We start from the raw sequence: 57,671 nt of genomic DNA on the forward strand, positions 1-57,671 counted from the left end.
ATCCCTGAGCTGAACGTGTATCAATGCGGTACTTACCAAATGCACTCTCTGGAAGAAGCGCAGGAGATCGCGCGTCACATCATCGAGCGTGATGTTCGCGTGAACAGCAACGACGAGCTGGCCCTGCCGAAAGAAAAACTGCAGGAACTGCACATCTAGTCATGTGCCTGTGGATGCCCGGTGGCGCTTCGCTTACCGGGCCTACAATTGGCCGGTGCCTCCTTTGACCACAACGTCAACCTTCTCCTTTACCCATCGCCCCCTCGTTCCGTTTGCCCATGATTATGCTCATGGCGACAGCGAGCCGTGGCACCAGCACGACTGCGCCCAACTGCTGCACAGTCTGAGCGGGGTGGTACGGGTGGATACCGCCTCCGGTTGTTGGGTGGTCCCTCCGGGCCGGGGCGTCTGGCTTCCGGCAGGCACCCGGCACGCGCTTCGTATTACCGGCAACGTAGCGGCTCGCACGCTGTTCATCGATCCGCTGGCGCGCGCCGATCTCCCCGCGACCTGTCAGATCGTGCAGATCTCCCCGTTGTTACGCGAGCTGATCCTTGCCAGCTTTGCGCTTCCTGAATCCTACTCACCCGGTAGCCGTGAAGAACGGGTGTATGAACTGATCCTGGATGAAATCCGCATTATGCCGGTACTGCCATTTCACCTGCCGGAGCCGGAAAGTGAGTCGCTACAAAGGCTCTGCCAACAGATCCGTCAGTCGCCAGGCGAAAGCTGGAGCGGCAAGCTGGCAGCCAGCCAGACCAGCATGAGTGAGCGCACTCTTAACCGTCATTTTCAGCAGCAGACGGGCTTGAGCTACGGTGAATGGGTAAGAAGGGCACGCCTGATGGAAGCGTTATTGCGGCTGGCGCAGGGCCAGCCGGTGTTACGCGTGGCGCTGGATTTAGGCTACGGCAGCCACAGCGCCTTTACAGCGATGTTTCGCCGGGTGATGGGCATCTCTCCCAGTGATTACTTCAAAGATTGACCGACGGCGTTAAACAATGCCTGAATAGACGCGCGTGCCACGTCGCTGTCGATACCCACGCCCCAGCGGCTGCTGCCATCCTGGAACAGGCAGCGAATATAGGCCACTGAGCGGCTGTCGCTGCGTTCCCCCAGCGTATGCTCATGATAATCTTTGATCATAAACGGCATATTTATCCAGCGACTCAGACCGTTAGCAGCGGCGGACAACAGACCATTACCCTGTCCCTCAAGCTGGCGAGTTCCCCCTTGCGCAGCAACGTTTGCCGTCAGGCGTAACTGGCCGTCCTGCTGGCTGTCGCTGCGGTACGATTGCAATGCAAACTGCGGTGTTGCGATCAGCCCGTAGCGGCTGCGGAACAGCTGCCAGAGCGCGTTCTGCGTCATCTCTTTTCCGTGACGGTCTGTTTCCTGTTGTACGTGCAGGCTAAAGTCCTGCTGCAGGGCGCGGGGTAATTTCAGACCATGATTCTGTTCGATGAGCCAGGCGCTGCCGCTTTTTCCTGACTGGCTGTTAACGCGGATCACCGCTTCGTAGGAACAGCCGATATCCTGCGGGTCGACGGGAAGATACGGCATCTCCCAGCGTTCGCCGGGTTTACGGGCATCAAAGCCTTTTTTGATCGCATCCTGGTGCGAGCCGGAGAAAGCGGTGTAGGCCAGCCGCCCGGCCCACGGATGTCGTGGATGTACCGGCAGCTGATTGCAGGTTTCCACCACGTCGACCACGTGGTTCATATCGCTGAAGTTCAGGTTCGGGCGAATTCCCTGACTGTAGAGATTCATCGCCAGGGTCACCAGACAGACGTTGCCCGTGCGCTCGCCGTTGCCAAACAGACAGCCCTCAACGCGGTCTGCGCCCGCCATCACGGCCAGCTCTGCGCTGGCGACGCCGGTCCCGCGATCGTTATGCGGATGCACGCTGATGCAGACATCGCTGCGGCGGCTGAAATGACGACAGAAATACTCAATCTGATCGGCATAGACGTTCGGCGTGCTTACTTCGACGGTGGCCGGTAAGTTAATAATCATCGGACGCGCATCGCACGGCTGCCAGATTTCTGCCACCGCTTCGCAAATCTCCAGTGCAAACTCCGGCTCGGTAAAGCAGAAGGTTTCCGGGGAGTATTCGTATTGCCAGCGGGTGTCGGGATTCTCTTCGCACAGCTGGCGAATAAGCCGCGTGGAGCGAGTCGCCAGCTCGACAATTTGCGCTTTCTCCATGCCGAACACCAGACGGCGAAACAGCGGGGCGGTCGCGTTATACAGGTGAACCGTGGCCTGTTTCGCGCCGCGCAGGGACTCAAAGGTACGGCGAATTAAATCATCTCTTGCCTGGGTTAACACCTGAATGGTGACGTCATGCGGGATGCGATTCTCTTCAATCAACTGTCGGACAAAGTTGAAATCCGTTTGGGAGGCGGAGGGGAAAGCAACCTCAATCTCTTTAAACCCGCAGTCCAGCAGCAGCTCCCAGAACTGCAGCTTGCGCGTGCTGTCCATCGGTTCAGCAAGCGCCTGGTTGCCATCGCGTAAATCGGTCGAGAGCCAGCGCGGTGCATGGGTGATACGTTGTTCCGGCCAGCGACGGTCGGGCAGGGAAATGACGGGATAAGGTTGGTATTTGTCGGCGGGTGTGTTCAGCATGATGCGCTCCTGTTGTCTTTTCACTATCGTGAATCGATTTCAGGCGCGCTGCTTTATCGGAACTGACAATCGTTGTCGCGTTCTGGACAAGGGTGGCGATTGTTGCCCGGTGGCGGCTACGCCTTACCGGGCCTACGGATGTGCCGGTTATCGTAGGCCGGGTAAGGCGTAGCCGCCACCCGACAACCCTTGCACAGGGCTAGTGCGCGCCACCGCCGCCGCTACCGGCACCAAACGGCGGTTTAGCAAACCACACCAGCCCCAGCAGAACGAGGAAGATCCCCGCCGAGACCCAGAAAATCTCGTTTGCCGAGATAATCAGCCCCTGGTTAGTGATCTGCTGGGCAATCCAGCCGGATGCCTGCTGCTCTGTCATCCCCATCCCCTGCAGCTGGTTATACATCTGCTGAGCATTCGGGTTAAACGGGTTCACCGATTCGGTCAACTGGGCGTGGTGCATCGATTCACGATTAGTCCACAGGGTGGTGGTGATCGACGTCCCGATGGAGCCCGCCAGCGTTCGGGTGAAGTTCGACAGGCTCGATGCCGCCGCCATTCGCTCAGGTGGTAAGCCGGAAAGCGTGATGGTCGTCAGTGGCATAAAGAAACACGCTACCGCAAAGCCCTGAATAAACTGCGGCCACGCGGAGGCACCAAAGTCCATCCCCGGCTCGAACGTATACGCACGCCAGTAGAAGCACACCGCATACATAATGAAGCTGAATGTCACCAGGCGGCGCATGTCGAGCTTATGGGCGAACCGGCCGATAATCGGTGACAGCAGGACCGGAATTAACCCCACAGGCGCAGACGCCAGCCCCGCCCAGGTCGCGGTATAACCGTACACCTCCTGCAGTAACTGCGGCAGCAGAACGATTGCGCCGAAGTAGAGCATGTAGGCGAGGCTAATACACAGACAGCCTATCGTGAAGTTTCGCGATTTAAACAGCGAGAGATCGACTATCGGGTTATCGTCGGTCAGCTCCCAGACAATCAGGAAGCTAAGCGACACCACCGCGACAATTGTCAGGATGATAATCTCCCGCGAATTGAACCAGTCCAGCTCTTTACCCTGGTCGAGCATGACCTGCAGGCTACCGATGCCGATAACCAGCAGCGCCAGCCCCACGGCGTCAATTCGCCGCTGTTCCGTCCGGGTTTCCCTGCCGCGCAGTGACTGCAGCGTCATCATGACCACGATGGCACCAATCGGGACGTTGATAAAGAAGATCCAGCCCCAATGATAGTTGTCGCTGATATAGCCGCCTAAGATAGGCCCGCAAATCGGCGCGACAATCACGGTCATTGACCACAGCGCCAGCGCGATGGAGCGTTTGGCAGGCGGGTAGTTGTTCAGCAGCAAACTCTGCGACAGCGGAATCAACGGCCCGGCGACAATCCCCTGAATGACGCGGAAGAAAATCAGCATCGTCAGGCTGGTGGACATGCCGCACGCCCAGGAGGCGAGAACAAAGGCTATCGTTGACCACAGGAACAGCTTCACCTCACCGACGCGTTTCGCCAGCCAGCCGGTGATCGGAATGGAGATGGCGTTCGCCACCCCGAACGAGGTAATGACCCAGGTCCCCTGGCTTAATGATGAGCCAAGGTTCCCGGCGATCGTGGGGATCGCCACGTTTGCGATGGTGGAGTCCAGCACCTGCATGAATGTCGCCAGCGACAGCGCAATGGTCATAATGACCAGTTGCGCGCCTTCCAGCGGTTTTTGCGGCTTTTGCTGTTGCATAACGCTCACCTTCGGATTAACCGGCGTTTGCCTTCACGATGTCATCGATCAGCTTATTGACCGGATCGAGGCTAATTTCACGGGCGTTACTTTCATAAGCCGGGCTGCTGCGAACCTGGCTTGCCAGGATTTGGCCATCGCGGTTGGCGGTATCGACCGTCACCAGCGTAGAGAGGCCAATACGCAGCGGATGGTCCGCCAGCTGTTTTGCATCCAGCTCGATACGCACAGGCAGACGCTGAACCACTTTGATCCAGTTACCGGTGGCGTTTTGCGCAGGTAACAGGGAGAAGGCGCTGCCGGTCCCCATATCCAGGCCAACCACTTTACCGGTGTACTTCACGTCATCACCGTAGATGTCGCTGATGACCGTCGCGGTCTGGCCGATACGCATATGGGCAAGCTGCGTCTCTTTGAAGTTCGCATCTACCCACAGATTGTCCGCCGGAACCACCGCCATCAGCGGCGTGGTTGGGCTAATCTGCGCGCCTGGCTGCACGGAGCGGCGAGAGACGTAACCGGTCATCGGGCTGACGATTTTGGTACGTTGCAGGGCAAGCCATGCGTTGCGTACTTCGGTCGCCGCCTGTTTCACGGCTGGCTGGTTTTCCAGGCTGGTGTCCAGCACCATCGCCTGGTTAGCGTTGTACTGTTGAATCGCCACGTCAAGCTGTGCTTGCGCGCTGGCAACGGCATCGCGGGCGTGCTGCAACTCTTCACGGCCAATCAGGTTGGCGGTGCCGAGCGGCACACGACGATTGAGGTCGCTCTGCGCCTGCGCCAGTGCCGTTTTCTGCACGTCGATGCTGGCCTGAAGCTGTTTGCTGTTGATCATCAACTGGCGGGTCTGACGGACGCTGGACGCCAGTTCAGTCTGCGCTTTTTCAAACGCCTGCTGAGCATCGGTCGGATCGAGCGTGACCAGCACATCCCCTTTTTGCACAAAGTCGGTATTGTCAGCCCAGACTTTCGTCACGCTGCCCGACACCTGCGCCATAATTTGTACCTGGTTCCCTGCCACGTATGCATCGTCTGTCTCTTCAGCGTGACGCAATACCAAAAACCAATAGATCCCATATGCCACGGCAATAATAATAAAGAGCAAGGTCAGCAGAAGAAGGGCGCTCTTACGTTTGCCTTTCTTGTTGACCGGTTGCTGCGGGGTTGTGTTCTCCGCATTTGCGCTCATTGTTGTTCTCCACGATCTTCTTATTTTTCACATCGGCTGGGCCGACCTGTTGTCAGAAAGGCCAGCAGTGTGACGTGCTGGCCTGTCAGTTTTCTTATAAATCTGGATGGTTGAGCGTGTCGTCGCTTAGCGCAGCGCCTCAAGAATAGCGCCATCTTCATCCATCTGATCCAGACGGGTGAGCAGCTTGCGAGTGATGTGCTCAAGCTGGTCGCGCTCGGCGGTGCTGAGGGCAGACCACAGTTTGTGCAGGCAGTTGTGCTGCGGTGGCAGCACTTCGCGCAGGAATTCGTGACCTTTGTCGGTCAGTTGCAGATGCAGGCAACGGCGATCGTTGTCGCTTTCACGGCGCTCGATCCAGCCGCGTTTTTCCAGCTCATCAGCGATACGGGTGGCATTAGTACGGGATGAACCCAGTGCGCAGCTCAGCTCAGACGGCTGAATACTGTGGTTTTCCTGAGACTCCAGCGTAATCAACGCCATAAACAACGTCTCGTTAATCCCTTGAGCTTTCAGCATTTTATTACGGTTATCCAGCAGTTTCCCCTGCATGTGCATGCACAGGCGGGTCAGCAGGATCTCCTGGTACGGGAAGTCCTCATGACGACTGGCGCGGAATTTAAGCATTTGTTCAATGGGCGTAAACGAACTATCCATTTGGGTATAACCTCATTAATTACAGCCGATATAGTAACGATAGTGACAAATAATGTAAATGAATTATTTGTGCGGTTATATCCGCCAAATAAATGTCACGATCATAAAGCGCCGGGTAAGTCCGTGACCCGGTAGGCACAAAAAAGATGGGTGTGGCACCCTGGGGGAGAGGCAGTGGGGACGGGGGGTCTGAACTATTCATGCCGGTTGTTAATATGTCACCCACATTAAAATTTCTGGGATAAATGATTATGTTTACATTAACAGAGTGCAGGGCCCCTTTACACCCTCAGAGGCCCAAAGCAATGTAAAACTTAATGAATCGCCTCCTGGCGATGGTAACCGCGCCACCAGACCAGCAGATTCAGCGCCGCTACAATGGCCCCGATTGTACAAACACCTGTCCAGCCTGCATGTTGCCATGCCGAGGCTGAAATTAACGAGCCAGCGGCACCGCCGATAAAATAGCTGGTCATGTATCCGGCAGTAAGGCGGTTTCGTGCCTCCGGCTTCACGCGGTAAATCACGGTCTGGTTGGTGATATGCACACCCTGAACGGTGAGATCGAGCACCAGAATACCGACGATCAGCGCGAGTACGGAGATGTGTCCGTACCAGATCGCCGCCCAGGAGAGCAGCAGTAAAATCAGCCCGGCGGTCGTGGTCATATGCGATTTCCCTTTATCCGCCAGGCCGCCCGCCGGACGTGCGCCCAGCGCACCCGCGGCACCAGCCAGACCAAACAGGCCAATCACCCCTTCGGAATAGTTAAACGGTGGCGCGGCAAGGAGAAACGCCATTGACGTCCATAAAATACTGAAGTTAGCAAAGGTAAAACAGCCGAGCAGCGCGCGGGTACGCAGCAGTTTATCCTGCGTGAACAGGCTGAAAACCGAGGCGAGAAGCTGCGGATAATTCAGGTGGTTCTCCTGCTTCACTTTTGGCAGCCCGCGCCACAGCGCCAGTGCCATCACGACCATCAGCACGCTCGCCACCCAGTAAACGGTACGCCAGCCGCCGAGGCTTGCCAGCAGTCCGGCGACGGTACGCGCCAGCAAAATCCCCAGCAGCAGGCCGCTCATAATGGTGCCCACCACCTTGCCACGCTTTTCCGGCGAGGCGAGCGTGGCGGCAAGCGGCACCAGAATTTGTGCGACGACGGAGAACAGCCCCGTCAGCGCGGTGCCGATAATCATCATCGTTAACGACTGGCTGCTGGCGGTGATGAGCATCCCGCCTGCGGCCAGTAAGGTCATGAAGACAATCAGCATCCGCCGTTCAAACATATCGCCCAGTGGCACCAGAAACAGTAGCCCGGCGGCATAACCGAGCTGTGCGGCGGTAACAATAAAGCCTGCTGAACTGGCGGAGAGGTTGAATGCGCGGGCGATGGTATCAAGCAGAGGTTGCGCGTAATAGTTACTGGCGACGGCCAGACCCGTTGCCACGGACATTAAAAGGATAAGTGCCGGGCTAAGCCCGTGAGTTGTTTTTGTCATCAGGTTCAGGGATCGTGAGTTAAGTGATAATTTTTCCGGAAACCATAATAACGAATGATTGTGAATGTTGGGGGATTGTTACGTGATGGATTGTGCGGTTAAGCCCCTCACCCCGGCCCTCTCCCCAAAGGGGAGAGGGTGGATAAAGTCCCCTCTCCCCTTTGGGGAGAGGGCCGGGGTGAGGGGTTGTGTTTTTACTTCTGCGCCGCAAGCGCCTCTTTCACCCAGCCATCGAACTGCTGCTGGTGAGCTTTGATCCAGCCATCAACATGGCCTTTGATATCCGCTTCAGACGATTTGCCCGCATGCATCATGGCGTTCTGGGCGTTGATGTCCGCCAGCGGCAGTTTCATTACCGAGAACAGCTTCGCCGCTGCCGGGTTTTTCTCTGCCCAGGCTTTATTCGCCACGATGTGCATGGTATTCACCGGGAAACCATAGTTCATGCCGTTCGGCAGTTTGGTGTCGATATCTTTCTGCTCGCCCGGCAGGGAGGAGAACGGCACCTGCAGCCACACCACATCTTTGCCCGGCTTCAGCACGTCGCTCACCCAGTACGGGGTCCAGGTGTAATAGATCACCGGCTTGCCTTCTTTGAAGCGGGCAATGGTGTCGGCCATCATCGCCGAGTAGTTGCCGTGGCTGACGTCTACGGTTTTCGCCAGGTCAAAGGCTTTGTTCTGGTGGTTAATCACCGCCTCGCAGCCCCAGCCCGGCGAGCAGCCCATCATGTCAGCTTTGCCGTCGCCGTTGGTGTCGAACAGTTTGGCGATCTTCGGATCTTTCAACTGCTCAATATTGGTGATGTGGTACTGGTCGGCGGTTTTTTTGTCGATCAGGTAACCCTGCGCCGCACCGGTCACGAAGGTGCCTTCGCGATAGAATTTCTTGTCACCCCCGGCGGCGGTATACATATCGTCGTGCAGCGGCTGCCAGTTGACGGCGGTAAAGGTGGCATCACCGGAGGCAATCGAGGTGTAGCCCACGTTGTAATCCACTTCGCTTGGCGTGTTAACGGTATAGCCCAGTTTCTCCAGCGCACGGCTGACGATCAGGGTCTGGAAAGTCTCTTCCGAAATGGTGCTCTGAACCGGTTGCACGGTAATGCCTTTGCCAGGCAGGTCAGCCGCAAACGTGCTGGTGGAGACAAGGGTCGCAAACGCTGTGGCAAAAAGTACGTGATGTCGCATCGTTGTTCCTTATTTTGTGAATGGGCGGGTCAGTAACCCGACAGGGCCGGTGGTATACCAGCGACGGTTGCCGCGACTGCGTGAATCACGACCGACAGCCTGCGTCAGGCGGTCAAGAATAATGGCGAGGATCACAATCCCGACGCCGCCGACGGTCGCCAGCCCCATATCGAGGCGGCCAATCCCGCGCAGCACCATCTGACCCAGCCCGCCGACGGCAATCATCGAGGCGATAACAACCATCGAAAGGGCCAGCATCAGCGTCTGGTTAACGCCCGCCATAATGGTTGGCATCGCCAGCGGGAGCTGAACCTTAAACAGCATCTGACGCGGGCTGGCCCCGAACGAGCGTGAGGCTTCGATCAGATCTGCCGGTACCTGGTTAATGCCCAGGATGGTCAAACGGATAACCGGCGGCAGGGCAAAGATAATGGTCACCACCACGCCCGGCACGTTACCGATACCGAACAGCATGACGATAGGTACCAGGTAGACGAACGCCGGAGTGGTCTGCATCGCATCCAGCAGCGGGCGAATAATCTTCGCCGCCCGTGGACTGCGCGCCAGCCAGATCCCCGTCGGCAGGCCGATCACCACGCAGAAGAGCAGGGCGGTCAGAACCAGCGCCAGGGTGATCATTGCCTGCGACCACGCGCCAATTGCGCCGATAGCAATCAGCGAGATCAGCGTGGCGATCCCCATACCCGCGCTACCGAACTGCCAGGCAATCAGGGAGAACAGGATGATGGCGACCGGAGCCGGCATGCCCAGCATCAGCTGCTGAAAGCCGTTGAGGATGTAATCCACCGGCACACGGATACCCTGGAAGACCGGACGGAAGTGCGTAACCACCCAGTCGATCCCCTCTGTGACCCAGCTGTCCAGCGGGATCAGCGTCTTGTGGAACGGGTCCATAATATTGAAGTGTTCTGGCGCAGGCGCGGGTGCGCTATTCAGCCAGTCTGCCGTACCGCCGCCATCGGCAGGAGCAGGCGTGGAACCCCACGCATCGGCAGATTGTGCAGCGCTGTCCGCCGCTTCAGTGGTGCCCCACGGGTTAGATTGATCAGCCATTATTTGCCCCCTCGCGATCTAAAGCCTGCAGCAACATGCGTTTAGAGATGATGCCGATGTACTGTTGTTCCTCACCCACTACCGGCACGGCACACGGTGCCTGGCCCACGTGGGAGAGCAACTCGCTGAGCGGCGTTTCGGCGTCCACGGCAAGCGGAGCGTCGATTAACGCCGCATCGATTCCCTGGTTTTCGCTGAGGGCGTTTTTCAGGGAGTCGATGGAGACAACGCCGACAAATTTATTGCCGCGTTCAACCAGATAACCGTATTCACGGTCTTCATCCTGCAGCAGCTTAAGCGCGGAGCGCGGGCCGAAGCCTGGCGTTTTACGAATAATGCCGTTCGGCGTGCGGCGGGCAATATCTTTGGCGCTAAATACCTGGCTAATATCCACGCCACGGAAGAAGGTACGCACATAATCATTTGCCGGATTATTCAAAATTTCATCCGGCGTGCCGACCTGCACCACTTCACCATTTTGCATAATGGCAATACGGTCGCCAATACGCATGGCTTCATCTAAATCATGGGAAATAAAGACAATCGTGCGCTGATGTTTAGCCTGTAATTTTACCAGCTCATCCTGCATCTCGGTACGAATTAACGGATCGAGCGCCGAGAAGGCTTCATCCATTAATAATATGTCTGGATTAATGGCTAATGCGCGGGCTAATCCCACGCGCTGACGCATCCCACCGGAAAGTTCATCCGGGTACGCATGAGCATAATTTTCCAGCCCCACCTGACGTAACGCATCGAGCGCTTTTTCCTGACGCTCAGCGGCAGCAACGCCCGCTAATTCCATACCAAAGGCGGCATTATCTAATACCGTCATATGTGGCATGAGCGCGAATGACTGGAACACCATCGCAATCTTTTTTCTGCGCACCTCGCGAAGCTCAGCGTCTGATATTCTGGCGATATCCACGCCGTCAATCAGCACCTGTCCGCGGGTGGGTTCAATCAGGCGATTGAGAAGGCGAACCATAGTGGATTTACCCGAGCCGGATAACCCCATGATGACAAAAATCTCGCCTTCTTCAATGGCCAGACTGGCGTCTTTAACGCCAAGCGACAGCCCGGTTTTTTCCAGAATTTGCTCTTTCGAAAGTCCTTTCTCGATATATTTGAACGCGCGCTGTGGATGCTCGCCAAATACTTTATAAAGATTTTTCACTTCTAATTTAATTGCCATGCAATAGAGAGTGTCCTGTTATTTGCTTATGTCGATATGATTACCATGGTAAATAGTTAACTGGCATTACCCTAACATACTGAGAATCTGAGACAACCCTGAGTCGGCTTATGGCATGAATTTTGCCGCAAGCGAAACGGCTGAATTTCCCATGAGTAAAGGGCTGAGCGTGGTTTGAATTTTTCTGAATTTTTTGCTGCTGCATCGGGAAATTTCGCCTGAATCGGAGTGATTCAGGCGAATATGACGTGGAAATTACAGTGTAGCTGCTATGAAAATATCAGGGAGGAAATCGTCAGATTTAAATTAAATTAATGAACGTTAACACGTCCATTAAAAATCCCAGTCCTCGTCTTCGGTCTCCACCGCTTTACCCATCACATACGATGAACCAGACCCGGAGAAGAAATCGTGGTTTTCGTCAGCGTTAGGTGACAGCGCCGCCAGGATCGCCGGGTTCACCTCCGCCATTTCCGGCGGGAATAGCGCCTCGTAGCCGAGGTTCATCAGCGCTTTGTTGGCGTTGTAACAGAGGAACGCTTTCACGTCCTCCTCCCAGCCCGTTCCGGCGTACAGCTCTTCGGTATAGCTCAGCTCGTTATCGTACAGATCCATCAGCAAATCGAGGGCAAAACCTTTCAGTTCTTCGCGCTTCGCTACGCTTACTTTCTCCAGCCCTTTCTGGTACTTATACCCAATGTAGTACCCGTGAACCGCTTCATCACGAATGATAAGACGGATCAAATCGGCGGTGTTGGTGAGCTTGCCCCGGCTCGACCAGTACATAGGCAGCCAGAAGCCGGAGTAGAAGAGGAAGGATTCCAGAAACACGCTGGCGATTTTCTTCTTCAGCGGCTCGTCGGACTGATAATAGTCCAGCACCAGGTTTGCCTTCCGCTGAAGGGATTCACTCTCTTCACTCCAGGTATACGCCGCATCGACATCTTTGGTCTGGCACAGTGTTGAGAAAATCGAACTGTAGGAGCGGGCATGGACCGCCTCCATAAAGCTGATGTTCGACATCACCGCCTCTTCGTGCGGTGTCAGGGCGTCGCTCATCAGCGCGGGCGCACCCACGGTGTTCTGAATGGTGTCCAGCAGCGTCAGGCCGGTAAAGACGCGGATCGTCAGCTGCTGCTCGGCATGGCTGAGCGTTTGCCAGGCCGGAATATCGTTTGAGAGTGGCACCTTTTCCGGCAGCCAGAAGTTGCTGGTCAGGCGGTTCCACACCTCCAGGTCTTTATCGTCCTGAATTTTGTTCCAGTTAACGGCACTTACGCGTGACAGTTTCATCCTTTCTCCTTACAGCGCGCAGGACACGCAGCCTTCAATTTCGGTGCCTTCCAGCGCAAGCTGGCGCAGGCGAATGTAGTAGAGCGTTTTAATGCCTTTCTTCCAGGCGTAGATCTGCGCTTTATTGATATCCCGCGTGGTGGCGGTGTCCGGGAAGAAGAGCGTCAGAGACAGCCCCTGATCCACATGCTTTGTCGCCTCGGCATAGGTATCGATGATTTTTTCCGGGCCGATCTCATACGCGTCCTGATACAGGGCCAGGTTCTCATTGGTCATAAACGGGGCAGGGTAGTAAACGCGCCCGGTTTTGCCTTCCTTACGAATTTCAATTTTCGACACAATCGGGTGAATGCTCGACGTGGCGTGGTTGATATAGGAAATCGATCCGGTCGGCGGCACCGCCTGCAGGTTCTGGTTGTAGATGCCGTAGCGCATCACGTCATCACGCAGTTGCTGCCACATTTCGCGCGTGGGCAGAACGATCCCCGCACGGGCAAACAGCGCGCGCACTTTTTCGGTTTTCGGCTGCCAGTCACCTTCAAGGTACTGGCTGAAATACTCCCCGCTGGCATAGCGCGACTGCTCGAAGCCCGCAAAGCGCTGATTACGCTCGCGCGCCAGCATCATCGAGGTATGCAGGGCATGCCAGGTGATGGTGTAGAAATAGAGGTTGGTGAAATCCAGCCCTTCGGGGCTGCCATAGGCGATGCCTTCCCGCGCCAGATAGCCGTGCAGGTTCATCTGCCCAAGCCCGATGGCGTGCGACGCGGCGTTGCCTGCCTCAATGGACGGCACGCTGCGGATGTGGCTCATGTCTGATACCGCCGTCAGTCCGCGGATGGCGGTCTCCACCGTGCGGCCAAAGTCGGGGGAATCCATGGTGTGGGCAATATTCAGCGACCCGAGGTTGCAGGAGATATCTTTGCCGATGTCCGCGTAGTCCAGGTTTTCGTCATAGGTGGACGCGCTGTTAACCTGCAAAATCTCCGAGCACAGGTTGCTCATGTTAATGCGCCCGGCAATCGGGTTGGCGCGGTTCACCGTATCCTCGTACATGATGTACGGATAACCGGACTCAAACTGAATCTCAGCCAGCGTCTGGAAGAAATCGCGGGCGTTAATGTATTTTTTGCGAATGCGATCGTCAGCAACCAGCTCATCGTACAGCTCGCTGATGGCCACATCGCCAAAGGCTTTGCCGTAGATACGTTCGATATCATAGGGTGAGAAGAGCGCCATCTCAGCATTCTCTTTGGCGAGCCTGAAGGTAACGTCCGGGATCACCACGCCAAGCGACAGGGTTTTGATACGAATTTTTTCGTCGGCGTTTTCGCGTTTGGTATCGAGGAAGCGCAGAATGTCTGGATGGTGCGCATGCAGATAAACCGCCCCTGCACCCTGACGAGCACCAAGCTGGTTGGCGTAGGAGAAGGCATCTTCCAGCATTTTCATCACCGGGATCACGCCGGAGGACTGGTTCTCAATGCGCTTAATCGGCGCACCCGCTTCACGCAGGTTTGAGAGCAGAAAGGCCACGCCGCCGCCACGTTTCGAAAGCTGCAGCGCCGAGTTCACCGCGCGGCCAATCGACTCCATATTGTCTTCGATACGCAGCAGGAAGCAGGAGACCAGTTCGCCACGCTGGGCTTTACCGCAGTTGAGGAAGGTCGGCGTGGCAGGCTGGAATCGGCCGGAAAGGATTTCGTCGGTCAGTTGCACAGCCAGCGTTTCATCGCCCTGCGCCAGCGTCAGCGCCACCATGACCACGCGATCCTCAAAGCTCTCCAGATAGCGTTTACCGTCAAAGGTTTTCAGGGTGTAACTGGTGTAATACTTCCATGCGCCGAGGAAGGTCTGGAAACGAAAACCGCTGGCGTGCGCGCGCTCAAACAATTTCACCGCGAAGGCGCGATCGTAGCGCGTCAGCACCCGCTCTTCGTAATAGCCCTCTTTAACCAGGTAGTCGAGACGTTCATTCTGGCTCCCAAAGGTCATGCTATTCGGACGGACGTGAGCGGCAAAAAAAGCGTCCACCGCCTCATGATCCTTGCCAAACTGGATGCGTCCCTCGCGGTCATAGAGGTTGAGCATCGCGTTCAATGCGTGGTAATCCGGTGTCGCCTGAATTACCCGTTCTGCGGTTGTCGTTGCCAAAATTCGTTCACTCCTTTACGCACGTTTTCTACGTCCTGCTGTGTCCCCATCAGTTCAAAACGATAGAGATACGGCACGCCGCATTTTTGAGAGATGACATCCCCGGCGCGGCCAAACGCATCGCCGAAATTGCGATTGCCCGCCGCGATCACGCCGCGAATGCGCTGCCGGTTGTGGGGATCGTTGAGAAAGCGGATCACCTGACGAGGCACGGCTCCCGCGGTTCCACCACCGCCGTAGCTGGGCACTATCAGAATGTAAGGTTCGTCTACCTGAATACGTTCCCGCTCGTTAAGCGGGATACGTATCGCGGGCAGCCCGAGGCGCTCAATGAAGCGGAGCGTGTTCTCCGAGCTGCTGGAGAAGTAGACCAGCCCACTCATGCACTGGCGGCCTGAGCGGCAAGGCGGTTAATCATGTCGGGGCGGAACCCGGACCAGCTGGTTTCGCCTGCGACAACGACCGGCAGCTGGCGGAAGCCTTGCGCACGCAGGGTATCGGCGGCATCCGGGACAAGGTCAACATTCACCATCTCAAACGTAACGCCGCGGCTTTCCATTGCGCGTTTGGTCGCGTGGCACTGAACACAATCGTTACGAGTGTAAATAATAATGCTCATGATTCGTATTTCCATTTAGAATAAAAGGGCGGCGCGATTCGTCGCGTCAGGTTGTGTGTGTCTTGCTAAAGGGAATACTAGATGTAGTTGTGATAAGTTTCAACCATACAAGATATGGGAAATTTAGATTGATATGGCCACGATGATGAGCACAGCGCGGCAGGGCAGGCTGTACGGGTTTTTCAGGGATTCAGACAAAGAAAAGCCCCGGAGCCAGAGGCGACCGGGGCGGATGCGCAGTATTCCGCGTTATTTACGCAAGCTGAGCAGGGCACCAACAAAGATCCCCACGGCGGCCACTGTACCGAGCGTACAAAGTGGCTTTTCACGAACAAAGGTGCTGGCGCAACTCACCGCATCGCATGCCGCCTGCGTTGCACGTGAACGGCCGTTCATCCGGGCACGTGTTTCGCGTAGCAAAGACTGAGCCTTACGTTTTGCGGCATCTGCTTCATCCTTCGCGTCACTTCCCCAGGACTTCAGCACTTCCTCCAGCGTATCCGCTAATTGGCTGACATCGTTACGAATATCCTGGGCGTCGTCGTTAATATCGTTTCGGTTCGGTCTGTTAAACATACGATCCTCCATAATTTTGCATTCCCGTTAAGTTTAGACCAGGAATTTAATCGCTGAAGTGAGTCACGGGTTATCAGGCCGTTTATGGAATATTCTGAAAGCCCTGCTAATGCTGAATACTGTAAGGTTGCCGGGCAGGAAAAGATAACGAGGAAGAGATATGTATTTACGACCCGATGAGGTGGCGCGCGTTCTTGAAAAAGCGGGATTCACCATGGATGCAGTGACCACAAAAGCCTATGGATATCGCCGTGGCGAGAATTATGTTTACGTCAACCGTGAAGCGAGAATGGGGCGCACGGCTTTGATTATTCACCCAACGTTAAAAGACAGAAGTTTGTCATTTGCTGAACCTGCCTCGGATATTAAAACCTGCGATCATTATCAGCAATTTCCGCTCTATTTAGGCGGAGAAACGCATGAACATTATGGTATTCCGCATGGTTTCAGCTCGCGTATGGCGCTGGAACGTTTTCTGAAGGGACTGTTTGGCGACGTCCAATAAGCCTGCGACTGGCATGAGCCAGTCGCCTCACCTTATGCTTTTGCCTGGTTGTACTGGCTGACTTTAAACAAGCGACGACAATAGTCGAGAAAGTAGCCATATACCGCGCCCATCAACATCGAAATTACGATATTAGAGCTGACCGCTGCGGCGATTTGATGCCAGTCTGCGCCCACGGTCAACAGAATAGCGACATAAACCGGGGACTGGAATGTCACGTATGCCAGCACGTCTGCCAGGTTTTTCACCCAGCCAGCCGGGCTAATGCGACGGGCAACGCGCATGATCGCATCGCGATATAAACCATAAGGCCAGGCAATAATGATATTGACCGGGATCGCCACCAGGCGAGAGGAGAGCGACTGCTCGAAGGTCATTCCGGAGAGGAATATTTCAATCAGCATGTTCACGACGGAACAGTAAACTACCATCGCGAAGGTATCCGCTACCGCATGGCGCAGGCGTGACTGCGGTGAGAACATGTCTGAACTCCTTGAGAAGCGCATAATAGGGGCGTTTTTTCTAAGCCAGGCAGTGGTTTAGATTGCTTTGTTTGGTGTGTATAGAGTATATCTCTGGCTTTGAACTAACAATTAGCTATTAATTTTTATTTAATGCCGTTTTTCCCATAAAATCCTCCAGGGTTGCCTGTTTTTTGCTCGCTTCGTTATTTTCTTTCCCGTTTCTTATTTTAGTTATTTAAATCAATGGGTTATTTTTATTTCGCACAGGGGGATTTTCCCACTGTGCGGGCCTCCCTCGATTGAGTGAAAAGTGAGCAGATTATATTGATGGCATGATTAATACCTGAAGAATCATGCATGCCTCTTCTCGGATATATAATTTAAATACTTTAAAATATTTACAATATTAGCAAAAAGAGCCTATGGGTAGATATTAGAGATGAAATGAATTATCCTCTGGTCTGATTTTTCGTTTGATCCATCAATTAAAGGTTTTCAATTAATATGTCTTTGACGTTACAGAATCTTAATAATATCCGCACGCTTCGTGCGCTGGCGCGTGAATTATCCATGGACGTTCTGGAAGAAGTTCTGGAAAAAGTCAGGATTGTCACTGAAGAAAAACGCAGCGAGCAAGCGGAGCTTGAACAGCAGCGTGCTGAGCAGCAGGATAAAATTAACGCCCTGCTGGAACTGATGAAAGCCGATGGTATTTCGCCAAGCGATCTGCTGGGCAGTGAACTGCTTCAGGCGGGTCATCAGGTGAAAAAACGTAAAACGCGCGAAGCGAAATATCGCTTTATCGACGCGAACGGTGAAGAGAAAACGTGGACCGGTCAGGGCCGCACGCCGAAGCCAATCGCCAATGCGCTGGCAAACGGTAAATCACTGGACGATTTCCTGATCTGATCAGAAAGCCGGGCGGTATACGCCGCCCGGTTGCCTGTTCAGCAGACGCCAAAGTCGCCCTCTTCTGTGTACGGCGCAACCTCCGCCGCTTTAAGGGTAAACTTCTCGCCTTGTTCATTGCTGGCCTGAACTGCCACAATGCTATCGCCATTCACTTCAAGCACTTTCAGTTTCGGGCCGCCTTTACGCGGTTGCACATAATCGCCGACAGAAAACATAGCACCTCCTCATCATCGTGTTCTTCACCTTAGCTCAGGTCTGGCGCAGGGTACAGTTTAAGCCAGTGTAAAGAGGGTAAAGGCAGGTAAAAGCCTGAGAGCACTATGGCAGTTGCCGATATTATGGCTACGCTTAGAGATTAAATCTCTTTTTTAACAATGACTTTTGCTTGTACGGAGAAATTATGGGTTTTTGGCGTATTGTCTTTACAATCATCCTTCCGCCGCTGGGCGTGTTGCTTGGGAAAGGCTTTGGCTGGGCGTTTATCCTGAACATCATTCTGACGCTGCTGGGCTACATCCCTGGCCTTATCCACGCCTTTTGGGTTCAGACCAAAAACTAAGCGCGCCAGAGTAAATCGCTGTAGATCCCGGTCAGAACGCCCTCTGGTGCAAACTGTTGTTTGATCCAGCGCGTGACCTGGCCGGTTGCCGCATGCTGTGTGGCGAGCAACATACGCGAATCCTGACGCGGGTTATTGATGCGCCGCGTCACCAGCAAACCCTCTTCTACCGCCTCCCGCGCCATATACTCCGGTAAAAATCCAATCCCTTCGCCCAGGATCTGACACTGGCATTTGGTGTTGAAATCCGGCACCAGAATCGCCTCCTGCCCGTGCAGCAGCCAGCCGACCTTCTTATTAATGGTGTGGGCGGTGTCCTCCACCATGATGTTGGGATACAGGCGCAACTGGCTTTCTGCAATCGGCTCCGGCATAAACGCCAGCGGGTGTTCTGGCGCGATGGCAAAGACCCAGCGAATGGCACCAATCTCAGTGTAATCAATGCCGCCGCCGTCGAGCAGCGTGTCCGGTGCACCAATGGCGATATTCGCCTGGTTGTTAATGATGGAATCCCAGACGCCGTTATACACCTCGGTGGTGACGGTGATCTGGCAAGTGGGAAACTGTTTTTTCAGCACCTGCAGCAGTCGGGCGGTGTGCCGTGGCGTATACAAAAGCTGATTAATACAGATGCGCACCCGCGCTTCAATCCCCTGTGAAATCGTATCAATCCCGCGCTTGATGGCGTGAAAGTCGTTCAGCAGGTCGGTGGCTTTACGGTAAAAGTAAAAGCCGGACTCGGTAAGTTCAATGCTGCGGGTATTGCGCACGAACAGCACCACGTCCAGCCCGGTTTCCATGCGCTTGATGGTGTAACTGATCGCGGAGGTCGTGACGCCAAGTTCTCCGGCGGCTTTGCTGAAGCTGCCAAAGCGCGCCGCTGTGGTGAATGCCAGTAAATTCTCTTCGGTAAAGATGGAATTCATATCACAGCTCCTGGTTGCCATCAGTTTTGAACATATTTTAACAACGCCGTTACAACGTATTTGATGCCGGTCACAATTCTGACTCTTTGCTGCGAGCCGCGCCGTGCAAGGTTTTTTCAGCCATAAGCATAATGCAGTGTGACGGGCGAAAAAGCGGTGAAACATAAGAAAAAGGTTGCACAGGCGCACGTTTTCGCTGAACTGTTAAATTTAACTCAACAATGAATTGACTGTCGATGAATCATTTTTAAGCGGATTCTTTTATGACCAGGCTGTTGCTATTCTCAGGTCATCAGAAATAAAAACACCGGGAGTCTGAATATGTCTGCAAACGAACTCGTTACTGAATTTCTGCTGGCGGCAGAGCAAGGCAACGTTGATGCACTAAAAGCCTGCCTGGATAAAGGCGTGGATATCAATGCCACTAACCGCCAGAAAAGAACCGCCATTATTATCGCCAGTCTGAATAAGCATTATTCCTGTGTGGAGTTTTTAATTACCGCGGGTGCAGACATTGATAAACAGGATCAAACCTGCTTTAACCCTTTTCTCATTAGCTGCCTGACCAATGATTTAACCCTGCTGCGGATTGTATTACCCGCCGGCCCGGATCTGGATCGCCTGACGCGCTTTGGCGGTGTCGGCATTACGCCTGCCAGCGAAAAAGGCCACGTGGAGATCGTGCGTGAACTGCTGGCGAAAACGGATATCAACGTCAACCACACCAACTTCGTTGGCTGGACACCGCTGCTGGAAGCCATCGTATTAAACGACGGCGGCGCGAAACAGCAGGAGATTGTGAAACTGCTGCTGGATAATGGCGCGAACCCACACATGACCGACAAATACGGCAAAACCCCGCTCGAACTGGCGCGGGAAAAAGGCTTCCATGCGATAGCGGACCTGCTGCTGGCGGCGGGCGCATAATTTATTTGACCAGCCTTTTCCGGCTGGTCACGCATTAAAAAAGCATTCAACCGTCGTGCATTTTGCACGATGGCGGCCCCCTTTTATCCGCATTCAGGAGAAAATAATGCCAACCAAAATCGTCATAAAAAAGAATACTTATTTTGATTCGGTCTCATTAATGTCGGTGTCCACCAAAGCCAATAAATTGCCGGGCGTTGAACAGGCATTTGTGGCCATGGCGACGGATATGAACAAAGGCGTATTAAAAAACCTCGGGCTGTTAACGCCGGAATTAAGCGATGCCAAAAACGGCGACCTGATGATCGTCATAAAAGGCGACGCGGCGAATGATGAAACGCTGGCGGCCATTGAAGCGTTATTCACCCGTAAAGAGAGTGCAGGTTCCCATGAAGCGCGCTACGCCACGATTGCCAGCGCGAAAACCCATCGCCCGGACAGCAACCTTGCGGTCATTTCCGTCAACGGCACCTTCGCCGCCCGCGAAGCTCGTCAGGCACTGGAAAACGATCTCAACGTGATGCTGTTTTCCGATAACGTGTCGCTCGACGATGAGCTGGCGTTAAAACAACTGGCGCATGAGAAAGGATTGCTGATGATGGGGCCAGACTGCGGCACCGCCATCATCAACGGCGCGGGACTGTGCTTCGCCAACGCGGTGCGCCGTGGGCCGATTGGGATTATTGGCGCATCCGGCACCGGCAGCCAGGAGCTGAGCGTGCGCATTCACGAATTCGGCGGCGGCGTGTCGCAGCTGATTGGCACCGGCGGGCGCGATCTGAGTGAAAAAATCGGCGGCCTGATGATGCTCGACGCCATCGACATGCTGGAAGCGGACGAGGGCACGCAGGTGATTGCGCTCATCTCCAAGCCGCCAGCGCCAGCCGTGGCTGAAAAGGTGCTGGCCCGTGCGCGCGCCTGCCGCAAGCCCGTGGTGGTCTGCTTCCTCGGTCGAAATGAACCACCTGCTGATGAAGACGGTTTGCAGTTTGCACGCGGCACCAAAGAGGCTGCGCTAAAAGCGGTTCTGCTTACTGGCATCAAAAAAGAGTCCCTCGATCTGCACCCACTCAACTGGCCGTTAATCGAAGAGGTGCGCGCCCGCCTGACCCCGCAGCAGAAGTACATTCGCGGCCTGTTTTGCGGCGGCACGTTGTGCGACGAAGCAATGTTTGCCGCACTTGAGAAGTACGACGATGTTTACAGCAACATCCAGCCCGATCCGACGAAACGGCTGGACGATATCAACGTCAGTAAAGCCCATACCTTCCTCGACTTTGGCGACGATGATTTCACCAACGGCAAACCGCATCCGATGATCGACCCGACCAACCGCATCAGCCGCCTGTTACAGGAGGCGCGCGACCCGGAAGTGGGCGTGATTGTCATGGACTTTGTGCTGGGCTTCGGCGCGCACGACGATCCGGTGGGCGTAATGATTGACGCCATCAAAAAGGCGCAGGCAATCGCGAAGGCCGATAACCGTCCGCTGGACATTCTCGGCTACGTGCTCGGCACCGATCGGGATCTGCCATCGCTGGCGCAGCAGTGCCAGCTGCTGACCGATGCGGGCGTCATCTGGGCCAGCAGCAGTACCAATACCGGATTACTGGCGCGTGAATTTGTCTGCAAAGGGGAGAACGCATAATGACGACTTTATTTAACCAGCCGCTGAAAGTGATTAACGTCGGCATTGCGATGTTTAGCGACGACCTCAAAAAACAGCATGTGCCCGTGACTCAACTGGACTGGACGCCGCCGGGACAGGGCAATATGCAGGTGGTGGAAGCCCTCGATCAACTGGCGGCTAAACCGCTGGCCGATAAAATCTCCGCCGCCAATAAGATTGCGCTTGAGCGCATTATTCAGTCCCATCCGGTGCTGGTGGGTTACGACCAGGCCATTAACGTTGTGCCGGGCATGACCCGCACCACCATTCTGCACGCCGGTCCGCCTGTCTCCTGGGAAAACATGTGCGGAGCCATGAAAGGGGCAGTCACCGGGGCGCTGGTGTTTGAAGGGCTGGCGAAAGATATTAAAGATGCCGAACGGGTGGCCGCTTCTGGAGAGATCACCTTTTCGCCGTGCCACGAGCACGACTGCGTCGGCTCGATGGCGGGCGTCACCTCCGCATCGATGTTTATGCACATCGTTGAGAACAAAACCTACGGCAACCGCGCGTTCACCAACCTCAGCGAGCAGATGGCAAAAATTCTGCGTATGGGGGCTAACGACCAGAGCGTGATCGACCGCCTGAACTGGATGCGCGACGTGCTCGGCCCGATGCTGCGCGACGCGATGAAGATCATCGGTGAAATCGACCTGCGCCTGATGCTGGCTCAGGCGCTGCACATGGGCGACGAGTGCCACAACCGCAACAACGCGGGCACCACGCTGCTGATCCAGGCGCTGACGCCGGGGCTGATTCAGGCGGGCTATCCGGTCGAGCAGCAGCGCGAGGTGTTTGAGTTTGTCGCCAGCAGCGACTACTTCTCCGGCCCGACGTGGATGGCAATGTGCAAAGCCGCGCTGGATGCCGCCCACGGCATCGAGTACAGCACCGTAGTCACCACCATGGCGCGCAATGGCTACGAGTTCGGCCTGCGCATCTCCGGCCTGCCGGGGCAGTGGTTCACCGGTCCGGCACAGCAGGTGATTGGCCCGATGTTCGCGGGTTATAAACCGGAAGACTCCGGGCTGGATATCGGCGACAGCGCCATCACCGAAACCTACGGCATCGGCGGCTTTGCGATGGCAACGGCTCCGGCGATTGTGGCGCTGGTGGGCGGTACGGTGGATGAAGCCATCGACTTCTCCCGCCAGATGCGTGAAATCACGCTCGGCGAAAACCCGAACGTCACCATTCCGCTGCTCTCCTTTATGGGCATCCCGACCGCCATTGACATCACGAAAGTGGCGGGCAGCGGCATTCTGCCGGTGATCAACACCGCCATTGCCCACAAGGACGCCGGTATCGGCATGATTGGGGCGGGCATCGTTCACCCGCCGTTTAGCTGTTTTGAAAAGGCGCTGTTGACCTTCCGCGATCGCTACTTTTTATAAGGCATGCATCCATGAAAAACATGAAACTGGAGTGGAAAAGAGGTGACTGGGCGGCGTATTTCGGGTTGATGACCAACAACCTGACCAATTTGCTGACCATGATGGGGCTGCTCATTTTTGTCGTCGGCATCCCGAAGGAGATTGTTTATGGACGCATCGCGCCAGCCTTCGGGCTGGCGGTGCTGGTGGCGAGCGTCTGCTATGCGTGGTTTGGCCTGCAGATGGCGCGCCAGAGCGGGCGAACGGACGTTACCGCACTGCCGTCTGGCCCCAGCGCACCGTCGATTTTTACCGTGACCTTCCTGGTCCTGATGCCGGTTTATCAGCAAACCGGTGACGCCGATTTCGCCATTCAGATCGGTCTGGTGTGGTGCTTTGTCGAAGCGATGATCCTGGCGGGCGGTTCGTTCCTGGGTGAAACCATTCGCAAGATGATCCCGCGTACTGTGCTGCTGTCGTGCTTGTCTGGTCTGGGCCTGCTGCTGCTGGCGATGAACCCGATGCTCCAGGCGTTCGAAGCGCCCACCGTGTCGTTTATTGTTCTGCTGCTGATCTTCATCAACTGGTTTGGCAAAAAGCCAATCTTCGCCAAAATCCCGACGGGCCTGCTTCTGCTGATTGCCGGTACGGCACTGGCGTGGATCTCCGGTCTGCAAAGCCCGGACGCCATTAAAGCGTCCATGTCCTCCTTCGGCTTTAACCCGCCGTCCGTGCATATCGAAGGCTTTATGCAGGGCTTGCCGCACGCGCTGCCGTATCTGGCGTCTGCCGTTCCACTGGGGCTGGCAAACTACATTTTTGACCTGGAAAACATCGAAAGCGCCCACGCGGCGGGGGATGAGTACCCGACCCGCAAGGTGATGCTGGCGAACGGTCTGGCGTCGATGCTCGGTTGCCTGATGGGTAACCCGTTCCCGGTGACGGTCTACGTCGGCCACGCGGGCTGGAAAGCGATGGGAGCCAGTATCGGCTACACGCTGGCCTCTGGTGTAACCATGTTCATCGTGCCGCTGTTCGGGCTGGGGGCGTTTATGCTCGCCATCATTCCGATGACCGCCATCGTGCCGATACTGGTGTTCATCGGCGTTGTCACCGCCAACCAGGTGGTGAGGGAAACGCCGAAAGTGGAGGTGCCCGTTATCTTCATCTGCCTGTTCCCGTGGATCGCCAACTGGGCGCTGACCATGATGAACAGTGTGATGGGCGCGGCGGGGACGAATGCCGCGAAAATTGGCACCGATGTGCTGCACAGCAAAGGCATCTATTACGAAGGGCTGGTGCATCTGGGCAACGGCGCACCGCTTGCCAGTATGCTCTGGGGCTGTATCGCCATCTTCGCCATTATCAACAAACCGCTGCGCGGCGCGGTGGCGGCGGCGGTCGGTGCATTGCTGGCGCTGTTTGGCGTGATCCATGCGCCAGCGGTGGGCTTTGCCGAAGGCAGTTCGCTGATGTTCGTTACGGCCTACCTGATGATGGGCGGCATGTTTGTGATGAAGCATGTGCTCGATAGCCGCGAAGCGGCGAGCGCTGAAGCAGGCACCGTTGCGAAGGAGCAGGTATGAAAGAGCTTATGGTCGTCGCCATTGGCGGCAACAGCATTATCAAAGACAACGCCAGCCAGTCGGTTGAGCATCAGGCGCAGGCGGTAAAGGCGGTGGCTGACTCCGTGCTGGAGATGCTGGCCTCCGACTATGACATTGTGCTCACCCACGGAAACGGCCCCCAGGTGGGGCTGGATCTTCGCCGCGCCGAGATTGCTCACGAGCGGGAAGGATTGCCGCTGACGCCGCTGGCGAACTGTGTAGCAGACACCCAGGGCGGTATCGGCTACCTGATCCAGCAGGCGCTCAACAACCGCCTGGCGACGCGCGGGGAGCAAAAAGCGGTGACGGTGGTCACGCAGGTGGAGGTGGATAAACACGATCCTGGCTTTACGCACCCGACGAAACCGATCGGCGCATTTTTCAGCGAGGCGCAGCGTGACGAACTGCAACGTGCGCACCCGGACTGGCATTTCGTTGAGGATTCAGGACGTGGCTATCGCCGCGTGGTGGCCTCCCCGCAGCCGCTGCGCATTGTCGAGGCCGATGCGATCAAGACCCTGACGCAAAAAGGCTTCGTGGTGATTGGCGCAGGTGGCGGCGGTATTCCGGTGGTTCGCACTGAACAGGGAGATTACCAGAGCGTTGACGCGGTGATTGATAAAGATCTCTCCACTGCGCTGCTGGCGCGTGAGATCCGCGCCGACGTGCTGGTGATCACCACCGGCGTGGAGAAAGTGTGCATCCACTTCGGCAAGCCGAATCAACAGGCGCTGAGCACGGTGAACGTGGCGCAGATGACGCGCTACATGGAAGAAGGGCATTTTCCGGCGGGCAGCATGCTGCCGAAAATCGTCGCCTCGCTGGAATTCCTGCATCACGGCGGCAGACGCGTGATCATCACCTCGCCGGACTGCCTGCCCGCGGCGCTGCGCGGGGAAACCGGCACCCATATTGTGAATGAAGGAAGATAAGATGAGTGAAAACAAAAGCCGCCGCGAGTTTATCAGCCAGAGCGGCAAAATGGTTACCGCCTGCGCGCTGTTTGGCGCTACAGGTTCCGTCGCGTATGCTGCGGATACCGCAAAGCCAACCTGCGAAACGGGCAAACCGATGAACATCACCGCAAAACACTATTACCTCGATAATGTGCTGCTGGAGGCCGGATTTAATTTCGACGGCGGCGTGGCGACGAGCACCCGCACTGAGCTCAAAACGCTGGAGATTAAAGACGGCAAAATCATCGTCCTGCGCGATAACAAAAGCCACGCCGACGCCACCCTGCCGCACTATGATGCAGGCGGAAAGCTGATGCTGCCTGCCATGCGCGACATGCATATCCATCTGGATAAAACGTTTTACGGCGGCCCGTGGCGTTCGCTCAATCGCCCAGCGGGAACGACCATTCAGGATATGATCCGTCTTGAGCAAAAGCTGCTGCCGGAGCTACAGCCTTATACCCAGCAACGCGCGGAAAAGTTAATCGATCTGCTCCAGTCGAAAGGCTCGACCATCGCCCGCAGCCACTGCAATATTGAGCCGGTTTCCGGCCTGAAAAACCTGGAAAATATGCAGGCGGTGCTGGCGCGCCGGGGCGCAGGTTTTGACTGTGAAATCGTGGCGTTCCCGCAGCACGGATTGCTGTTATCGAATTCTGAAAAGCTGATGCGCGAGGCGATGCAGGCCGGGGCGCATTACGTGGGGGGGCTGGACCCAACCAACGTGGACGGCGCGATGGAGAAATCCCTCGACACTATGTTCCAGATTGCGCTGGATCACGACAAAGGGGTGGACATTCACCTGCACGAAACCAGCCCGGCGGGCGTGGCGGCGGTGAACTATATGGTGGAAACCGTCGAGAAAACGCCGGAACTGAAGGGTAAACTCACCATTAGCCACGCCTTTGCGCTGGCGACGCTCAACGAGCAGCAGGTGGATGAGATCGCCACCCGCATGGCGGCGCAGCAGGTGACCATTGCCTCTACCGTGCCCATCGGCACCCTGCACATGCCGCTGAAGCAACTGCGGAATAAAGGCGTGTTTGTCATGACCGGTACCGACAGCGTGATCGACCACTGGTCGCCGTATGGGCTGGGAGACATGCTGGAAAAAGCCAACCTCTATGCGCAACTCTATATCCGCCCGAACGAGCAGACACTTTCCCGCGCATTAGGTATCGCCACAGGCGACGTGCTGCCGCTGAACGAAAAGGGTGAACGCGTGTGGCCGAAAGCGCAGGATGACGCCAGTTTTGTGCTGGTGGATGCCTCCTGCTCTGCCGAAGCCGTGGCGCGCATTTCTCCGCGCACCGCGACGTTCCACAAGGGGAATCTGGTCTGGGGCTCAGTGGGCTGATGGGTGCCGGGTGGCGGCTTCGCCTTACCCGGCCTACCAAACCCCTCAAATCGTAGGCCGGGTAAGCGCAGCGCCACCCGGCAATGCCGTATACTGCCAGGCACATTCTTAAAGGGGGATCTGCCATGGCACAAAACATCTACGACAACCCGGCGTTTTTCGAAGGCTACGCTCAGCTTCCGCGCTCGGTGCAGGGGCTGGACGGCGCGCCGGAGTGGCCTGCGCTCAGGGCGATGTTGCCGGATTTAACCGGCAAAGCGGTTATCGATCTCGGCTGCGGCTATGGCTGGTTCTGCCGCGCGGCGCGTGAGCTGGGCGCGTCTGACGTCACGGGCGTAGATATCTCCGAAAAGATGCTCGCCCGTGCAGCGGAGCTTACCGCCGATCCACAGATTCATTATCAGCGTAGCGATCTGGAATCTCTCAGGCTCAACGAGAACACCCTCGATCTGGTCTACAGTTCGCTGGTGCTGCACTACCTGCCGGAACTGGACACGTTATTCGCCCATGTTCAGCGCGTGCTCAAACCCGGCGGTAGCCTGGTCTTTTCAATGGAGCACCCGATTTGCACCTGCGCCTCCCGTCAGGGCTGGCTGACGGACGACTGCGGCGAGCGGTTCTGGGGCGTGAACCATTATCAGGATGAAAGCCAGCGCGTCAGCAACTGGCTGGCGGACGGGGTGATAAAATACCACCGTACGCTGGGCACCACGCTTAACGCGCTGATCAAGGCCGGATTAACAATAAGCGAAGTCAATGAGTGGGGACCAACGCAGGCGCAAATTGACGCCTGGCCTGCATTGGCTGAAGAGGCAGAGCGCCCGATGCTGGTGCTCATCTCCGCCCGTAAGGATCAATAACCCACCTTATATACCCGCCCGCTCTGCACGCCTTCCACGCTGCGGCGATAGGCCTGTGCCACCGTTGCAGCGGGGACGCTTTCAAAGCCGGGGAAGAAGCCGTCGTACGCTTCGGCGGATTCGGTGAGCACCGTCGGGCTAATCAGATTGATGCGGATACCGCGCGGCAGCTCACAGGCGGCCGCGCGAACAAACCCTTCCAGCGCGGCGTTTACCGTGGTGGCGTTCACGCCCTGGGCTATCGGCTCGTGCGCCACAATACCGCTAATCAGTGTTATCGAGCCACCTTCGTTCAGGTAGTGTTGCCCGGTCAACGCCAGGCGTACCTGCCCGAGCAGCTTATCCTGCAGCCCCTGGTTAAAATCGCTGTCTTTCATCGTTTCCAGCGGGCCGAAGTAGAGACCACCGCTGGCAGACACAATCGCATCCACCGGGCCGATCTTTTCAAACAGCGCCTGTACGCTCGCCTGTGAGGTGATATCTACCTGATGATCGCCCTGCGTGCGACCCACCCGGATCACCTCATGGCGACGTTCCAACTCTTCCGTTACGGCGCGACCGACCGTACCGCTGGCACCAATAATGACGATTTTCATAGCAGACTCCTTACGTTGTGAGCTTTCATTCTTTAATAAATTAAAATGCAGATAAACTGGGCTAAAGTTAGAGGATTACTAACCAGAGATTCGGAATATGGATAAACTTCGCGGCATGGAAACGTTTATCGCCGTAGTTGAAAGCGGGAGCTTTACGGGCGCGGCAGCCCGGCTGGAGATGTCGGCGGTGATGGTGGGCAAGTACATTGCGTGGCTGGAATCGCAGCTTGGCACGCGTCTGCTGGAGCGCAATACGCGCCGCCAGAGCCTGACGGATGCCGGGCGCGTCTGGTTTGAAGAGGCGAAGCGGGTACTGGAGCAGCTCTCCATTGCTGAGCGCGCGGTCGAGCGGCTGCGTGCTACTCCCGCCGGAACGTTGCGCGTGACGGCACCGACCTCATTTGGTGGCTGTGTGATTGCGCCGTTAACCGCCACGTTTTTACAGCGCCATCCGGAAGTACGGGTGGAGCTGGATCTCACTAACCGGATGGTCGATTTGGTGGATGAAGGTGTTGATCTGGCGATCCGTATCGGTGACATTCGCAACGACGATCTGGTGGCGAAATACCTGTGCCCCTACCGGATGGTGATCTGCGCCGCACCGGACTATTTAGCGCGTCACGGCACGCCACAAACGCCTGCCGATCTGGTGGATCATCTCTGTCTTTCTCACACGGTGTGGACCGCGCGCAACGAGTGGCGGCTGCCGGGCGTGGAAGGAGAGGTGCGCTGGAAGCGGGACGCGATTTTAAGATGCAACGATGGCTACGGGCTGCGGATGGCGGCGAGAGCCGGGGCAGGGCTGTTGCTGCAACCGGAAGTGCTGGTGGCGGAAGAGCTGGCAAGCGGCAGGCTGGTGCGGGTGCTGGAGAATTTCACTCCGGAACCGAGGCCGGTGCATCTGTTGTGGCGTCAGGATTTACGGCCGCTCCCGAAGCTAACGGAATTTATCGCCCATATTCTGCTAAGATTGGGCACAATATAAAAAAGAAGGTAATCGAAGAATGTCTGCAAACAAACTCGCCAGCAGCGCGCAGGGCCTGCAATCATCTGCCATCCGTGAATTATTAAAACATAGCAAAATGGCGGGCGTGATTTCGCTGGGGGGCGGTATTCCAAACCCGGATCTGTTCGACCATGAAGGGCTAAAAATTGCTGCGGATGCTGTGTTATCACAGCATTTTGGCGAGGCTTTCCAGTATGGACTGACGGAAGGCGTACCGGGTCTGCGCGAGGAAATTAAACGCATCTGCGAGGGACGTGGTATTGCCTGTAAGGCCGATGATGTCGTCATTACTTCCGGCTCGCAGCAGTCTCTCGACGTGCTGGCGCGCGCGTTAATTAATCCGGGTGATACCGTTGTCGTAGAAAGACCTACGTATCTTGCTGCATTACAGGTATTTGGCCTGGCACAGGCGCAATTTGAGTCTGTAGGGACAGATGGCGACGGAATGAAAGTCGACGAGCTTGAAGCTCTGGTGGCAAATAAAACCATTAAAGCGGTTTATATTGTACCGACATTTGGTAATCCTGGCGGTGTAACGCTTTCTGAAGCGCGTCGTAAACAACTGGTAGAATTATCGAAGCGATATGATTTCGTCATTATTGAAGATGATCCTTACAGCGAAATTAATTATACCGATGAAGTTTTCAGCCCGTTAATTGCGCACGCAAAAGCGATTGGCAATGAAAATAACGTTGTTTATACCTCTACGTTTTCCAAAATTCTGGCACCGGGTACGCGTGTGGGCTGGGTGATCGTGCCGGAGTGGCTGAAGCGCGCGGTGGTCAATCTCAAGCAAACCACGGATCTGCATACCAGCACGCTGTCGCAACTGATGACATACGAGTATTTGAAAACCGGCCGTCTGGCCGATCAAATCAACATGATCCGTGAAGCCTATCGCCAGAAATACCAGACCTTCGCGAGCGAGCTGGAAGCGGAGCTGGGGGATGTGATGTCGTTCCACAAGCCAAAAGGCGGGATGTTCCTGTGGGCGAAAATGAACAATGGCATTAATACCACGCGCTGGCTGGAGAAAACGTTAAGCAACGGCGTGGTGTTTGTGCCTGGCGAATTCTTCTATTGTAACGAGCCGGACCACACGACGCTGCGCATGTCATTCGTTACCCCAACGGATGAACAACTGAAAGAGGCGGTCAGACGCCTGAAAGTGTCACTGTAACTGACGTGCGCATGATGGCGGTTACGCCGTTATGCGCAATACTTACCCGGTGCGGTAATGGCCGCGATCGCCATGGTGAATCCCATGTTTGAATTCCTTACCGGTATTGTGACGCACACGCCCGTCTGGGTGTGGGTTCTGTTTGTTTTTCTGATCTCCCGCGGTATCAAGGCCCGCAAACCTGCCACCGTGACGCTGGAGAAATTAGCCCTCATTCCGGCGATTTTTCTGGTCTGGGATATTTACGATCTGGTGGTTTATCGCGATTTGACCATTGCCACCGTCACGCTGTGGATGGCGGGTATTCTCGCGGGCGCGGCGCTGGGTTATGTACTGATTAAGACAAACGCGGTGACCCGTGCCGCTGCGCCGCGCAGTATTTCCCGTCAGGCTGATTACACCGCGCTGCCCTTTATGATGCTGGCGTTTCTGGTGAAATATGTACTGGGCGTGACAAGCGCTATTTCCCCGCAAACGCTGCAGCAGCCCGCCATGAGCGCCTTTGCGATCCTCTCTGGCGGTGTCTTTGCGGGGGTGTTTATCGGGAAATTTGTGCGCTACGTCGGAGTGTATATTAACACCCCGACGCTTCCGGCTGAGTAACGTCAGTGGGTTGCGTGAGCCAAAGCGCGGTCACTCATTTCGCCACTGATTAACCGCGTGACTTCATCTATCCGACAGATTTTCCCCTCGCGCAGCGCTGCAAACATATACACCTCAATCTCAGCCTGATTCCCTCCAGGATAAACGACCGTAACGATATGCCGATCCGCCAGAAGAGTGTCGTTGCAACAAGCCTGTACAACCCTGAATGTTACGCTGCGGGTGTGCAGACGAACGTGGCTAAGATGTTGCACAAAACCCGGAAAATCAAGCAGGTTGCCGTCGGTGTATTGCTGATAATCAGGAGAGAAAACCTCTGCTGGATCAAGATTGCCTGTAAATAATGCGGTCAGAAACGCTTCGGTTTTCTGACGCAGCGTTACGCTGTCTGTGGCGGATAAGAGGGTATTAATGATGTTCATGGTTGCGCTCCTTTTGATGATGAGCCCCCATTATCCTTGACAGCCAATGACGTAGTTTCTGTAATACGACAATGAATAACGATTTTCGGCCATTATCATGTTTACTGCTGAGTTACTGCGCCATCGCACAGGTCATCATACGCAATGGCATCGTCATGAAGCCGGACAGCTCTGTCGAATTACGACAGGTCTGATGGTCATTGAGACGCACAAAGGGCGCTCGGTTGTACCGGCGAAACACATTGTATGGGTCCCGCCGGGTCAGCTTCATGCTGCCTCTTCTGAAAGCGCCATTGAAGGCTGCTCGCTTTATCTTGATTCAGCATGCTGTAGCGCATTGCCTGGCGAAACTACGCTGTTTGATGCCGATGACCTGACCAGTGCGCTTTTTATGCGTCTCAGCGAACAGGGAAGCGAACATGATCCGCGGATGCTCTCTGTTCTGCTGGATGAGTTGGCTCGTTCCGCGCGGAATCGCTATTTGTTGCCCATGCCTGCGGATTCAAGGCTCAGCAAGGTGACCCGTCACCTGATGCAATGTGTCGATGATAATCACACGGTTGAGCACCACGCTCGTCACGCGGGAATGAGTGTGCGTACGTTTAACCGAAGATTCCGTGCTGAAACAGGTATGAATTTCGTTAACTGGCGGCAGCTTGCCCGTGTCGTCCGGGCGATGGAGTGGCTGGCCGCCGGAAAACCGGTAGGGTGGATTGCGCTATCATGCGGCTATTGCAGCGTCAGTGCGTTTATTGCTATCTTCCGGGCTTATACAGGCAAAACGCCAAAGCAATGGACGCTTAAAGAATCTCATTAATTGCTATTTAGGAATCTATAAAGGTTCATTTTATCAACATTGTCATTTAAGAGGTGTATGGTGTTTGTTATTAATAAAATCAGGCATGAAGGCGTGTATGGATACGGTCGAGGAATTAGATGGAACGTACTTCTACAAAGGTATCTGCAACATATCGGCAGGAGAACTATTTTTCTGGATTTTATTAGATAAAATTGAAGAGCAGTTCGGTGGGATAATGGATGCGGTTACAGTGAGTTGTATCATTTTAGGATTGCCATTACTAAAGACAAGAAACAAACCTTATGGAACCACAGCAGGAACGTCCATAGCATCCAAATACATGCGTCAATATCTTAATGTCCAGTTGCCGATAAGATTACCTACTTTAACCGAAGCGAGCATTACTACCTTAAAGCCTAAGTATGTAACAAACCTGGGGGCATTTGTAGGGAGAGGACTGCCTGTGGTTGGATGGACAATGGTCGCCAGTGATTTGATTCAGATATGTTATAAAACACTTAAAACGTACAACACTATTGCGCACGAGAAAGATCGCGTATGGTAACAGAACAAGAGGTTCTGGAATTTTTCCAGAATGAATTACCCGTACTCGGTACATTTACCGGGAAACTCATTCCATTACAGTTGGATGATATTCTCCAGGAATACGCTGAAGATGATGATTTGGTTTTTTGTATGGATAAATTCAGCGTGAAGTTTAATGTTGATCTCTCGATGATGAATTACAGCGCTTATTATCCGTGGTTTCGCGCATGGTTTTTTAGAAAGTGGTTTACTGATAAACCCATTGAACAAGTTTCAAAGCCTTTAACCGTAAGAATGTTTGCTAAATCCGCAGAGGCGGGGCGGTGGCTGTATGATTAATAAGGAGTGTTAAGATGGCTGTACCAGTCCATTTATGGTTGAAAGATGATGCAGGAAACCTTATTAAAGGTTCTTCTGATGTGATACATCGGGAGGGGAGTATTGAATTACGTGGTTTGACACACAATCTGAGTATCCCCGTCGATGGGTCTACTGGAAAACTGACAGGAACACGTCAGCACGCCCCATCCTTGTTTGAAAAGGAAATTGATAGTGCTTCCCCGTATCTTTACCGTGCCGTCGCAACAGGGCAGACTCTACGGTCTGCTGAAATAAAGTGGTATCACATTAATGACGCAGGGCAGGAAGTTGAATACTTTAATATTTTAATGGAAGGCGTAAAAGCCGTCTCCATTACACCAATTATGCACGATACGCGTAACTGTCCGGGGACAGGGCATTTGGAAAGCATTCAATTGCGCTATGAGAAAATCACGTGGCGCTATGTTGATGGGAATGTTCAATATTCAGACGCCTGGAATGAGCGGTATACGGGGTAATGTTCCCCTCCTCCTAACCCTCTCACCATAGGAGCGTTAGTGCGGTTTAAACGACTTGAAATGTAGGCCGGGTAAGGCGCAGCCGCCACCCGGCGTTTTACTACCGCTCTCTCAACGCCTCTTTCGCCCTGTTAAACGGCTTAATCATATAATCCAGCACCGTTTTCTCCCCGGTCTTGATGTCCACCGTCGCAATCATCCCCGGTACAATCGAGAAATGCCTGCCCGCCTTATTCACCAGGTAATCCTGACTGGTACGGATAAACACCCGGTAATAGAACACTTCCGGCTTAGCTTCGTCCTGAATGGTGTCCGGCGAAATGGTTTCGACCACGCCGTGCAGCCCGCCGTAAATGGCGTAATCGTAGGCGGTGATTTTGACCAGCGCCTCCTGGTTCGGGTGGATAAAGGCGATATCACGCGGCGACAAGCGGGTTTCAATCAGCAGGTGATCGTCCACCGGCACGATCTCCATCAGCTCACCGTTCGGCGGAATGACGCCGCCGATGGTGGTGACCTTGATGTTCTTCACGATCCCGCGTACCGGAGATTTCACCGTCAGACGGGCCACGGAATCCTCGCGTCCTTTGAGGATCGCCGAAACCATATCCACTTCTGCGTTCGCTTTGGATAACGCCTCGCGCGCCTGCACGTAATACTGCGAGCGCACGTCGGTGAGCTTGAGTTCAAGATCGCTTTTTTGCCGTTGCAGTCGCAGCACTTCCACGTGGCTGGCGGCACCGGTTTTCACCAGCCGTTGGGTGATCGCCAGCTCTTTGTTGGCGAGATCTAATGCCGAACGTAATTCCCGCTGAGTGTCCTCCAGTTGCGCACGACGTGAGTTATAAAGGCGCGTTTCGGCCCCGATCAAATCGGTCCATTTCGCCAGCGAAGGGGGGAACTTCAGCGGGAGATCGTTCACCTCCGCATAAAGACGTGCGCTGGAGGCCAGCGAGGCCCGGTAGCGCGCCGCACTTTCACCAACGTTAGATTCGGATCGGGTAGGATCAAGCCGTGCCAGAACTTGTCCGGCCTGCACCTGATCCCCCTCGTGTACGTTGAGTTCAGTGAGTATCCCTCCGTCCAGCGACTGTAAAACCTGCTCACGCGAACTGGGGATCACTTTCCCGGTCCCGGTGGAGACTTCGTCCAGCACGCCAAACCATGCCCAGACGCCAAGCGCCATAAACAGCAGCAGGGAGAAAATCACAATCCGCCGTGCGCCGGTGTAGCCGCTCTCAGAGTCGAGAGCGTTGTCCAGGTCTTCCATTGCGGCGACGTCACGCTGACTGATTTTCATTTTTCCACTCCCGTCCGGTTGCCTGCTGCTGTTGCTGCATGCGGCTGTTGCTCAGCGCCTGCGCTTTTGGCGCGTCCATCACCAGCATGCCCTCTTTCAGTACCACCACGCGTTCCACCAGCTCCAGCACCGGTACGCGATGAGTGGCGACAACCAGGGTGCGGTTGCCGAGCCAGGCGCTCAGGCGCTGGATAAATTCCCGCTCGGTGTGCTCATCAAGGGAGGCGGTGGGTTCGTCCATTAGCACGATATTCGGATCGCGCAGAAGCATACGCGCCAGCAGAATGGATTGACGTTGCCCGCCGGATAACCCCACGCCATTCTCCATAATCGGGTAGTCCAGCCCCTTCGGCAGTTTCTGTGCGAAGCCCGCCGCGCCGCACATTTCCAGCACCCCGAAGATCTCTTCATCGGTGGCGCGCGGCATACCGAGGGTGATGTTTTCACGCAGGGTGCCGTAGAACAGCCGCGCGTTCTGAGTCATAAACCCGACGTTACGCCGCACGTCCGCCACGTCCAGATGCGGCAGGCTGAGGTTGTCGAGCCGCAGTTCGCCGCCGGCCAGATCCATTCCGCCCGCCATCGCCTGCAGCAGCGTCGATTTGCCCGCGCCGTTGCGCCCGAGGATCGCCACTTTCTCGCCGGGCTTGATCTCCAGGCGGTTTATGCGTAAAGCCATGCGCGGATCGTCCGGGTGATAGCGGAACTGCGCCTGCTCGAACAGGTAGTGGCCGCGCAGCACGTCCTGGCGGATCGGCGTCTCTTCGCGCTGATTTTCGGTCGGGAGCTGCATAATGCTGTCCAGCCCCTCTTTTGCCGCTTTGACCTGCTGCCAGCGAGCCAGCACGCCACACAGCGTTGCCATCGGGGCGATCATGCGCGAGGCCAGCATCGAGGCGGCGACCACCGAGCCGGTGGTTAACGTGCCGTCGATCACCATCGGCGCACCGACCACAATCACCGCGGCATACACCAGGCTCTGGATGGTTATCCCCCAGCTGATCAGGTTCTGCGTCAGCTCGCGGGTGCGCAGGCCGGATTCCGCGGTGATCTGGATATAGCTGTTCCACTGCTGCAGAAAACGGTTTTCCGCCTGCATCAGCTTGATGTCCTCCAGCCCCTGCACACTCTCCACCAGCACCGCGTTGCGCAGGGTCGATTCGTGCGCCGACTGCTTCGCCAGCTCCGCCAGTTTTTTCTGCAGCAGCAGGCCGGGCAGCACCATGATCACCGCCGCCACCGGGGCGATCCACGCCAGCTGCGGGGCGATGATCGCCAGTACCACCACGAACAGTAAAAAGAACGGCAGATCGACAATCGTGGAGATGGTGGAAGAGGTGACCATCTCGCGGATCTGCTCCAGCTCGCGCAGCTGAGAAATAAAGCTACCGGTGGAGCGGGGAATGGCGCTGTGACGCAGACGCAGAGCGTGGCCGAAGACGCGATCCGACACGCGCAGATCCGAACGTTTCCCCAGCAGATCCATAATGTGCCCGCGCGCCACGCGCAGCACAAAGCCAAACAGCGTGGCGATCAGCACGCCAATGGTCAGAACGTAGAGCGTCGGGTAGGACTGGGCGGGGATCACCCGGTCGTAGACCTGCATGGAAAAAACGATCCCCGAAAGCGAAAGTACGTTGATAAACAGCGCGGCGAGCATTACCCAGCTGTAAGGACGCAGGTCGCGCATTACCAGCCGGTAGAGCCAGTCCGGGCGATATTTCGAGATATAGGCATCTACGCGGCTGTCTTTCAGGGCCGCCAGCGGGCGCAGGGCGATGATGTGACGAATGGCAGGCAGCATCGCCATCATCGACAGACGGTTGGTGTGCGTTTGATCGTCGAAAAAGCTGACCTCAAGCGTATCCTCGCCGTCGAAATGTTCGATCACGCCAATTTTACCGTCGTTCAGCGCCACCACCACCGGCAAGCGCCAGCTGTTAATGGACTGCTGATCCGCCGTGAGCAACTGAAACGACAGCCCGGCCTCGCGGGCAAGCTGGGTTAGGGCAGGGACCATCGGTTTGCCTTTCAGCCACGGCGCACCGGCTACCAGCGCACCGGGAGAGCAGGCGACACGGTAGCGTGTCGCGACGTAGCCAAACGCCTGCGCCCACTGTTCCAGCGCATCATCTGCTATCGTTTCATCCTGCGGGATATCGCGTTGCTTCATGGCTGGATCTCCACGGTCTGGATGGTTCGGTTTTCAAGATCGAACGCGTGACGCAGACGCCCGGTGTTGTACAGGCAGTTCAACTGCAACTGGTGCAGTTGTCCGGCGGTTTGCTGCTGGGTGAAACGGGCCTGATAGACCTCCTGCTCAGCGTTGAGCACGTCGAGCAAAGGGCGCGAACCGAGATCAAGATACTGCTGCTGATAAAGCTCGCGGGTGCGGGCGCTGAGCGCTTCCTGGCGACCCTGAATTTGCAGCGTGCTCATCAGGCTCAGCACCTGGCTGCGCGCCTCCAGCAGTTTTTGCCGCACGTCGAGACGCGTGCGCTGGATGGTAGACTGGGCGGACTCCACCGCGTGTCCGGCGGCGTTGCGGCGGGCCGTCAGGCCACCGCCCTGGTAGAGCGGCATCTGCACTTTGACCCACGCGGAATACTGGGTGCGATCCCGCGTTTCGTTGCCCGCGTAGCGGTCGTTGAGGTAGTGGCGAACTTCCGGCTCCAGCGAGACGGTCGGCGTCATCTGCGCATTGGCGTAGTCGAGGTTGGCCTGAGCAACGTTAGCCTGTGCCCAGGCGGCTAATACCGCCGGAACCAGCCGATCGTCCGGCTCGGCGATATCGCAACTGCGGGCCAGATTTTGCGGAAATTCATTGCTGACGTCGTGCAGGTTGTCCCAGCCAAGAAAACTCATCAGCGTGGCGCGGGCGCTGTCAAGGCTGGCCTGGTACTGCATGAGTTGGGCGCGTGCGCCTTCAATACGGGCATCGGTCTGCACCACGTCAGAGAGCGATGTCGCCCCTTCGTCATTGCGCTGTTTGGTCAGTGTGCCGATGGAGGAGAGCGCATTGAGCTGTTCTTTGGCGGTATCGACCATCTGCTGCCAGGTTTGCACCTGTACCATCGCGATGGCGGTATCGTGGGCGATAGTGTCAATGCTGACCAGCACGTTAGCCTGCTGCTGGGCGACGCCAGCGCTTTCGGCACGCACCTGGCTTGCCACTTTGCCAAAGTCGTAGAGCATTTGTGAGAGTGAGAGCACCAGCGACGGCGTAAAGCCATTATCGCTGCCGTCGTGGGTATAGCCATTTTCCATTCCGGCGTTAATTTGCGGGTAGTATTTCGATTTGGCGACGTCTACATTTTCGCTCTGTTCATAGAGTTTGCCGACCGCTTCGCTGATGGCAGGATGCCAGGTGACGGCGCGGTTAACCGCCTCGCTTAGCTGGAGCGTTCCGGGCGCGGCTTTGCCTGCAACGGGTGCCACGCGACCATTCAGCGAGGGTAGCTCCTGCGTTTCGCGAAGCTGGCCAGTATTAATCATCGCCGCAGGGTTTGCGGCGATGGCGGAGACAGATATCAGGCAGCAAGAGAGCCACCTGTATGGCATCTTCTTTCCCATGTCATATCCCTAATAAATGCGTACAGCTTTATTGTTTATGCCCAGGCGACAAGCGCCTGGGTCATTTGGTGCGTGTGTGGTCAGGTAATAATGTGTTGCTGGTTGACGAGCTCGTCGTAGGTGGTCTGAACGTTATCCAGCGTAACGAGCGTGGTTGTGGCGTAGGTACTCCCTGCGCCATCACGGTCGATGGCGATCACCGTGTTCCCGCCGCTTTGCGTCACGTGGAGGTAGTTGCCTAATGTCGAAGCGCTTCCGTTCCAGCCCACCAGCAGATCGCCAATGTCGATTTTGTCCCCCTGTGAAAGTGAGAAGTTGGTCCAGTGATCGCCCGTTGTGCCTGAGATGTTGCCTGCGGTGGCGTTGCCAGCCGTAGCGTTCAGCACCTGGTAAATCAGCGTGTCGCCATAGGCTGTACCGGTAATCAGATCGTTGTGTTCAGAGCTGATGAACTGCGGTGCCATGTTGATGGTCAGCGAGGCGCTGTCCGTTTTACCGGCGGCATCGGTCAGGGTGTAGTTAAAGACCTCCTTCGAGGTGATGGTCGAGAGTGAAATTCCGGCATTGAGGGTGTAGGTGTAATGACCATCTGCGCCAATCGCCAGCGTGCCGTAGTGGCCGACGACATTCACCGTGGTGCTGCCGGTGTACGGGTCCAGCGTGGTGGTCACGCCGTCATAGCCGGTAATACTTACGCGGGTGTCTACCGAGTGCAGTTGATCCATTGCCCCGGCGGAGTCGGAACCGTCAAAGATGTTGCCGTTAACGGTGTGGCCGCTGGTAGAGTCAAACTGGCTAAGGGAGTAGGTGGTGCCGGTGACGCTTGGGGTGATGGTGATCCCGCCCAGCCCCAGTGCCGGTACGCTACCGGTGTAGCTCAGGGTATAGGTTCCGGCATTCAGATCCAGACCGGTCACCGCGATATCGGCATTGCCGCCCAACAGCAACCCACCGCCGAACGATCCGGTTCTGAGGGTGGTCCCGCCTTGTGAAATCGTCCAGTTAACGGTCAGCCCGCCCAGCGTCAGCAGCGAGGTCACGTTGAAGTGCAGTACCACATTATGCAGCGCAGTATTGGCATCCACCACGAAGGTGCCGCTGCCGCTGCCCGATGTCGTTGCCAGCAGGGCCGCGTTCCAGTTTGCAGACCCTACGCTGGTATCCGAATACAGCGACGTGTGATGCACCGGGGTGATATCCATTGTGGAACTGACATCGTTCACCGCATCCATCGCCTGCGCGGTCGGCGTGATGTTCAGCGATGCCGTGTCTTTCGCGCCACCGGGCGCGGTAATGGTATAAACAAAGGTGTCCGGGGTGTTGATATGGTCAGACCCGATCCCGCTTTTCAGGGTGTAGGTGTACTGCCCGGACGCAGTGATCGTCAGCGTGCCGTACTCTCCCTGAATCGTGGTCGGGCCGCTGCCGTTCACCGCCACACCGTTGACATCAGACACCACGGTGCCGGATGGCGCAATGTCATCCGCCAGCACGTCTCCGGTGGTGGAGGCCCCAACGCTTGCCACGCTGTAGACATGATCTTCCAGCACATTGAGCGTGTACGCCGTCAGTGCGGTGATCCCCGCCGCCGTATTCAGCAGGAACAGGTACTCCCCGGCAGGCAGGTTTAGCGTCAGTTGGGATGACGTGCCACCCAGCAGCGGCGCACGCAACCAGCCCGGCTGGACGCGGAGCTGCTCGAAAGTCTGCGTGGCGTCGTTGAACTTATAGATGTACAGGTCAAACACTGACGCCAGCGCCACGCCTCCCACGGAAGCCTGAATGGTCATGGTGCGGGTGGTGCCTTCTTCAACGTTGTAGATGATCGGGTTGCTCAGATCGTCCAGCAGGTTCAGCCCCAGCGTATTGCCGAGATTAATCCCCACCACGGTAAAGCCGCCCTGCGACGAGGTTCCGTTATTTATCGAATGGACGGTGGTGTCGAAGGTCAGCGAGGCCGTGTCGTCCACGGCCACAATGCTGTTGGCCGTGGTGCCTGCGCCGAGTGACAGCACCAGATTTGCTGACGCACTGACGCCGTTATGCGTGATGGTGTAGGTGAAGTTCTCGGTACGGCCAATCACTGAGGCGCTGGTGTTGGTGAGGGTGTAGGTGTAACTGCCGTCCAGGTTGATGGTCAGCGTGCCATAAAGCCCCTGGACCTGCGTTCCGTCAGCGGTCACCGCGACCGTGTCGCCATCCGAGTTGGTCACCGCTGTCACCGTGGTGCCCGCCGGGGCGTTATCGCTACCGGTGGCCGGATCGTCATCAAGGATCACGTTACCGCCGAGGCTGGTGGTGCCCGTCACCGTACCTGCGCTGGTCTCTTTGATGTCAACATCCAGGCTGGTATAAGAGCCGGTTGCCAGCAGGTTAGTGTTGTAGCTCAGCACACGATACTGCCCACTCGCCAGCCCGGTCAGGTTCAGCGATACGCCAGTAGCGCCGAGCGTCAGCAGGTCAGCAAACTGCGGCTGTCCGGTATCCACCACCGTGGTCCAGGTTCCGTTCTCCGTATCCAGAACTTGTACCACCAGCTCAAGCGTGTTGAGCAGTGAAAGTACCGCTCCCGTTGCATTGGCGTTTACGGTGATATCCGCACTGCCGCCGCTCTCCACCGTAAACCCGACCTGCGCAGTGTCATTACCGAGCAGCGTGAGGATGTTGTTCGCGGCCCCCACCAGCAGGAAGCCGTAATCGCTGAGCTGCGAGTGGGTCACCGTTGCCGTGGTGCTGATATCCAGCTCCTCGACGTTGGTACTGGCCGACAGCGGCACCACGGGCGCAAGTGCCGAGCCCGGCAGCGAGACGTTGCCTGCCGCGTCCGTCGCGGTGATCTGCAGCGTCTGGCCTTCCGTCTGTTTATTGAGGAAGGTGTAGCTGTAAGTGCCGTCACTCCCTGCGGTAGTGGTCACCGTTGTCCCGTTACCCAGAAGAATGGAGACGGTACTGCCCGCTTCGGCGTTACCGGTCAATACGCTACCGTCTGCGTTAAAGGTGCCGGTTGGCGCTGCTGGTGCCGTGAGATCGACGATAACGGTCGTGGCCGATGAAACCGGGCTGGTCCCTGTGGCGTTACCCGCCGTGGCGGTAAAGGTGTGGGCACCTTCGCTTAATGCCGTCGGGGTAAAGCTCCAGTTACCATTGACGTCCGCCACAACGCTCCCCATCGAAACACCGTTGTTATACAGGGTGACGGTGGAATTGGGTTGCGCGGTGCCGTTCAGGGTCGGCGTGGTGTCATCGGTGGTTTTCCCGTTGGTCAGATTTCCGGTCACCGTACCGACGTTATCGTCGATGGTGGCGATAACCGGTGCGTTCGGGATCGTGGTAAACGGTGCCGTGACCGAAGCACTCGCGCCTGCGTTTCCGGCTTTATCGGTGGCAAACACCTGCAGGGACTCCCCGCCCGTCTGCGCCGGAGTGATGGTGGCATTAAAGTTGCCGCTCCCATCCGCCGTGGCTGTACCGAGTACGGTTCCGGTACTGGTGGTGATGGTGACGGTACTGCCCGCTTCGGCGGTTCCGGTGACGTGCGTACCGTTGGTGATCACCGCGAGGCCTGTTGGTGCTGGCGGCGGCGTCAGGTCGACCACAATTGACGTGACGATTGATGGCGCACTGGTATTGCCCGCCACATCGGTCGCGGTCACCGTAAAGTTATGCCGCCCTTCCGACAACGTGGTGCTGGTTTGCGGCAGCGTCCAGTTGCCGTTGGTGTCGGCGGTAACGGTTCCCACGAGCGTGGTGCCGTCGTAGATGCGAACGGTTGAACCGGCTTCGGCAGTACCGTTCAGCGTCGGACGGGCATCGTTGGTCGGATTACCCCCGGTCACAGGCCCGGTGATGGTACCCACATCATCCACCACGGCGCTGATAACCGGTATAGCTGGCGCGGTGGCGTCAACGTTTATCACATAGTCGGCAGTTTGTGCGCTGGCGTTGCCGGCCGCATCGGTTGCCGAGAAGGTCAGACTATGCGATCCGTTGCCCAGTCCCGTCGAGGGTGTAAAACTCCACGTACCGCCCGTGGCGGTGACGCTGCCAATTTGCACACCGTTATCAAAGATGTTTACCGTTGCTCCCGCCTCCGCTGTACCGGTGAGGGTTGGCTGCGCGTCGTTGGTTAACCCACCGTTGGCGATTGGCGTGGCGGCGTTGCCGACATCATCCGTGATGCTGGTTAATACCGGTAACGCAGGTGGCGTGGTGTCAACCGTCAGGCTGAAGCTGGCTGAAGGCTGGCTGTTATTACCCGCCACATCGGTGGCCTGCGCGGTAAACGTATGTGTACCGGGGCTCAGCGTGGTGGTGAGATCAATCGTCCAGTTGCCGTTGGCATCGGCCTGGCCGGTGCCAATCAGCGCTGAGTTTTCATAAATTCTCACCGTGGCGTTCGGCTCGCTGGTCCCGCTAAGACGTGGCGAGATGTCGTCAGTGGTTTGACCGGTGCTGAGTTGTCCCGTCAGAGAACCGGCATCATCAAGCGCATAGGTAATGACCGGCGCATTAGGGGCGGTGGTATCGACAATCACGGTGAAGCCCGGTGACGCAGGGCTAACGTTGCCTGCTGCATCGGTTGCCGTTGCGGTCCACGTATGGCTCCCGCTGGTCAGTGTGTCTAGGGTAAAACTCCATGCCCCCGAACCGTTAGCCTGGGTTGTGCCAACGAATGCGCCGTTTTCGTAAATCGTGATGGTCGCATTATTTTCCGCCGTCCCGTTCAGCGTTGGCGTGGTGTCATCAGTGGTTTGGCCGGAAGTAAGGGGTGTCTGAACCGGGCCTGCATTGTCACTGGCCGTGGCGATAGTGGGGGCGAGCGGTACGCCCGTATCGACCGTCAGGTTAAATGCGGTGCTGGTACTGCCGCTGTTACCCGCCGCGTCGGTTGCATTGAACGTAATGGCATGTTGGCCATCGCCCAGCGGATCTGTCGGTGTGAAGGTCCAGTTGCCCTGCGCATTCACCAGCGCGGTGCCCACTTCTGCACCGTCCACCAGAATGTGTACGGTTGAGCCCGTTTCGCCCGTCCCGTTGAACGTCGGACGCGCGTCGTTGGTTGAATTACCGGTACTCAGTGTACCCGTTACCGGGCCGACATCATCAATGACGGTAGAGAGTACCGGTGCGGCTGGCCCGGCGGTATCTACTGTAAAAGTATAAACCGACGAGTTAGCCGAGACGTTACCTGCGGTATCGGTGGCATTCACCCTCAGCGTATAGGTTCCGTCCGGCAGCGGTATCGTGGGGGTGAAGTTCCAGGTGCCGCCTGCCAGCACCGTTGTGGAGCCGATCTCGGTGCCGTTATTGAAAATATGCACCGTGCTGCCTGCCATCCCGGTCCCGCTCAGCGTTGGCGTATTGTCGTTGGTCACCTGTCCGGTGGCGATATTGCCTTCAATGCCCCCTGCGACGTTGTCCTCTACGCCATTGAGCGTAGGGACGGCTGGCGGTGTGGTGTCGACCGTCACGCTGTAGACGGCAGAAGGCGTGCTGACGTTCCCTAACGTATCGGTCGATCTGACCGTAAAGTCATGTGCGCCTTCGACCAGTGCGGTCACTGGCGTAAATGTCCAGTTGCCACTGCCATCGGCGGTGACGGTGCCGATTTGCGTAACGCCATCAAAGATTGCGACGGTGCTGTTGGCTTCTGCCGTGCCGGTGAGCGTTGGCGTGGTGTCGTTGGTGGTACTGCCACTGGTGACATTGCCCGTCACGCTACCGACGTTATCCTCTGCTCCCAGAATAACGGGCGTGGTGGAGGTCGTATCGACCACGACGTTGAACGCCGCTGAAGGGGCGCTCTGATTGCCCGCCGGATCGGTGGCCCGAATGGTCAGCGGGTTGCTGCCTTCGGCCAGGGGAGAGGACGGCGTAAAGCTCCAGGAGCCTGTTGGCCCTGCTTGTGCAGTCCCGATAGCAATACCGTTATTGTAAACGGTGATGGTGTCACCCGGCGTCGCCGTACCGCTGAGGGTTGGCCGGGTATCGTTGGTCGCCTGCCCGCTGGTGAGTACGCCGGTGCCAGGAGGAACATCATCGGTGACCGCGCCAATAGTGGGGGCGAGCGGGGCGGTGGTGTCGATGGTGACAGCCGCAGCAGGTGAACGGCCGCTTGTCTCAAGCCCTACCGTGGCGGTCGCCTCGAAAGTATGCGTGCCTTCACTCAATGGAAGCGGCGGGGTATAACTCCAGGTTCCACCGGCCAGCACCGGAATGGTGATCAGCGGGATCAGGCTGCCATCCATATAGAGGGTCACCGTACTGCCCGCGACGGCAGTACCGCTGATGGTCGGCATCGTATCGTCTGAGGTTTTGCCGATTACGTTACCCGTGACGCTACCTATATTGTCGTCGATCGCAGTGATCGTCGGTACGTCCGGTAAATCAACCGGCGCTGCCGTAACGGTGAGATCGACGGGTTGGCTGTTATTCCCTGCTTCATCGGTTGCGGTGACGCTCAGCGTGGTGGCATCCGTTTGTGCCGGACTGACGGCGACGGAAAACGCGCCGCTGGCGTTGGCGACGCCCGTACCGATCACGTTGTCATCGGCATCTCTGATCGTGATGATGGAGCCGGGGTCGGCATTACCGGTGACCGGTGTCCCTTGATCGGTAATGGCAAGGTTTGTTGGGTCGGCCGGGGGAACGTTGTCCACGGTAACGGTGGTGGTCGGGCCTGGCGTGCTGTTACCGGCGGCATCGTGGGCAATCACTGAAATGTCCGTTAAGCCCTGATCCAGCGGCGTTGTCGGTGTGAATGTCCAGGTGCCATCTGTGTTAACGGTGGCAAAGCCCACAGAGTCTTCATTAATGAAGACTTCAACGGTGCTGCCCGGTTCGGTTCTCCCCGTAATTTCGGGGGTTGTATCTTGCGTGTACAACTGCCCGCCAGACAGCGTGCTGCCAGTGATTTCGTCGATTTGCGGTACGGCTGGCGGCACGGTATCAATGGTTACGGTGAATCCCGCCCCTGGTGTGCTGGGGTTGCCCGCCGCATCCACCGCAACGGCGGTCAGATTGAGTGTGCCGTCCGGCAGGGCCGATGGCGTGATGGTCCAGGTGCCGTTCGTTACGATAGCTTCACCAATGGCGACGCCATTGTTGTAAACAATAACCCGATCGCCACTGACACCTGTCCCGGTGATATCCGGCGTGTTGTCGTTTGTGGACCCGCCGCTTCCGACACCCCCCGCCAGGGTAATCACCGGAGCCGGAGGCACAAGGGTATCCACGTTGATGGTGATCGGATCGGAGGTTACGGAGACGTTCCCCGCCTCATCCGTTGCGGTGGCGGTGTACTGGTGCGAACCTTCGGCGATATTCGTCGCAGGCCGCCAGCTCCAGTCGCCGTTAATGTCTGCGGTAACGCGGCCCACCTCAACCGGATCGGCATTATTCACGCGATCGTAAATAATGATCACGTCGTTTGGTTCGCTGCTGCCGCTCAGGACCGGGCGCGGATCGTTGGTGCTTTCGCCATCCGCTACCGGGCCAGTGATTTGGCTGACGCTGTCGGTGACGGTCGGAGTGGCGGGTTTATCGGGTGCCTCGGTATCAATGACGATGGTCACCGGCTGCGAAGGTGAACTCTCATTGCCTGCACCGTCTTTGTTGGTTACGGTCAGGGTGACATCATAAGTGCCGTTACCGAGCGGTGGCGAGGCCGTCCAGCTCCATTTTCCATCTTCACCGACCGGGACTTCAGCCTTTTTCACGCCATCAATATAGATAGCTACCGTTTCTCCTGCGGTTCCCTCACCGCTTAACGTCGGCGTGGTATCGCGGGTGGTGTCGCCTGGGTTCAGTAATGTACCCGTAGTGCCGCCGTCCGGGTTAACGGTGACATCCGGCGCGTCCGGCGTGACGGGCGCTATCGTATCTATCACCAGGCTGAACGGTGGGGAAGTGGTGACATTTCCTGCCGGGTCGGTGGCTCGGACGGTCAGGGTGTGTGTGCCGTCTGTCAGCGGTGTTAAAGGGGTAAAGCTCCAGCCACCCGTGCCGTTGAGCGTGGCGGGGCCCAGCAGCGTGGTGCCGTCATACACGGTGATGGTCGTGCCAGCGGGGGCCGTCCCCGACAGCAGGGGTTGTGTTTCATCCGTCGGTGAACCGCTGGTGACAGGGCCGGTCACGTCGCCGGTGTTATCCGTCACGCTTCCGATGGTTGGCGTACCGGGGGCTGTGGTATCGATATTAAGCGTAAATCCGCCCGTGGCGGAACTGGCGTTACCGGCCTGATCGAGCGCGACGGCGGTCAGGACGTGGCTGCCATCTGCAATGGCTGTCGCCGGACGGAAGGTCCAGTCTCCACTGGAGCCCACCACTGTTGTACCCACCTGAGCGCCATCAATACGGATGCTGATTGTCGCGCCAGGCTCGCCCGTGCCGCTGATGGCAGGGCGGTTGTCATTGGTCGGCTGGTTGCTGGTCAGCGGGCCAGTATTACCTTCAACAGCGTCCACAACCTGGGTGATCGCTGGCGTTGCGGGCGGCGTGAGATCGACGGTAATGCTCCAGCTGTTCGATGTACCGCTGGCATTGCCTGCATCATCAATGGCTTTGGCTGTAAAGACATGCCCGCCCGCGAGAATATTGGCGGGCAGAGTATATGTCCAGACGCCTCCCTCCGGTATCACCAGCGTTCCGATTTGGTTTTGACCATCATAGAGATAAAGCCGTGTGCCAGCTTCACCCGTACCGTGAAGCGTCGGCGTGCCATCATTGGTCAGGCCACCGTTGGCAATCGGTCCGACGATGTTAAGCACGTTATCTTCAACGGAGGTGATGACCGGCGTTTCTGCGGGCGTAATATCCGGCGCACTTGCAGAGGTCGTTGGGCCCGTATTGCCCGCGTTGTCGGTCGCATCTGCCGTCACTGTTTCACCATTCACTAACGGCGGGATAAGCGGAATGCTGAATGTACCGTCATCATTAGCGGAGCCAGCGGCGATTTCAGTGCCACCCTCGTCTTTAATACTGATGGTACTGCCCGGCTCCGCCTCGCCGGTGATGGTGGTGCCATCATCTGAGACGTCAACATTTGTAGGCGCTAATGGATCGGTGGTATCAGGCGCGTCGGCAAACCCTGGCTGGCTGGTGTTATTGGCTCCGTCGGTTGCGACAACCTGTAGCACCTCGCCATTTGTTTGTGCCGGGTCGATCCCGACGGAGAAATGACCGTCGTTGTCCGCCGTGCCGCTGCCAATCACGGTGCCGGTAGGGTCTTTAATTGTTACCGTACTGCCCGGTTCGGTGTTGCCGGTCACTGTTCTGCCATCGCCAGAAACGGCAAGATCGGCCGGGATAGCCGGTGGTGTGGTATCGGGTACACTCAGGCTGGCTGTTGCCGTGGCCGCCGGGCTGACGTTGCCCGCGGCGTCAGTAGCAATGACGCTGATAACCGCGCCGCCAGGCTGAGGGGGTGCCAGGGGGATGCTGAAATTACCGTTAGCGTCGACAGGTGCAGTCCCGATCGGGATACCGTTGCTGTCGGTGATGGTGATCGTTGTATTGGCTTCTGCGGTGCCTGTTGCCACGGTTCCTGCGGCATCCAGCGCGACGGTTGGCTGGTCAGGTGGGGTGATATCTACCGTGATCGTAATCGCCGGGGAGGGGACGCTTTGGTTGCCCGCGACGTCAGTCGTCTGCACCGTAATCTGATGGCTGCCTTCGCTGAGGTTCACCGACGGCGTAAAGGACCAGTTGCCATTGCTGGCGACATTTGCAGTACCAATGGCGTTGCCATTGTCATAAACCGTAACGGTGGAATTGGCTTCCGCCGTGCCGCTAATCCGGGGACGTTGATCGTTGGTGCTTCCGCCATTGCTGAGAGGGCCGGTATTGGGGGCAACGTCATCGGTTAAGCCGGAAATGACGGGGGCCGTTGGTGCCACGGTATCAACGATAAAGGTGGCGGCAGTGGACGGTGCGCTGGTATTGCCGGCAGCATCGGTCGCGGTGGTGGTAATGACGTGATTGCCATCGGCAAGGGCGGCAGGTGGCGTAAAACTCCAGTTGCCACTGGCATCAGCTTTCGTGGTGCCAAGCAGGCTGCCGTTGTCATAAATCGTGATTGTCGTCCCCGCTTCAGCCATGCCGCTGAGGGCAGGGCGTGCATCATCGGTTCGTTGCCCGTTTTCCAGCGGGCCCGTTTCGGTGCCGACGTTATCGTTAACAATCAGAATATCCGGGGCGTCGGGGACGGTCAGGTCAGGGGCGATGACATGACCGTTCTGGCTGGTATTACCGGAAGCGTCGGTTGCTGTGGCGGCAAGCTGTTCGCCATTGGTCATTGGCGTACCCAGCTCAATCGTAAATTTGCCGTCGCTACCGGCTTTACCCGTTCCTGCCAGATTACCGTTGGCATCTTTAAGCGTTATTGTGCTTCCCGGTTCGGCGGTGCCGGTAACGGTTTTACCATCCGGTGAGAACTGCAAATTTGTTGGGGCATCCGGCGGTGTGGTATCAGGATTAGAAGGATTGCCTGGATTGCCGGGGCTGGTGGTGTTGTCATCGTCATCTCCACCGCCGCCACCGCCACCGCCACCGGCTGCGAGGGCGACGCCCCCGGCAACGGCGAGACCACCGAGCACCCAGGGCCAGAGGGCAGCACCGCCTGCGTCTGAACCGGATGACGCCATTAACGCGTCGATGGACGAGATAGCTTCGTAATGTTCAGCGGCAGTCGGATCTTCAATCCACCACAATGCGCCATTCTCTTCTTCCAGCACCAGCTGGCTCACCCCTTGAGCGTCGCCAACGTAGAAGTTTTTCAGGGTAACCACTTCCCCCGAATGCAGAGATATCACCAGATCGTTACCGCTACGGGTGTAGTGTGAAATGTCGGCCCGCCCTACATGGAGCTTAACGATAGAGGAATGGTCCAGAGTGATCCGGGTGCCTTCCGTGGTCGTTTCCACGCCAGTAAGTTTCGATATAACAGAGATTTGGCTCATACAGTTATTACTCCAGCAGAGTTGTCATGGACGGCGTGCAAGACATGGTCATCTCTTTGCTGAGGGTAAAGCGCGCCCCCGGCGGAGTCGCTGATAGTTAATCAGTGCTCACCGTAACGTTCTTCAGCGCGGCCGATGCCCGCCAGCATCCAGAATGGCAACATCAGGGCGACTCTAATTATTTATTGTGGATAACGTTGTCTTTTTAATTTTTCCTGATATATAAAGCCCTGTGTGTAATAGAGGTATTAATTTAATTCGCTCTAAAAAGGATATAGCTATAAAAAACTAAATATGCAAATTACGCCTCTGTAAATGCCATTCGTGTCATTGAAAAAGTATTTATTCACCACGTCAATATAAAGCGGTATGTCTGAAAGGCCCGCCAGACGCCGGGTGGTGTTCAGCTTTACACAGTTTATGAGGGGCAGGGTATTTATTATTGAATGTATATATTCATTACCGCTTAATTAATGTTTAAGACGCGGTAAAGTTTAACGTATAAGATATATTATGTTTGCTCGCATTAATGAAATATATGCTGGCAGGGGATGTTTATTCTGCTATGTAAAAATGAAAATGCGGTAGCACGTAATTAAAAAATAACCTGATTTATTTTTGTGAAGGGGGAAGTAAAAAGGCCGCGACAGCGGCCTTACGGGACAGGTGATGATTATTCAGTGACTTTCTTTTCTAACTCACTGGCACCTTGTTTGGTTTTGTTCCAGCCTTTCTCAGCACCTTCTTTGGTGGCATCCCACCCTTTCTCTGTGCCTTCTTTGGTTTTATGCCAGGCTTTCTGCGAATCTTCGCTTACCTTGCTGCCAACGCTGTCGCTTTTCCCTTCAGCGGCATGCTGCTGTTTCAGCTTCAGCTCTTCACCTTTGTTCTGCTCTTCGTGCAGTTTTTGCTTCGCGTCGTTGGCATTCGCGTTTGCCGCCGCTACGGTATCGTCAGTTGCATGTGTGGTCGCAGCAAAAACAGGTGAAGCCAACAGAATGGCAGATAATGCAATAATCGTTTTTTTCATGTTTTATCCTCAATTAACGTTTTCGTATTATGAGCGTGATTAAGGATGACATGAGAAATATGCAGATGGCTTTAGGAAAAAACTGTAAATGGTACATTACGGTTTATGGGTAATATTTAACCAGCAAATTTACCCGATGGGTAAATAACCCATTTCCGCAAGAGCAGCCAGCGTCAGGAGAATGAAAAGTATGACAACTATTGGTCTGTACATAGGCTGTGTCCGTCCTGGTTGTTGTGGTTTTTTAAGTGGCAAATCAATTGGTTAGGGGATTATTCTGATCTTTGTTTTCATGTGCTCAGCGTGGAGTCCGTCTGACGCATTATGCTGTTTTTTTATTTTCCACGAACCCCGATAAATAGCTTTGATATCAGTCAATGTTGATGGTTGAGTATTTAAGCCGTCTGACGCTCAACATTGAAAACCCAGCCACGGGCTGGGTTATCCTGAATCAGAAACGAACGATGACTTAATGGTACGTTATGGTAAAGGCTGCTACCCCATTCGCCGTACCGGTCGTGATCGAATCGCCCGTCTGGTAATAACGCGCTTTAAGCGGCACTGAGAATCCGCCAGATGACGATGACGTTCCAACGGCGACATCAGAACCCAGCACCATCGGCTGGTTGTTATACAGTAACTGGAGCCCAACGCCCGTAGCGGCGTTAGTTCCACCCGTGATGTTCAGCACGCCTTTGTTCGCATCAAAAATATTACCTTCCATTTTTACGCTGACCCGTGTTCCGGCATTACAGACCATCGGCAGCGTGAAAGATTGCGTGTGCGCGTCTCCCGGCGTGGTGCCTTTGCCGTTAAAGGCTTTTTTATCCACGTCTTTCATATTCACAGGAACAAACGTCGTCTGTAGGTTACAGGCCGGCGTGGTAATCGTGAATGCATTGATATTGACGGCAGCCTCAGGCGAATGCCAGAGCAGCAAGTTATTCAGCATGGTTAAAGACGCGACGGAGAGTGACGGTATCGTCCCGGACCCGGTTTCTGAAGCAATTTTATAAAAAGTGATGGTCACGGTAGCGTTCAAATCGGTATAGATCATCCCGCTCTCATTTTCACAGAGCCTGACGGTATTTACATCTGTACGGATGGTATCGCTTCCTGTGATCGTCTTCTCTCCTCCGGCACATATTGTTGTTGCGCCTGACACAGAATATCCCACGCCCGGAATATCCGTTCTGTACATCCGGCGACCGTTGAGCAGTATCTCGAAACGGCCAAGCGCTCTGACACCAAAAATCTGATGGGAGAGAACCCCTTGTTCGCCGCTCCAGCAGTTAAACGCACGGATCAACGGCGTCGTGACGGGTGTCCCGATAACTGAACCCACGGGCAGATCTCGGGGTATGGTGATGTTCTGCGGCGAGATCGTGGTAGAGGGCGTAACTGTTGCGCAGTTCCACGCCAGCGCAGCGTGTGAAAATAATCCCAGCGGGATGAATAATAAGATACCTAAAATTCGATACATTTTTCTTTCTCTCCAGATCAGTGGCATTGCGCGATAACGGTTTGCGGTTTGTCAGAGATCTGCGCTATCTCATACATTGCCTGACAACTTCCTTCGGCCCAGGTCACGATCACAGTCGCTTTTTCTGGTACGCCGTTGAGCCAGACGCGTTTACGGTCGTCAACAATCCCTTCCGGAATGTTGTCGTGATTTTTAATACGGGTTGTTGCGCCAAAGGGGATCGCTTTCCCGGCTAACTGGAGCATGACCTTATAACCGGTGACGGTAGGATAGTCAGCCAGCGCCAGCGCACCTTTGGTCGGCACAACGGTACGTGTGTCATTCACCACGTCGGTGTTTTGTTTCAGCGATGCGGTATCCAGCGAAAGCGTGTTTTGTCGATAAGGCGTGACGTAAGGCACAACGGCAAAACCTTTGCTGTCGGTATAAATCCCACTGTTGTTTGCTACTTTCACATCCGCCGCATTGTCTGCTTTTACCAGCGCCATCGTCTCGCCCAGCGGCTGTGTAACCGAGACGCCGTAAGGGTGAACCACCAGTCCGCCCTGTGCCCCAAGCGAAACCTGACGGTTATCGCGTGAGTAGTTGTAACCAAGCTGGTACTCCCCGTTCCGGCCTTTGTAAGTGACGGACGTATTTCCCATCACATCTGAGCCTTTACTGTTGTAGCCTTGCTGCACGTTCCAGCTCAGCTTCTTGTCTTCCAGCGCTGAACCGGATAAACCCACCTGCGAGGTGGTGTCGCCTTTCTTGTTGGTATTGCCAGAGAGCGTCATCCAGCTGTCTGGCAGGAAACGCGAGAACGGGATCTGTACCGTAAAGGAGACGATATGATCGTTCTCATTGCGCCACGGACCCTGTGAATAGCTGTAGTTAAGGCCGTAATTGATATTCTGTATGCTGGTGTTGTAACCGACGTTAACGCTGCGTTCGGCGTCGCCGCCCCAGTAATCCTGCTGCCAGGCGGAAAGGTTTATATTTGCCGAATCACCGAGTCGTTGGTTGAGCGTCACCTGCGCCTTACTGCGTTTGTTCCGCTCGTATCGCCAACTGTTGCCTTCCCGTATCCTGTCGTTCCCCATTCGGTAAGTATTCACATCCCCGTTCGCTTCCTGAAAATCACGAAAACCTGACGAGGAATAGCGATAGCCCATCAAACTGAACGAGGTGCCTGTCGACGCAAAGTCTTTGGCGTATTGTGCCCGTAACGACACGCCTTCTTCCGTGCCGTTCGGAAGTTGCGTGCGGGCAAATGTGGTATCTACTGAGATCGAGCCAAATTCACCGAACCCTTTCCCGACACCCAACGCCCCGGCCCAGTAATCTGCAGAAGCCAGCGTGCCGCCATAGAGCGTTGTATCCAGAGGCAAACCGTAGCCCACCGTACCCTGCAGAAACTCCGGCTCTTTATCCTTGCTGTTTGACGCGCGGTATTTCCCCGCTGCCAGCGTATATTTGAGCTGTCCCTCACGCTGCATTACCGGTACAGCCGAGAAGGGCTGGATGAACTGGTGCACCGTGCCATCCGCTTCACGTACCACAACCTCCAGATCGCCGCTGGCGGCAGTCGGATACAGGTCGTCAATGACAAACGGACCGGGTGGAACATAGGATTGCCAGATAACGTTTCCACTCTGCCGAATGGTTACCTGGGCGTTGCTCTGGGCGATTCCGCGCACCACGGGAGCAAAGCCGCGTATGCTCTCCGGCAGCATGGTGTCGTCGGACCAAAGCTGCATACCACGAAAATTCACGCTGTCGAATACGCTGGCCTGCGTGTAGCTGTCTCCGATGCTGAACTGGCTTTTCAGCGCCTTAATGTCACGTTCCAGAGACGTTCCGATGGTGTTCCAGCGACCGGTGCCATCGTTGTTGTTATAGGTTGAGTAATTACGTAAGCGCCACGGGCCAACGTTAATACCGCTGCGCAGGTTTAAATAGCCGTCATTGCGTGACTCGCCGCTGGTATGGCTGTTGGCACCAGATAAGTTGTAATTCAGGAACAGCATATTCAGCCCATCGTCCCACTGCTCCGGCGATACGGAACCCCGCGGATCGCGCTGCAGGTACTCCTGCGGTATTGAGAGATCAAGGCGCATCCCGTCAAACTGGAAAACAAGCTGGCTGCCGGGAAGCTGTTCACTGAGGTTTTCAATTTTTGAACTGTCCGCCATGCGCATCCATTCTGGCTGTGCATTACGCTTCACGCCCCAGTTCACCAGTTCGGCACGCGTCAGTTCTGGCTTTAATCCGCTCTCATTATCGATAAACGAAATATTCCGTGACTCAAGAAAATTACCGTTAACATAGACATCAACGAGATAGACGCCAGGGACCTGACCGTTCCCCTTATTAAAACGCGAGATATCGATATCCTGAGGAATATTCCCACGGGTTTCAATAAAATCGGGAGAGAAGTAATCGTCAGCAACGGCAGCAGGAATATGCGTACACAGGTAAATAAACGTGGATAGCTGAGTTAACTTAGCAAAGCCTGAAATAGAGTTGACATGGAACATGACGTATTAACCTACATTTTAAATTTATGTTCAGCCGTAATGCCTCCGAAGTCATTAATCGCACGCCATGATACTTCACCACCCGTTACCGCCGACTGAGGTAGCGATACCGTTTGAAATGGTAAAACCATTGGAGGTTTTGCTAGTTCTTTTCCATTCACCTTGATGTCATAAAGCGACACGCTATAAGGTGATGGGTTATGAATATGTAATTTTCCACCTTCACGCGAAAACGTTAACTGCTGATACGCCAGAGAAGGATTGCCTTTTAACCCTGCGGGGCGATAAAACACCTTCATTTTGCTTTTTACGGCAATTAATAATTCATTTTTAGCGTCCGGTGATGACGACGGAATCGCTTTGATGTTTAACCAGTAAATACTTTCCCTGTCAGTGGGTAACGTATTTTCAGCCAGCATAATGCGTACTGAGTTTTGCGCATGCGGATTTAATTTAAATAAGGGTGGGGTAGTGATAAACGCATTGTCACTGTCATCCCCATTTTCGTCTTTATTCACCCAGGACTGAATCAAATACGGCTTGTTATCTGGGTTGTTAACGCTTATCGATGCTTGTTTAGCGGCACCGTTATAAATAAGGCGGGTGCCGCCTATTTCTACACCACTGATTGCCGCCGGAGAGATAAATAAAAGAGCAACGGCAACGTTTTTAAATACTTTCTGTAACATGAAGAGATCCTGATTGAATGACTCAGGGCCACGATGGGCCCTGCTTTTACTGGTAGGTAACGGTAAACGCGGTTGAAGAGTTTGCCGTACCTGCGCCAACAGCGCCGGTTGCCATGTATTTGGCAAAGTAAGTCAGCGTATTATCAACATCTTCCTGCAGCGTTATGCTGGAAGATGCAGAGCCAACCGGGATGAGCGTTGAGTTATCCTGCTCATAAATTGCCACGCCGACGTTCGTCGCGGTCTGGCCATTATTCAGTGCCAGAATTGACGGGTTAGCAGCATGAGTGATGCCATCAAAACGAACGCTGGCGCTGGAAATACTTTCCGGGCAGGATTTCAGCAGAATGTTAAAACGCTTTGATGCCGCTGTTGCGCCGTTACCGCCTGAGAATGCCGTAGCAGAAACGGTTCCCAACTCGACGGGTTGTGCAATAGCCGTGGTGTCAACCACACAGGCTGTGCCGGTAATATTTCCGGTAAAGTTAATCACGCCGTCGGCTGCATTTGCGGCCTGTAACGCAGACAGAGATAAAATTGCAGAAATCAGTGAAATCTTTTTCATATAAAATCCAGTAAATTAAATGAATATTCAGGAAATAAAATACAGTTGCTTATCGTGTTAATATGTAATGTGCTAATCACCTCCAGTGAAATAATTGCCTGGCGAATGATCTTGTCTGATTACGACAGATCGGTTTCGCAGGTTTCTGATTTGTAATTCTCCACGCGCGCGATATTACGATACAGCGAGATACGGTTCCCGGCCTGGAGTTTGAAAACCAGACTGCGGCGGTGGGCATAAAATGTTTTGACTGTCATGCCCAGTCGTTTACCAATCTCATCTGCATTCAGCCCTTCTTGCATGCAGGAAAGCACTTCACTTTCCCGCAACGAAAGGGCATATTTTACCCGGTATGAATAACGGGAGTTATTGACAAATAAGCACGACAAAATTGCATTTAGCTGGCTGCGCCTGTCAATAAAAACAATATCCTGCAGATCTTTTAACGCATAATAATCAAGATCGCTGGTTATAAATGCGATGATTTTCCGGTCAGAAAACAGATATTCTTTAATCTTTTCAAGGCTCGTTGACTCAACGTCCACGATGTAATAATTCTCATCAATCAACTCCGGCGTTAACAACGCACTGATGCCAACGATAAAAAAGTAATCATCAGAAAAAACGGAGTTTGATAAATCCATAAAAATTCCCTTTTCGGCATGTCCTCTTTGGTTATTGAGTGGCAGAAATTCACCTCATGTTTCGCTATAAAATTTACAGAAAATAAATTCAGATGACATCACAAAAGTAATGGTTTCCGAAAGCGATTATAAAAACGATCGTTTCTACTATTTTTTGATTTTGTCTGGAGTAATAAGCCATTTGTGGCGGTGTTTGTTGAAACAAAAAACCACAATTTAACCATAAAAACAAAATATAAAACTGGCGCAATGGATAGGTGCGCCTTAATGATCTTGATGTGTTTGATAGCTAAAACCTGGAGCAACGACAAAAATGGAATTTTCTTAGGAAGTATTCCAGGTATTATTAACGAAATATATTGCGTCTCAACAAGGCTAATTTTACCTGGTTAACAGAGAAGCAACATCGGCGGTGGCTTATTTTTTTGTCAGGGTGCGCCTACAGGTGTAGGAAAAATATTATGGAATGAATTTTTCGATGGCCTGGTCCAGTTCATCAAGTAAAATTTCAATATGATTAAGTTCTACGGTAAGTTCTGCATCTGAAATAGCGTCAGGTAACTTATCTTCCAGCGACTGTGCTATCGCCATTAACGTTACGATCCCCAGCAGTTGTGCCGTTCCGTTAATGCGATGAATGTGGTGTTTCACCGTCAAATAATCTTCAGCACGTGCCGCTTGCCGGGCGGCGGCTAAATCTCGCCGGTTTTCCTGCTGCGCATCTTGTAAGGCTGAGAGCATAAGCGCCCGATTCCCTTGTGCTAACAGGCCAAGCCTTTCAATATCAAACATCATATCGCCTGTTTCTGCCACGCCGGAGAGTAAGTGAGAAATTTGCGATAAGGTCACGGGTTTGAAAAGACAGGCATTCATGCCCGCCGCAAGGCAGCGCTCGCGCTCGTGCTCCTGTGCGGTTGCGGTCAGCCCCCAGATGGGGAGGGTGTTATCCACTTTTCGCACCTGGCGGGTAAGCTCAATGC

48 protein-coding genes (2 of these 48 only partly in view) are annotated in these 57,671 nt (G+C 55.4%); 19 read left to right on the forward strand and 29 right to left on the reverse strand.

Annotated elements, in window-relative coordinates; genetic code table 11:
- Together luxS and ABGB15_RS05295 are read left to right on the forward strand one after the other, a co-directional pair.
- Positions 1 to 159, forward strand: the 3' portion of a protein-coding gene (gene luxS, locus ABGB15_RS05290) for an S-ribosylhomocysteine lyase (protein WP_152081993.1). Its footprint begins 357 nt before the window's first position; 159 of the gene's 516 nt are visible here — the last part of the coding sequence; its start codon lies off the left edge, out of view; the stop codon is at positions 157 to 159.
- 64 nt (positions 160 to 223) lie between these two features.
- A complete protein-coding gene (locus tag ABGB15_RS05295) occupies positions 224 to 985 on the forward strand; it encodes a helix-turn-helix domain-containing protein (RefSeq protein ID WP_152081992.1) in 762 nt (253 codons plus the stop codon).
- On the opposite strand, the gene leuA is transcribed toward ABGB15_RS05295, so the two are convergent.
- From leuA to ABGB15_RS05360, 13 genes are all read right to left on the reverse strand, one after another.
- A complete protein-coding gene (leuA, locus tag ABGB15_RS05300) occupies positions 970 to 2,631 on the reverse strand; it encodes a 2-isopropylmalate synthase (protein ID WP_215722632.1) in 1,662 nt (553 codons plus the stop codon). The two genes, ABGB15_RS05295 and leuA, sit on opposite strands and share 16 nt — an antisense overlap.
- Before the next feature lie 199 nt (positions 2,632 to 2,830).
- The gene (gene emrB / locus ABGB15_RS05305) at positions 2,831 to 4,378 is read right to left on the reverse strand and encodes a multidrug efflux MFS transporter permease subunit EmrB (RefSeq protein ID WP_152081990.1); all 1,548 of its coding nucleotides are present in this window, start codon (positions 4,376 to 4,378) and stop codon (positions 2,831 to 2,833) included.
- A gap of 16 nt (positions 4,379 to 4,394) precedes the next feature.
- Positions 4,395 to 5,567 carry a multidrug efflux MFS transporter periplasmic adaptor subunit EmrA gene (gene emrA / locus ABGB15_RS05310; RefSeq protein ID WP_215722633.1) on the reverse strand — a complete coding sequence of 391 codons (1,173 nt, stop codon included), beginning with the start codon at positions 5,565 to 5,567 and terminating at the stop codon, positions 4,395 to 4,397.
- Between the two features lie 126 nt (positions 5,568 to 5,693).
- Positions 5,694 to 6,224, reverse strand: coding sequence for a transcriptional repressor MprA (mprA, locus tag ABGB15_RS05315; RefSeq protein WP_152081988.1), 531 nt, complete (start codon positions 6,222 to 6,224; stop codon positions 5,694 to 5,696).
- Positions 6,225 to 6,538: 314 nt separating this feature from the next.
- Entirely contained in the window at positions 6,539 to 7,723 is a 1,185-nt protein-coding gene (locus ABGB15_RS05320; RefSeq protein WP_215722634.1) for an MFS transporter, read from the reverse strand.
- A 194-nt stretch (positions 7,724 to 7,917) separates the two neighbouring features.
- On the reverse strand, positions 7,918 to 8,913 hold the full coding sequence (proX, locus tag ABGB15_RS05325) for a glycine betaine/L-proline ABC transporter substrate-binding protein ProX (RefSeq protein WP_152081986.1): 996 nt from the start codon (positions 8,911 to 8,913) through the stop codon (positions 7,918 to 7,920).
- Between the two features lie 9 nt (positions 8,914 to 8,922).
- A complete protein-coding gene (gene proW, locus ABGB15_RS05330) occupies positions 8,923 to 9,987 on the reverse strand; it encodes a glycine betaine/L-proline ABC transporter permease ProW (RefSeq protein ID WP_215722635.1) in 1,065 nt (354 codons plus the stop codon).
- The gene (gene proV, locus ABGB15_RS05335; RefSeq protein ID WP_215722636.1) at positions 9,980 to 11,182 is read right to left on the reverse strand and encodes a glycine betaine/L-proline ABC transporter ATP-binding protein ProV; all 1,203 of its coding nucleotides are present in this window, start codon (positions 11,180 to 11,182) and stop codon (positions 9,980 to 9,982) included. Before proV ends, proW begins: the two co-directional genes overlap by 8 nt.
- Positions 11,183 to 11,515: 333 nt before the next feature.
- A complete protein-coding gene (gene nrdF / locus ABGB15_RS05340) occupies positions 11,516 to 12,475 on the reverse strand; it encodes a class 1b ribonucleoside-diphosphate reductase subunit beta (protein WP_152081983.1) in 960 nt (319 codons plus the stop codon).
- 9 nt (positions 12,476 to 12,484) lie between these two features.
- On the reverse strand, positions 12,485 to 14,629 hold the full coding sequence (nrdE, locus tag ABGB15_RS05345) for a class 1b ribonucleoside-diphosphate reductase subunit alpha (protein WP_215722637.1): 2,145 nt from the start codon (positions 14,627 to 14,629) through the stop codon (positions 12,485 to 12,487).
- Complete coding sequence (nrdI, locus tag ABGB15_RS05350; RefSeq protein ID WP_152081981.1) at positions 14,602 to 15,012, reverse strand: class Ib ribonucleoside-diphosphate reductase assembly flavoprotein NrdI; 411 nt, start codon at positions 15,010 to 15,012, stop codon at positions 14,602 to 14,604. Before nrdI ends, nrdE begins: the two co-directional genes overlap by 28 nt.
- A complete protein-coding gene (gene nrdH, locus ABGB15_RS05355) occupies positions 15,009 to 15,248 on the reverse strand; it encodes a glutaredoxin-like protein NrdH (protein ID WP_152081980.1) in 240 nt (79 codons plus the stop codon). The genes nrdI and nrdH overlap by 4 nt, the downstream gene beginning before the upstream one ends.
- Positions 15,249 to 15,497: 249 nt before the next feature.
- Positions 15,498 to 15,824 carry a DUF883 domain-containing protein gene (locus ABGB15_RS05360; protein WP_152081979.1) on the reverse strand — a complete coding sequence of 109 codons (327 nt, stop codon included), beginning with the start codon at positions 15,822 to 15,824 and terminating at the stop codon, positions 15,498 to 15,500.
- Positions 15,825 to 15,984: 160 nt separating this feature from the next.
- Here ABGB15_RS05360 and ABGB15_RS05365 point away from each other — a divergent pair, with 160 nt between their 5' ends.
- Positions 15,985 to 16,329 (forward strand): DUF2002 family protein, encoded by a 345-nt coding sequence (locus tag ABGB15_RS05365; protein ID WP_215722638.1) that lies wholly within the window; start codon positions 15,985 to 15,987, stop codon positions 16,327 to 16,329.
- A gap of 32 nt (positions 16,330 to 16,361) precedes the next feature.
- On the opposite strand, the gene alaE is transcribed toward ABGB15_RS05365, so the two are convergent.
- The gene (gene alaE, locus ABGB15_RS05370; RefSeq protein WP_215722639.1) at positions 16,362 to 16,811 is read right to left on the reverse strand and encodes an L-alanine exporter AlaE; all 450 of its coding nucleotides are present in this window, start codon (positions 16,809 to 16,811) and stop codon (positions 16,362 to 16,364) included.
- A 486-nt stretch (positions 16,812 to 17,297) separates the two neighbouring features.
- On the opposite strand from alaE, the gene stpA reads away from it, so the two are divergent.
- Positions 17,298 to 17,702 (forward strand): DNA-binding protein StpA, encoded by a 405-nt coding sequence (stpA, locus tag ABGB15_RS05375; protein WP_215722640.1) that lies wholly within the window; start codon positions 17,298 to 17,300, stop codon positions 17,700 to 17,702.
- A gap of 38 nt (positions 17,703 to 17,740) precedes the next feature.
- Here the strand turns inward: stpA and ABGB15_RS05380 are convergent, their stop codons facing one another.
- Positions 17,741 to 17,920 (reverse strand): hypothetical protein, encoded by a 180-nt coding sequence (locus ABGB15_RS05380; RefSeq protein WP_152081975.1) that lies wholly within the window; start codon positions 17,918 to 17,920, stop codon positions 17,741 to 17,743.
- Positions 17,921 to 18,105: 185 nt separating this feature from the next.
- On the opposite strand from ABGB15_RS05380, the gene ABGB15_RS05385 reads away from it, so the two are divergent.
- A complete protein-coding gene (locus ABGB15_RS05385; RefSeq protein ID WP_152081974.1) occupies positions 18,106 to 18,264 on the forward strand; it encodes a YqaE/Pmp3 family membrane protein in 159 nt (52 codons plus the stop codon).
- Here the strand turns inward: ABGB15_RS05385 and ABGB15_RS05390 are convergent.
- Entirely contained in the window at positions 18,261 to 19,190 is a 930-nt protein-coding gene (locus tag ABGB15_RS05390; protein ID WP_152081973.1) for a LysR substrate-binding domain-containing protein, read from the reverse strand. The two genes, ABGB15_RS05385 and ABGB15_RS05390, sit on opposite strands and share 4 nt — an antisense overlap.
- A 321-nt stretch (positions 19,191 to 19,511) precedes the next feature.
- Between ABGB15_RS05390 and ABGB15_RS05395 the strand changes: the two genes are divergently transcribed.
- From ABGB15_RS05395 to ABGB15_RS05425, 7 genes are all read left to right on the forward strand, one after another.
- On the forward strand, positions 19,512 to 20,117 hold the full coding sequence (locus tag ABGB15_RS05395; RefSeq protein ID WP_152081972.1) for an ankyrin repeat domain-containing protein: 606 nt from the start codon (positions 19,512 to 19,514) through the stop codon (positions 20,115 to 20,117).
- A gap of 106 nt (positions 20,118 to 20,223) precedes the next feature.
- Positions 20,224 to 21,765: an acyl-CoA synthetase FdrA gene (fdrA, locus tag ABGB15_RS05400; RefSeq protein WP_215722641.1), complete on the forward strand. Its 1,542-nt coding sequence runs from the start codon at positions 20,224 to 20,226 to the stop codon at positions 21,763 to 21,765.
- Positions 21,765 to 23,180: a DUF1116 domain-containing protein gene (locus tag ABGB15_RS05405; RefSeq protein WP_215722642.1), complete on the forward strand. Its 1,416-nt coding sequence runs from the start codon at positions 21,765 to 21,767 to the stop codon at positions 23,178 to 23,180. The genes fdrA and ABGB15_RS05405 overlap by 1 nt, the downstream gene beginning before the upstream one ends.
- 11 nt (positions 23,181 to 23,191) lie before the next feature.
- On the forward strand, positions 23,192 to 24,745 hold the full coding sequence (locus tag ABGB15_RS05410; RefSeq protein WP_152081969.1) for a xanthine permease: 1,554 nt from the start codon (positions 23,192 to 23,194) through the stop codon (positions 24,743 to 24,745).
- A complete protein-coding gene (locus ABGB15_RS05415; RefSeq protein ID WP_215722643.1) occupies positions 24,742 to 25,698 on the forward strand; it encodes a carbamate kinase family protein in 957 nt (318 codons plus the stop codon). Before ABGB15_RS05410 ends, ABGB15_RS05415 begins: the two co-directional genes overlap by 4 nt.
- Before the next feature lies 1 nt (position 25,699).
- Complete coding sequence (locus tag ABGB15_RS05420; RefSeq protein WP_369064116.1) at positions 25,700 to 27,079, forward strand: amidohydrolase family protein; 1,380 nt, start codon at positions 25,700 to 25,702, stop codon at positions 27,077 to 27,079.
- Between the two features lie 125 nt (positions 27,080 to 27,204).
- The gene (locus ABGB15_RS05425; protein WP_313327601.1) at positions 27,205 to 27,939 is read left to right on the forward strand and encodes a class I SAM-dependent methyltransferase; all 735 of its coding nucleotides are present in this window, start codon (positions 27,205 to 27,207) and stop codon (positions 27,937 to 27,939) included.
- Here ABGB15_RS05425 and ABGB15_RS05430 read toward each other — a convergent pair.
- Complete coding sequence (locus ABGB15_RS05430; protein WP_215722646.1) at positions 27,933 to 28,535, reverse strand: short chain dehydrogenase; 603 nt, start codon at positions 28,533 to 28,535, stop codon at positions 27,933 to 27,935. The two genes, ABGB15_RS05425 and ABGB15_RS05430, sit on opposite strands and share 7 nt — an antisense overlap.
- Before the next feature lie 97 nt (positions 28,536 to 28,632).
- On the opposite strand from ABGB15_RS05430, the gene ABGB15_RS05435 reads away from it, so the two are divergent.
- The 3 genes from ABGB15_RS05435 to ABGB15_RS05445 all read left to right on the forward strand — a co-directional run bounded on the left by ABGB15_RS05435 (position 28,633) and on the right by ABGB15_RS05445 (position 31,324).
- Entirely contained in the window at positions 28,633 to 29,520 is an 888-nt protein-coding gene (locus ABGB15_RS05435; protein ID WP_215722647.1) for a LysR family transcriptional regulator, read from the forward strand.
- A gap of 19 nt (positions 29,521 to 29,539) precedes the next feature.
- Complete coding sequence (locus ABGB15_RS05440) at positions 29,540 to 30,721, forward strand: PLP-dependent aminotransferase family protein (RefSeq protein ID WP_215722648.1); 1,182 nt, start codon at positions 29,540 to 29,542, stop codon at positions 30,719 to 30,721.
- Positions 30,722 to 30,805: 84 nt separating this feature from the next.
- The gene (locus tag ABGB15_RS05445; RefSeq protein WP_215722683.1) at positions 30,806 to 31,324 is read left to right on the forward strand and encodes a DUF6622 family protein; all 519 of its coding nucleotides are present in this window, start codon (positions 30,806 to 30,808) and stop codon (positions 31,322 to 31,324) included.
- A gap of 2 nt (positions 31,325 to 31,326) precedes the next feature.
- Here ABGB15_RS05445 and ABGB15_RS05450 read toward each other — a convergent pair whose 3' ends face one another.
- Positions 31,327 to 31,746: a nuclear transport factor 2 family protein gene (locus ABGB15_RS05450; RefSeq protein WP_215722649.1), complete on the reverse strand. Its 420-nt coding sequence runs from the start codon at positions 31,744 to 31,746 to the stop codon at positions 31,327 to 31,329.
- Between the two features lie 97 nt (positions 31,747 to 31,843).
- Here ABGB15_RS05450 and ABGB15_RS05455 point away from each other — a divergent pair, with 97 nt between their 5' ends.
- The 4 genes from ABGB15_RS05455 (at position 31,844) to ABGB15_RS05470 (ending at position 33,930) form a co-directional block, all read left to right on the forward strand.
- Entirely contained in the window at positions 31,844 to 32,563 is a 720-nt protein-coding gene (locus ABGB15_RS05455; protein WP_215722650.1) for a helix-turn-helix domain-containing protein, read from the forward strand.
- Between the two features lie 97 nt (positions 32,564 to 32,660).
- A complete protein-coding gene (locus ABGB15_RS05460) occupies positions 32,661 to 33,110 on the forward strand; it encodes an STM2901 family protein (protein ID WP_215722651.1) in 450 nt (149 codons plus the stop codon).
- Positions 33,104 to 33,430 carry a DUF1493 family protein gene (locus tag ABGB15_RS05465; protein WP_215722652.1) on the forward strand — a complete coding sequence of 109 codons (327 nt, stop codon included), beginning with the start codon at positions 33,104 to 33,106 and terminating at the stop codon, positions 33,428 to 33,430. The genes ABGB15_RS05460 and ABGB15_RS05465 overlap by 7 nt, the downstream gene beginning before the upstream one ends.
- Before the next feature lie 14 nt (positions 33,431 to 33,444).
- Entirely contained in the window at positions 33,445 to 33,930 is a 486-nt protein-coding gene (locus ABGB15_RS05470; protein WP_215722653.1) for a type VI secretion system tube protein TssD, read from the forward strand.
- Positions 33,931 to 34,030: 100 nt separating this feature from the next.
- On the opposite strand, the gene ABGB15_RS05475 is transcribed toward ABGB15_RS05470, so the two are convergent.
- The 11 genes from ABGB15_RS05475 to ABGB15_RS05525 all read right to left on the reverse strand — a co-directional run.
- Entirely contained in the window at positions 34,031 to 35,200 is a 1,170-nt protein-coding gene (locus tag ABGB15_RS05475) for an HlyD family efflux transporter periplasmic adaptor subunit (RefSeq protein ID WP_152084412.1), read from the reverse strand.
- A gap of 10 nt (positions 35,201 to 35,210) precedes the next feature.
- Positions 35,211 to 37,403 carry a type I secretion system permease/ATPase gene (locus ABGB15_RS05480; protein WP_152081960.1) on the reverse strand — a complete coding sequence of 731 codons (2,193 nt, stop codon included), beginning with the start codon at positions 37,401 to 37,403 and terminating at the stop codon, positions 35,211 to 35,213.
- On the reverse strand, positions 37,400 to 38,803 hold the full coding sequence (locus ABGB15_RS05485; protein WP_152081959.1) for a TolC family outer membrane protein: 1,404 nt from the start codon (positions 38,801 to 38,803) through the stop codon (positions 37,400 to 37,402). Before ABGB15_RS05485 ends, ABGB15_RS05480 begins: the two co-directional genes overlap by 4 nt.
- 80 nt (positions 38,804 to 38,883) lie before the next feature.
- Positions 38,884 to 49,761: a BapA/Bap/LapF family large adhesin gene (locus ABGB15_RS05490; RefSeq protein WP_313327606.1), complete on the reverse strand. Its 10,878-nt coding sequence runs from the start codon at positions 49,759 to 49,761 to the stop codon at positions 38,884 to 38,886.
- A gap of 673 nt (positions 49,762 to 50,434) precedes the next feature.
- On the reverse strand, positions 50,435 to 50,791 hold the full coding sequence (locus ABGB15_RS05495; RefSeq protein ID WP_152081957.1) for a hypothetical protein: 357 nt from the start codon (positions 50,789 to 50,791) through the stop codon (positions 50,435 to 50,437).
- Between the two features lie 469 nt (positions 50,792 to 51,260).
- A complete protein-coding gene (locus tag ABGB15_RS05500) occupies positions 51,261 to 52,301 on the reverse strand; it encodes a fimbrial protein (protein WP_225903454.1) in 1,041 nt (346 codons plus the stop codon).
- Entirely contained in the window at positions 52,292 to 54,793 is a 2,502-nt protein-coding gene (locus ABGB15_RS05505) for a fimbria/pilus outer membrane usher protein (RefSeq protein WP_215722655.1), read from the reverse strand. The genes ABGB15_RS05500 and ABGB15_RS05505 overlap by 10 nt, the downstream gene beginning before the upstream one ends.
- Before the next feature lie 11 nt (positions 54,794 to 54,804).
- Entirely contained in the window at positions 54,805 to 55,482 is a 678-nt protein-coding gene (locus ABGB15_RS05510) for a molecular chaperone (RefSeq protein ID WP_152081955.1), read from the reverse strand.
- 46 nt (positions 55,483 to 55,528) lie between these two features.
- A complete protein-coding gene (locus tag ABGB15_RS05515) occupies positions 55,529 to 56,047 on the reverse strand; it encodes a fimbrial protein (protein ID WP_152081954.1) in 519 nt (172 codons plus the stop codon).
- Between the two features lie 119 nt (positions 56,048 to 56,166).
- Positions 56,167 to 56,691, reverse strand: a complete 525-nt coding sequence (locus ABGB15_RS05520; protein ID WP_152081953.1) for a LuxR C-terminal-related transcriptional regulator — start codon at positions 56,689 to 56,691, stop codon at positions 56,167 to 56,169.
- A gap of 459 nt (positions 56,692 to 57,150) precedes the next feature.
- Positions 57,151 to 57,671 carry the final stretch of a transporter substrate-binding domain-containing protein gene (locus ABGB15_RS05525; RefSeq protein ID WP_215722657.1) on the reverse strand. The gene runs 2,656 nt beyond the window's last position, so the window shows 521 of its 3,177 coding nt (coding positions 2,657-3,177); its start codon lies off the right edge, out of view; it ends in the stop codon at positions 57,151 to 57,153.

Source organism: Enterobacter sp. MALB-1 (genome assembly GCF_041021625.1).
In the GTDB taxonomy this organism is placed as follows: Bacteria; Pseudomonadota; Gammaproteobacteria; order Enterobacterales; family Enterobacteriaceae; genus Enterobacter; species Enterobacter oligotrophicus.

Excerpts from the sequence above, each read along its gene's own strand:
- nrdF (WP_152081983.1), bottom strand. The coding sequence starts at position 12,475 with ATGAAACTGTCACGCGTAAGTGCCGTTAACTGGAACAAAATTCAGGAC.
- leuA (WP_215722632.1), bottom strand. The coding sequence starts at position 2,631 with ATGCTGAACACACCCGCCGACAAATACCAACCTTATCCCGTCATTTCC.
- ABGB15_RS05500 (WP_225903454.1), bottom strand. The coding sequence starts at position 52,301 with ATGCCACTGATCTGGAGAGAAAGAAAAATGTATCGAATTTTAGGTATC.
- ABGB15_RS05515 (WP_152081954.1), bottom strand. The coding sequence starts at position 56,047 with ATGAAAAAGATTTCACTGATTTCTGCAATTTTATCTCTGTCTGCGTTA.
- ABGB15_RS05390 (WP_152081973.1), bottom strand. The coding sequence starts at position 19,190 with ATGAATTCCATCTTTACCGAAGAGAATTTACTGGCATTCACCACAGCG.
- mprA (WP_152081988.1), bottom strand. The coding sequence starts at position 6,224 with ATGGATAGTTCGTTTACGCCCATTGAACAAATGCTTAAATTCCGCGCC.
- ABGB15_RS05415 (WP_215722643.1), top strand. The coding sequence starts at position 24,742 with ATGAAAGAGCTTATGGTCGTCGCCATTGGCGGCAACAGCATTATCAAA.
- ABGB15_RS05425 (WP_313327601.1), top strand. The coding sequence starts at position 27,205 with ATGGCACAAAACATCTACGACAACCCGGCGTTTTTCGAAGGCTACGCT.
- ABGB15_RS05365 (WP_215722638.1), top strand. The coding sequence starts at position 15,985 with ATGTATTTACGACCCGATGAGGTGGCGCGCGTTCTTGAAAAAGCGGGA.
- ABGB15_RS05385 (WP_152081974.1), top strand. The coding sequence starts at position 18,106 with ATGGGTTTTTGGCGTATTGTCTTTACAATCATCCTTCCGCCGCTGGGC.
- alaE (WP_215722639.1), bottom strand. The coding sequence starts at position 16,811 with ATGTTCTCACCGCAGTCACGCCTGCGCCATGCGGTAGCGGATACCTTC.
- ABGB15_RS05450 (WP_215722649.1), bottom strand. The coding sequence starts at position 31,746 with ATGAACATCATTAATACCCTCTTATCCGCCACAGACAGCGTAACGCTG.
- ABGB15_RS05465 (WP_215722652.1), top strand. The coding sequence starts at position 33,104 with ATGGTAACAGAACAAGAGGTTCTGGAATTTTTCCAGAATGAATTACCC.
- emrB (WP_152081990.1), bottom strand. The coding sequence starts at position 4,378 with ATGCAACAGCAAAAGCCGCAAAAACCGCTGGAAGGCGCGCAACTGGTC.
- ABGB15_RS05475 (WP_152084412.1), bottom strand. The coding sequence starts at position 35,200 with ATGGAAGACCTGGACAACGCTCTCGACTCTGAGAGCGGCTACACCGGC.
- ABGB15_RS05410 (WP_152081969.1), top strand. The coding sequence starts at position 23,192 with ATGAAAAACATGAAACTGGAGTGGAAAAGAGGTGACTGGGCGGCGTAT.
- ABGB15_RS05440 (WP_215722648.1), top strand. The coding sequence starts at position 29,540 with ATGTCTGCAAACAAACTCGCCAGCAGCGCGCAGGGCCTGCAATCATCT.
- ABGB15_RS05490 (WP_313327606.1), bottom strand. The coding sequence starts at position 49,761 with ATGAGCCAAATCTCTGTTATATCGAAACTTACTGGCGTGGAAACGACC.
- ABGB15_RS05505 (WP_215722655.1), bottom strand. The coding sequence starts at position 54,793 with ATGTTCCATGTCAACTCTATTTCAGGCTTTGCTAAGTTAACTCAGCTA.
- ABGB15_RS05520 (WP_152081953.1), bottom strand. The coding sequence starts at position 56,691 with ATGGATTTATCAAACTCCGTTTTTTCTGATGATTACTTTTTTATCGTT.
- nrdH (WP_152081980.1), bottom strand. The coding sequence starts at position 15,248 with ATGAGCATTATTATTTACACTCGTAACGATTGTGTTCAGTGCCACGCG.
- ABGB15_RS05470 (WP_215722653.1), top strand. The coding sequence starts at position 33,445 with ATGGCTGTACCAGTCCATTTATGGTTGAAAGATGATGCAGGAAACCTT.
- nrdI (WP_152081981.1), bottom strand. The coding sequence starts at position 15,012 with ATGAGTGGGCTGGTCTACTTCTCCAGCAGCTCGGAGAACACGCTCCGC.
- ABGB15_RS05380 (WP_152081975.1), bottom strand. The coding sequence starts at position 17,920 with ATGTTTTCTGTCGGCGATTATGTGCAACCGCGTAAAGGCGGCCCGAAA.
- ABGB15_RS05510 (WP_152081955.1), bottom strand. The coding sequence starts at position 55,482 with ATGTTACAGAAAGTATTTAAAAACGTTGCCGTTGCTCTTTTATTTATC.
- ABGB15_RS05485 (WP_152081959.1), bottom strand. The coding sequence starts at position 38,803 with ATGGGAAAGAAGATGCCATACAGGTGGCTCTCTTGCTGCCTGATATCT.
- ABGB15_RS05480 (WP_152081960.1), bottom strand. The coding sequence starts at position 37,403 with ATGAAGCAACGCGATATCCCGCAGGATGAAACGATAGCAGATGATGCG.
- ABGB15_RS05395 (WP_152081972.1), top strand. The coding sequence starts at position 19,512 with ATGTCTGCAAACGAACTCGTTACTGAATTTCTGCTGGCGGCAGAGCAA.
- proV (WP_215722636.1), bottom strand. The coding sequence starts at position 11,182 with ATGGCAATTAAATTAGAAGTGAAAAATCTTTATAAAGTATTTGGCGAG.
- proX (WP_152081986.1), bottom strand. The coding sequence starts at position 8,913 with ATGCGACATCACGTACTTTTTGCCACAGCGTTTGCGACCCTTGTCTCC.
- proW (WP_215722635.1), bottom strand. The coding sequence starts at position 9,987 with ATGGCTGATCAATCTAACCCGTGGGGCACCACTGAAGCGGCGGACAGC.
- stpA (WP_215722640.1), top strand. The coding sequence starts at position 17,298 with ATGTCTTTGACGTTACAGAATCTTAATAATATCCGCACGCTTCGTGCG.
- emrA (WP_215722633.1), bottom strand. The coding sequence starts at position 5,567 with ATGAGCGCAAATGCGGAGAACACAACCCCGCAGCAACCGGTCAACAAG.
- fdrA (WP_215722641.1), top strand. The coding sequence starts at position 20,224 with ATGCCAACCAAAATCGTCATAAAAAAGAATACTTATTTTGATTCGGTC.
- ABGB15_RS05360 (WP_152081979.1), bottom strand. The coding sequence starts at position 15,824 with ATGTTTAACAGACCGAACCGAAACGATATTAACGACGACGCCCAGGAT.
- ABGB15_RS05455 (WP_215722650.1), top strand. The coding sequence starts at position 31,844 with ATGTTTACTGCTGAGTTACTGCGCCATCGCACAGGTCATCATACGCAA.
- ABGB15_RS05460 (WP_215722651.1), top strand. The coding sequence starts at position 32,661 with ATGGATACGGTCGAGGAATTAGATGGAACGTACTTCTACAAAGGTATC.
- ABGB15_RS05435 (WP_215722647.1), top strand. The coding sequence starts at position 28,633 with ATGGATAAACTTCGCGGCATGGAAACGTTTATCGCCGTAGTTGAAAGC.
- ABGB15_RS05445 (WP_215722683.1), top strand. The coding sequence starts at position 30,806 with ATGTTTGAATTCCTTACCGGTATTGTGACGCACACGCCCGTCTGGGTG.
- ABGB15_RS05430 (WP_215722646.1), bottom strand. The coding sequence starts at position 28,535 with ATGAAAATCGTCATTATTGGTGCCAGCGGTACGGTCGGTCGCGCCGTA.
- ABGB15_RS05420 (WP_369064116.1), top strand. The coding sequence starts at position 25,700 with ATGAGTGAAAACAAAAGCCGCCGCGAGTTTATCAGCCAGAGCGGCAAA.
- ABGB15_RS05320 (WP_215722634.1), bottom strand. The coding sequence starts at position 7,723 with ATGACAAAAACAACTCACGGGCTTAGCCCGGCACTTATCCTTTTAATG.
- ABGB15_RS05495 (WP_152081957.1), bottom strand. The coding sequence starts at position 50,791 with ATGAAAAAAACGATTATTGCATTATCTGCCATTCTGTTGGCTTCACCT.
- ABGB15_RS05405 (WP_215722642.1), top strand. The coding sequence starts at position 21,765 with ATGACGACTTTATTTAACCAGCCGCTGAAAGTGATTAACGTCGGCATT.